This is a genomic window from Rhodococcus sp. PAE-6 (genome assembly GCF_025290685.1).
Classification (GTDB): Bacteria; Actinomycetota; Actinomycetes; order Mycobacteriales; family Mycobacteriaceae; genus Rhodococcus; species Rhodococcus pyridinivorans.
Genome location: NZ_JAOCLZ010000019.1, coordinates 1 through 47,409, shown reverse-complemented (window position 1 = coordinate 47,409; position 47,409 = coordinate 1). Strand labels below are relative to the sequence as shown.

The 47,409-nt window shown below is 64.8% G+C and carries 40 protein-coding genes and 2 pseudogenes; 23 read left to right on the top strand and 19 right to left on the bottom strand.

Annotated features, from left to right (window positions below; translation table 11 throughout):
• Positions 1–248: 248 nt before the first annotated feature.
• From NVV99_RS23630 to NVV99_RS23615, 6 genes and pseudogenes are all read left to right on the top strand, one after another.
• Positions 249–1,916: a hypothetical protein gene (locus NVV99_RS23630; protein WP_260783115.1), complete on the top strand. Its 1,668-nt coding sequence runs from the start codon at positions 249–251 to the stop codon at positions 1,914–1,916.
• Between the two features lie 144 nt (positions 1,917–2,060).
• A complete protein-coding gene (locus NVV99_RS23625; RefSeq protein ID WP_260783114.1) occupies positions 2,061–3,752 on the top strand; it encodes a pentapeptide repeat-containing protein in 1,692 nt (563 codons plus the stop codon).
• Positions 3,753–3,874: 122 nt separating this feature from the next.
• Positions 3,875–4,222 (top strand): annotated as a pseudogene (locus NVV99_RS27290) (IS5 family transposase); the annotation flags it as partial.
• Positions 4,188–4,562: a transposase gene (locus tag NVV99_RS27285; protein WP_369011266.1), complete on the top strand. Its 375-nt coding sequence runs from the start codon at positions 4,188–4,190 to the stop codon at positions 4,560–4,562. The pseudogene NVV99_RS27290 and the gene NVV99_RS27285, both read left to right, overlap by 35 nt.
• 249 nt (positions 4,563–4,811) lie before the next feature.
• Positions 4,812–6,944 carry a hypothetical protein gene (locus NVV99_RS23620; protein WP_260783113.1) on the top strand — a complete coding sequence of 711 codons (2,133 nt, stop codon included), beginning with the start codon at positions 4,812–4,814 and terminating at the stop codon, positions 6,942–6,944.
• Between the two features lie 202 nt (positions 6,945–7,146).
• Positions 7,147–7,329 carry a hypothetical protein gene (locus NVV99_RS23615; RefSeq protein WP_260783112.1) on the top strand — a complete coding sequence of 61 codons (183 nt, stop codon included), beginning with the start codon at positions 7,147–7,149 and terminating at the stop codon, positions 7,327–7,329.
• 106 nt (positions 7,330–7,435) lie between these two features.
• Here NVV99_RS23615 and NVV99_RS23610 read toward each other — a convergent pair.
• The 5 genes from NVV99_RS23610 to NVV99_RS23590 all read right to left on the bottom strand — a co-directional run bounded on the left by NVV99_RS23610 (position 7,436) and on the right by NVV99_RS23590 (position 12,322).
• Positions 7,436–8,583, bottom strand: a protein-coding gene (locus NVV99_RS23610) for an IS3 family transposase (RefSeq protein ID WP_156666315.1) whose coding sequence is annotated in 2 segments (ribosomal slippage) — positions 7,436–8,310 and positions 8,310–8,583 — 1,149 coding nt in all. Because the reading frame shifts where the segments join, the coding sequence is not laid out codon by codon here.
• A 335-nt stretch (positions 8,584–8,918) separates the two neighbouring features.
• The gene (locus NVV99_RS23605; RefSeq protein ID WP_260783111.1) at positions 8,919–9,857 is read right to left on the bottom strand and encodes a phosphotransferase family protein; all 939 of its coding nucleotides are present in this window, start codon (positions 9,855–9,857) and stop codon (positions 8,919–8,921) included.
• Positions 9,858–10,011: 154 nt separating this feature from the next.
• Entirely contained in the window at positions 10,012–10,875 is an 864-nt protein-coding gene (locus NVV99_RS23600; RefSeq protein ID WP_260783110.1) for an IS5 family transposase, read from the bottom strand.
• 278 nt (positions 10,876–11,153) lie between these two features.
• The gene (locus NVV99_RS23595; protein ID WP_260783109.1) at positions 11,154–11,648 is read right to left on the bottom strand and encodes a hypothetical protein; all 495 of its coding nucleotides are present in this window, start codon (positions 11,646–11,648) and stop codon (positions 11,154–11,156) included.
• Between the two features lie 284 nt (positions 11,649–11,932).
• Positions 11,933–12,322 (bottom strand): barstar family protein, encoded by a 390-nt coding sequence (locus NVV99_RS23590; RefSeq protein ID WP_260783108.1) that lies wholly within the window; start codon positions 12,320–12,322, stop codon positions 11,933–11,935.
• A 217-nt stretch (positions 12,323–12,539) separates the two neighbouring features.
• On the opposite strand from NVV99_RS23590, the gene NVV99_RS23585 reads away from it, so the two are divergent.
• The gene (locus tag NVV99_RS23585; protein WP_260783106.1) at positions 12,540–13,340 is read left to right on the top strand and encodes a hypothetical protein; all 801 of its coding nucleotides are present in this window, start codon (positions 12,540–12,542) and stop codon (positions 13,338–13,340) included.
• A gap of 219 nt (positions 13,341–13,559) precedes the next feature.
• Positions 13,560–14,069, top strand: a complete 510-nt coding sequence (locus NVV99_RS23580) for a hypothetical protein (RefSeq protein WP_260783105.1) — start codon at positions 13,560–13,562, stop codon at positions 14,067–14,069.
• Positions 14,070–14,290: 221 nt separating this feature from the next.
• Here the strand turns inward: NVV99_RS23580 and NVV99_RS23575 are convergent, their stop codons facing one another.
• The gene (locus tag NVV99_RS23575; protein WP_260783104.1) at positions 14,291–14,425 is read right to left on the bottom strand and encodes a hypothetical protein; all 135 of its coding nucleotides are present in this window, start codon (positions 14,423–14,425) and stop codon (positions 14,291–14,293) included.
• 654 nt (positions 14,426–15,079) lie between these two features.
• Here NVV99_RS23575 and NVV99_RS23570 point away from each other — a divergent pair.
• Positions 15,080–15,427, top strand: coding sequence for a hypothetical protein (locus NVV99_RS23570; RefSeq protein ID WP_260783103.1), 348 nt, complete (start codon positions 15,080–15,082; stop codon positions 15,425–15,427).
• A gap of 240 nt (positions 15,428–15,667) precedes the next feature.
• Complete coding sequence (locus NVV99_RS23565) at positions 15,668–16,081, top strand: hypothetical protein (protein ID WP_260783102.1); 414 nt, start codon at positions 15,668–15,670, stop codon at positions 16,079–16,081.
• 193 nt (positions 16,082–16,274) lie between these two features.
• Here the strand turns inward: NVV99_RS23565 and NVV99_RS23560 are convergent, their stop codons facing one another.
• The 6 genes and pseudogenes from NVV99_RS23560 to NVV99_RS23535 all read right to left on the bottom strand — a co-directional run bounded on the left by NVV99_RS23560 (position 16,275) and on the right by NVV99_RS23535 (position 21,512).
• Positions 16,275–16,925 (bottom strand): hypothetical protein, encoded by a 651-nt coding sequence (locus NVV99_RS23560; RefSeq protein ID WP_231912098.1) that lies wholly within the window; start codon positions 16,923–16,925, stop codon positions 16,275–16,277.
• 432 nt (positions 16,926–17,357) lie between these two features.
• Positions 17,358–19,133, bottom strand: coding sequence for an ABC transporter ATP-binding protein (locus NVV99_RS23555; RefSeq protein WP_260783101.1), 1,776 nt, complete (start codon positions 19,131–19,133; stop codon positions 17,358–17,360).
• 127 nt (positions 19,134–19,260) lie between these two features.
• A pseudogene (locus tag NVV99_RS23550) lies at positions 19,261–19,474 on the bottom strand (transposase); the annotation flags it as partial.
• Positions 19,420–19,902, bottom strand: a complete 483-nt coding sequence (locus NVV99_RS23545; protein ID WP_260783100.1) for a hypothetical protein — start codon at positions 19,900–19,902, stop codon at positions 19,420–19,422. The pseudogene NVV99_RS23550 and the gene NVV99_RS23545, both read right to left, overlap by 55 nt.
• Positions 19,903–20,187: 285 nt before the next feature.
• Positions 20,188–20,979, bottom strand: coding sequence for a zeta toxin family protein (locus NVV99_RS23540; protein ID WP_260783099.1), 792 nt, complete (start codon positions 20,977–20,979; stop codon positions 20,188–20,190).
• A gap of 77 nt (positions 20,980–21,056) precedes the next feature.
• The gene (locus tag NVV99_RS23535; protein ID WP_260783116.1) at positions 21,057–21,512 is read right to left on the bottom strand and encodes a hypothetical protein; all 456 of its coding nucleotides are present in this window, start codon (positions 21,510–21,512) and stop codon (positions 21,057–21,059) included.
• A gap of 460 nt (positions 21,513–21,972) precedes the next feature.
• On the opposite strand from NVV99_RS23535, the gene NVV99_RS23530 reads away from it, so the two are divergent.
• Genes NVV99_RS23530 through NVV99_RS23515 form a run of 4 tightly spaced genes read left to right on the top strand, consistent with a single transcriptional unit; the run spans position 21,973 to position 28,102 of the window.
• Positions 21,973–23,550, top strand: coding sequence for a type I restriction-modification system subunit M (locus NVV99_RS23530; protein WP_260783098.1), 1,578 nt, complete (start codon positions 21,973–21,975; stop codon positions 23,548–23,550).
• On the top strand, positions 23,543–24,757 hold the full coding sequence (locus NVV99_RS23525; protein ID WP_260783097.1) for a restriction endonuclease subunit S: 1,215 nt from the start codon (positions 23,543–23,545) through the stop codon (positions 24,755–24,757). Before NVV99_RS23530 ends, NVV99_RS23525 begins: the two co-directional genes overlap by 8 nt.
• A gap of 2 nt (positions 24,758–24,759) precedes the next feature.
• A complete protein-coding gene (locus tag NVV99_RS23520) occupies positions 24,760–27,837 on the top strand; it encodes a type I restriction endonuclease subunit R (protein WP_260783096.1) in 3,078 nt (1,025 codons plus the stop codon).
• A gap of 7 nt (positions 27,838–27,844) precedes the next feature.
• Positions 27,845–28,102 (top strand): hypothetical protein, encoded by a 258-nt coding sequence (locus NVV99_RS23515; protein WP_260783095.1) that lies wholly within the window; start codon positions 27,845–27,847, stop codon positions 28,100–28,102.
• Positions 28,103–28,468: 366 nt separating this feature from the next.
• On the opposite strand, the gene NVV99_RS23510 is transcribed toward NVV99_RS23515, so the two are convergent.
• Together NVV99_RS23510 and NVV99_RS23505 are read right to left on the bottom strand one after the other, a co-directional pair.
• Positions 28,469–28,639, bottom strand: coding sequence for a hypothetical protein (locus NVV99_RS23510; RefSeq protein ID WP_158455935.1), 171 nt, complete (start codon positions 28,637–28,639; stop codon positions 28,469–28,471).
• Between the two features lie 426 nt (positions 28,640–29,065).
• The gene (locus tag NVV99_RS23505) at positions 29,066–29,428 is read right to left on the bottom strand and encodes a hypothetical protein (RefSeq protein WP_144377012.1); all 363 of its coding nucleotides are present in this window, start codon (positions 29,426–29,428) and stop codon (positions 29,066–29,068) included.
• A gap of 239 nt (positions 29,429–29,667) precedes the next feature.
• On the opposite strand from NVV99_RS23505, the gene NVV99_RS23500 reads away from it, so the two are divergent.
• On the top strand, positions 29,668–30,717 hold the full coding sequence (locus NVV99_RS23500) for a hypothetical protein (protein ID WP_024100164.1): 1,050 nt from the start codon (positions 29,668–29,670) through the stop codon (positions 30,715–30,717).
• Positions 30,718–30,948: 231 nt separating this feature from the next.
• Here the strand turns inward: NVV99_RS23500 and NVV99_RS23495 are convergent, their stop codons facing one another.
• Positions 30,949–31,209: a hypothetical protein gene (locus NVV99_RS23495; protein WP_080678608.1), complete on the bottom strand. Its 261-nt coding sequence runs from the start codon at positions 31,207–31,209 to the stop codon at positions 30,949–30,951.
• A gap of 57 nt (positions 31,210–31,266) precedes the next feature.
• Between NVV99_RS23495 and NVV99_RS23490 the strand changes: the two genes are divergently transcribed.
• From NVV99_RS23490 to NVV99_RS23475, 4 genes are all read left to right on the top strand, one after another.
• The gene (locus NVV99_RS23490; protein WP_260783093.1) at positions 31,267–31,461 is read left to right on the top strand and encodes a hypothetical protein; all 195 of its coding nucleotides are present in this window, start codon (positions 31,267–31,269) and stop codon (positions 31,459–31,461) included.
• Positions 31,462–31,619: 158 nt separating this feature from the next.
• Positions 31,620–31,898, top strand: a complete 279-nt coding sequence (locus NVV99_RS23485; protein WP_260783092.1) for a hypothetical protein — start codon at positions 31,620–31,622, stop codon at positions 31,896–31,898.
• Positions 31,899–31,968: 70 nt separating this feature from the next.
• A complete protein-coding gene (locus tag NVV99_RS23480) occupies positions 31,969–32,109 on the top strand; it encodes a hypothetical protein (protein WP_173283636.1) in 141 nt (46 codons plus the stop codon).
• Positions 32,110–32,426: 317 nt separating this feature from the next.
• A complete protein-coding gene (locus tag NVV99_RS23475) occupies positions 32,427–32,933 on the top strand; it encodes a hypothetical protein (RefSeq protein WP_260783091.1) in 507 nt (168 codons plus the stop codon).
• Positions 32,934–33,124: 191 nt separating this feature from the next.
• Here NVV99_RS23475 and NVV99_RS23470 read toward each other — a convergent pair whose 3' ends face one another.
• Positions 33,125–34,213 (bottom strand): alpha/beta hydrolase family protein, encoded by a 1,089-nt coding sequence (locus tag NVV99_RS23470; RefSeq protein WP_260783090.1) that lies wholly within the window; start codon positions 34,211–34,213, stop codon positions 33,125–33,127.
• Positions 34,214–34,591: 378 nt separating this feature from the next.
• Here NVV99_RS23470 and NVV99_RS23465 point away from each other — a divergent pair, with 378 nt between their 5' ends.
• A complete protein-coding gene (locus NVV99_RS23465; RefSeq protein ID WP_260783089.1) occupies positions 34,592–35,539 on the top strand; it encodes a phosphatidylserine/phosphatidylglycerophosphate/cardiolipin synthase family protein in 948 nt (315 codons plus the stop codon).
• Positions 35,540–35,613: 74 nt separating this feature from the next.
• Here NVV99_RS23465 and NVV99_RS23460 read toward each other — a convergent pair whose 3' ends face one another.
• The gene (locus NVV99_RS23460; RefSeq protein ID WP_260783088.1) at positions 35,614–36,396 is read right to left on the bottom strand and encodes a hypothetical protein; all 783 of its coding nucleotides are present in this window, start codon (positions 36,394–36,396) and stop codon (positions 35,614–35,616) included.
• Positions 36,397–36,614: 218 nt separating this feature from the next.
• Between NVV99_RS23460 and NVV99_RS23455 the strand changes: the two genes are divergently transcribed.
• Positions 36,615–40,241: an NACHT domain-containing NTPase gene (locus tag NVV99_RS23455; RefSeq protein ID WP_260783087.1), complete on the top strand. Its 3,627-nt coding sequence runs from the start codon at positions 36,615–36,617 to the stop codon at positions 40,239–40,241.
• A 153-nt stretch (positions 40,242–40,394) separates the two neighbouring features.
• On the opposite strand, the gene dnaE is transcribed toward NVV99_RS23455, so the two are convergent.
• Positions 40,395–43,961: a DNA polymerase III subunit alpha gene (gene dnaE / locus NVV99_RS23450; protein WP_260783086.1), complete on the bottom strand. Its 3,567-nt coding sequence runs from the start codon at positions 43,959–43,961 to the stop codon at positions 40,395–40,397.
• A gap of 150 nt (positions 43,962–44,111) precedes the next feature.
• On the opposite strand from dnaE, the gene NVV99_RS23445 reads away from it, so the two are divergent.
• Entirely contained in the window at positions 44,112–45,068 is a 957-nt protein-coding gene (locus NVV99_RS23445; RefSeq protein ID WP_260783085.1) for a LysR family transcriptional regulator, read from the top strand.
• Positions 45,069–45,437: 369 nt separating this feature from the next.
• On the opposite strand, the gene NVV99_RS23440 is transcribed toward NVV99_RS23445, so the two are convergent.
• Positions 45,438–46,358 carry an NAD(P)/FAD-dependent oxidoreductase gene (locus NVV99_RS23440; protein WP_260783084.1) on the bottom strand — a complete coding sequence of 307 codons (921 nt, stop codon included), beginning with the start codon at positions 46,356–46,358 and terminating at the stop codon, positions 45,438–45,440.
• A 257-nt stretch (positions 46,359–46,615) separates the two neighbouring features.
• Between NVV99_RS23440 and NVV99_RS23435 the strand changes: the two genes are divergently transcribed.
• Positions 46,616–47,125 carry a MarR family winged helix-turn-helix transcriptional regulator gene (locus tag NVV99_RS23435; protein WP_260783083.1) on the top strand — a complete coding sequence of 170 codons (510 nt, stop codon included), beginning with the start codon at positions 46,616–46,618 and terminating at the stop codon, positions 47,123–47,125.
• Positions 47,126–47,409: the final 284 nt, after the last annotated feature.

Sequence of the window (47,409 nt, the reverse complement as noted above, 5' to 3'; positions counted from 1 at the left end):
CGACACCGACCCCACCCACACCCGCCGGCCCCACCGCCGGCCCCACACCGGGACATGCCATCACCCCAGCTCACAGCCCGATACAGTGAGCCGAACATCGAGCGGATCAATCGGAGGTTGAAGTGTCACGGATTCCTTGGGTTCGGCACGATGGAGGCGATGTCGAAGCGTTCGCAGCTATGTGCATCTGCCGCGAACGCCCGAACGCCCGTCGAATCCGGCCGTCTCGTGGAGATGGCGGAATCGACGTGTACGTGCCGCTCGGAGACAACCGCGTGGAGGTCTACCAGGTCAAGAAGTTCGCCGAGAACCTGACAACGGACCAGAAGGCACAGATCGTGAAGTCCCACGCCCGCATCAAGGCATACGCCGAGAAACGAGGGTGGTCGATCGAAACCTGGCATCTGACGCTTCCGCTCGACCCGACGCCAGAAAACGACCAGTGGTTCGAGACTCTGACCAGCGAGGACGGCTTCGAATCCACCTGGAAGGGCCTGTCCGTGTTCGACAACTGGGCGGCTGATTTTCCCCAGGTCCTCGACTACTACCTGGGCAACGGCAAGGAACAGATGCAGGCAGACATGAAGCGATTCGCTGCCACCACCATGATCATGCTGCCGGGTCTCGATGCCGACGCTGCCGAACACACATTCAGCACCCTCGAACCCGCCGACACCCTCGACCGCATCGCGCTTCTTCGCGCCACGCTCAACGGCAGAGACCCGCACTACATGTACGACATCACGGTGGGAAGCTCCCCAGCCCCTTCCCCCGTCCCGAGCGACCACTACCCCACGGTCGTCGCATCGGTGTCCAAACCGATCGACGATCAGGTCGTGACCGTCCATATTCTCGCCCGATGCGCAGAATCCCTGGTCGAGCGCCCCATCACGTACACGGGCACGATCGTCGTCGACCGAGACAGCGACGACGAACGGGAATGGAACAAATTCCTCGACTACGGACTCGTTCCCTCCCGCAAGCTCAAAATCCGCGACATGATCTCCGATCTACCCGGAGGACTCGGCGAAACAACCGTCGAAGGCTTGCTCCTCATACAGCAACCCGACAACCCCGCAGCAGAGTACGACCGCATTCTCGGCGTGATCGGGGCCGACGGAACCCCGCTTGCTGAAATTCCCGTCCACTTCGCGGCTCCAAGCAGCAACCACGACGGAACCGGCATGTCGTCGCGCGGAACCGACCCCTCCGGAATCCTCACAGTCGAGGTCCTGTCGAGGACACGCGAACACGGCACGGAGATCACGTTCAACTTCACTCTGTCCGACCCCCGCGGCCACTTCGTCGCGGACATCGCACCAGCGGTAGCTTTCGTTCATCACTTCTCCACGCCGAACACCCTGCGCATCGCCGATCCCCGAGTACCGCGTCTAACGCAGGATCGGCCTATCCCCACCGCCAAGCCCCGCAACGCCGAGACCCGCGCAGCCACGAGCCGGCATCACTACATCGAAGCCCTCGCAACGATCCAGCAGTACGCCGACTGTGCTCTTAAAGTTCCGGACTTCGACTCGGTCACCGCCGAAACCGCCGCTGACACCATCCGCACCGGCCGTCTCCTCAGAGAAGGAATCATCACCATCGACTGGAACACTCTGTCGGTCACCCTTCACAAGGGCGTCGAGGTACCCGACGGACTCAGCGCATTGGTCGCGGACCTACCCCTCCACATCACTGTCGGGGGGAACCACCATCCACCTCGGCAGGATGCGGGCCATCTTCGAGGCAGCTCAAGTCGGTGCTCGAACCACCGACGCCGATGGCACCACCACCGTGAAGTTCCACCCAGCACGGGGAAAGACCACAGCCCAGCTCATGTGGGCAGGACCCGACTCGATCACCACGTAGGACCGATACGCCTCTGGAACCACACCCTCTCCGATGAGGTCGAATGACACCGATCAAGGATGGCCCCGCGACCTCACCGGTCGGGGATCACCGATGATGAGCCCATGAGGAAAAGGTGCAGTCACGCCGCATGGGTCCGGCGGCTCGTCGATGCAGCCACGCGCGGAACGATCCTGGACCTGCTAGCCGGTGTGCCGGCGGAACTGCACGACCCCGCGAACGTCGATCAATGGCCGGCCGACCGGCACATCCCCGCGCGCGCGATCCGTGACGTCCTCACCGGTGACCACACAGGATTCGACCCCCAAGGGCTCCGGATCGCGGGGGCCCGGATCACCGGCGACATCGACTTCGCGCACCTCACCTTCGATTTCCCCCTAGAGCTGGTTCAGTGCCGGATCGACCGAAAGATGGATCTGAGCAACGCGAGCCTGCGACGGTTGAAGCTCTCGCGATCCCATCTCCAATCCGCGGACCTCGACGGGGCGAACATCACCGGCGACCTCACCGCCGCCTGGATTGTCACCAACGGTGAAATCAGCATGATCGGCGCCACCATCGGCGGCCAGCTCGACCTCGACGGTGCCCACCTACACCACCCCGGAGGCGACGCCCTCTCCCTCCACAACGCCACCATCACAGGCGCGCTCTTCGCTCACAGCATCACCACGACGGGCGCCATTCTCGCGCGCGACGCCACCCTCAGTCGACTTGAGTTCACCGGCGCTCACCTCCGTAACAGTGGAGGCGACGTGCTGGCCGTCGACCGCGCCACCATCACCGGTGGGCTGCTCGCCGAGCGCATCACGACGAAGGGTGAGATCCATGCGATCGATGCCACCGTCCACGGCAGATTCGACCTCACCGGAGCTCACCTCCACCACCCCGGCGACACCGTCCTTGCGCTCGACGGCGCTACCGTCACCGGCGAGTTCTTGGCAGTAGATGCTGCTGACCCCGTGAACGGGGCGATCCCGCAGTTTCGTGCCGACGGCCGGATCTCAGCGGCGAGGACGCGCTTCGAGAAGTGTCTCGACCTCCGTGGTGCGAAAACGTGGGTCACTGACGAGGCTCGTCTGGAAATCACCCTCGACGGTGCAGTCATACGCGACCTGATCCTGCCGGCTGACGGCCCCGCCAGCGTGGACCTGTCCCGCACGAAAATCACCCACCTGAACACTCCCGCGGATCGAGAGCCTGGTTTTCCGATGACCGCAACCGGCTGGGAAATCGGTGACCTGCATGGGTATATCCGAACCAACCGAGCCGCCGCCGCCCGCTGGCTCGAGCGCGCGCAGGGTACAGATGTCAGCCCTCAACCGTGGCATGCCCTCGCCACCGTGTACGAACGCAACGGACACCCCACCGAAGGCCGCTACCTCCGCTTCACTGCCGCGAACAAAGTCACCAAGGTCGCACCCTGGTACTCCAAAATCACACGCTGGTTGTATCTGATCTTCGCCGGACACGGCTACTACCCACTGGTGTCCGCCGTGTGGCTCCTCTTCGCGCTCGTGGCCGGGTTCTTCCTCGTCGATACGAACCGCGACCACTTCGTTCCCACCACTCTCAACGAAAAAACCACGATTCTCGTAGCCTCCGACACGACCGGAGGCGCGGGTACCAACGAAGTGGAGCAGTCGAGGACCATCACCGGCGCCGACTGCGCAGACCCCCCGACTTACCCGTGCCTGAATCCGTTCAACTACGCCCTCACCAGCGTCGTTCCCGCCGCAACCGGCACGACCCGACCCGACTGGACCATCAGCACCACCGCACCAATCCTGGTGAAATACGGTCTCCCAGCGCTACGCATCCTCGCTTGGATCTTCACAGCGATCCTTCTCGCCGGGGTGACCGGACTCCTCCGTAAGAGCGCGTAACCGCCCCACCGAGTGCCACCGCGCCTGATCCTCCATCGACGGGTGAACTGCGCAAACGGCACGTCCCGGCTAGGGCGTGTTGATTAAGAGCTCTGGGCCCATGGTCGGGGACTCTCGATGGCGTGACACGTCAAGAGATCTCGGATGAGGTGTGGGCTGTCCTGGAGCCGTTGATGCCGGTGCCGGCCGGGCGTTCCCGGCCGTGGACGGATCATCGTCTCGCGGTTGAGGGCATGGCGTGGAAGTACCGCACCGGCGCGACCTGGCGGGATGTGCCGGAGCGGTTCGGGAAGTGGAACTCGATCTACAAGCGGTTCGCTCGCTGGGCTGAGGACGGCACCTGGGACAAGCTGCTCGCGGAGGTTCAGAAGCAGTCGGACACGGCGGGCAAGCTCGACTGCGTGGTCTCGATCGACTCGACGATCGCGCGCGTGCATCAGCACGGCGCGACCCTCCACCGCGACACAGGGGGCTCTGTCGAATCACAAGAATCCGCGCGAAGAGCCGCCCGATCACGGAATCGGCCGGTCGCGAGATGGTTTGACGAGCAAGATCCATCTCGTCTGCGACGGCCGCGGACGCCCGCTGAGCTGGGTGATCAGCGGCGGGAACATCAACGACACCACAATGATGACCGCCACGCTCGAGCAAATCCGCGTCCCCCGCGCGACCGGCCGTCCGCGGCAGCGCCCGGAACCGGGTGCTCGCCGACAAGGGCTACCCGTCCAAGAAGACGCGGCCAGCATCGGTCGCTACCGACATCCGGCCCGGGTGCGCCCGTCGATCACCAGCCGCCATCTACGCTCTTGACCTGCATTGACGACATGTCCCTCCTCACCCGGGCACCGTCGCAGCGGGCCGGGATCACGGCATAGATCGCGCACCACCGCGTCTCGAGGAAGGCCGCGTGAAGCAACCGGGCGTGTTCTTCGCCTGGAGTAGCCGGCGTCAGCTCTCACCGAGGCGATCGTCGATGATGAGCCGATGAGCGGAGCACACGATCACGCAGCATGGGTCACACGGCTAGTCGAGGCAGCCAAGAACGGGACCGTTGTGGATGTGCGATCGGGAGTGCCGGCCCACCTGTACGACCCAGCGACCGCCGACCAGTGGCCCGCCGATCGATCCATTCCTGCACAGGCGATCCGGGAGGTCCTCACCGGTGACCACACCGAATTCGACCCCCGCGGCCTCCGGATCGTCGGCGCGCGGATCACCGGCGACGTCGACTTCGCGCACATCACTTTCGATCACCCATTGCACCTGCTCCGATGCCGGATCGACCGACCGATGAACCTGAGCAATGTGCGTCTGCGGGAGTTGAAACTCTCGGGTTCTCGTTTTCGGTCCCTGGACCTCGACGAAGCGAGCATCACGGGCTCGCTCGTGGCCGACCGCATCATCACCCACGGCGTCATCCGCGCGGTCGGCGCCACCATCAACGGCCAACTCGACCTCGACGATGCCCACCTACGCAACCCTGGAGACGAAGTCCTGTCCCTCCACAACGCCACCATCAGCGGTGGAGTCTTCGCCCGCCGCGTCACCACCGATGGTGGAATTGCTGCTCACGGTTCCACCATCGGTGGTGAACTCAATATGAACGGCGCGCAACTATGCAACCCTGGCCGCGACGTCCTCGTCCTCGACCGCGCTACGCTCAACCGCGCGTTTGTTGCTTACCAGATCGTCACCGAGGGTGAGATCCGCGCGCTGGGCGCCACCATCAACGGCGAACTCGACCTCGACGATGCCCTCCTACGCAACCCCGGACACGACGTCCTGTCCCTCCACAACGCCACCATCACGAGTGGATTCTTTGCTCGCCGCATCACCACCGACGGCGAAATCTCCACACTCGACGCCACCATCGACGGCCAACTCAATCTGACTGGCGCGCATCTGCACAACCCCGGTCGCGACGTCCTTGTCCTCAACCGCAGCACCGTCACTGGCGGATTCTTCGCCCGCCGCATGGCCACCGACGGCGAAATCTCCGCACTCGACGCCATCATCAACGGCCAACTCGCTCTACACGGATCATGTCTCCGCAACGCCGGGAACTTTGTCCTCGCACTCGACGGCGCCACGGTTACCGGTGACATCACCGCGACCTGCATCACCACAGACGGCGTCATCCGCGCAGTCGACGCCACCATCAACGGCCAACTCGATTTGAGGGGTTCAGATCTCCGCAATCCCAAAGCCCACGTACTCGCTCTTGACGGCGCCACCGTTACCGGCGCGCTGTTGGCCGGGAACGCCGACGCGGGCCCGGCAGCGATCTCGGAATTCCGAGCCACCGGCGTGCTCTCGGCGCGCAGAGCACGCTTCGAGAACCACCTAGACCTCCGTGGCGCGAAGCCACGGTCCATCAGTACCGATCATCTGAAGATCGATCTCGATAGCGTGACCGTACGCGAACTGTCCTTGCCCGCCCACGGGTGCATCGACCTCGATCTCTCCCGCGCAAAAATCACCAACCTGATTACCCCTGACGACCAGGAGCCTCAGTACCCGGTCCTTGCGACCGGCTGGGAGATCGGCGACCTCCGCGGACACATCCGCACCGACCCCGCTGCCGCCAATCGCTGGCTCACCCACGCACAAGCCCGAGACGTCAGTCCACAACCGTGGCATGCCCTCGCCACGGTGTACGAACGCAACGGACACCCCACCGAAGGCCGCCGCCTCCGCTACACCGCCGCGAACAAGGTGACCAAGGCCGCACCCTGGCGCTCCAAACTCCCGCGCTGGTTGTATCGGTACTCCGCCGGACACGGGTACCACCCACTGCGCGCCGCCTGGTTGCTCCTCGCCGCGCTCATGGCCGGGTTCCTGCTCGTCGAGATGAATCGTGAGCACTTCGTGCCCACCAGCCTCAGTGAAGCGACCACAGTCGCCGACACAGTCAGTGGCGAGGCGGCGCCCGCCGAAGTGGAGCAGTCGAGGACGATCACCGGTGCAGACGACTGCGCAATACATCCGCAGTACCCGTGCCTGGACGCGTTCAGCTACGCCCTCACCGGCGTCCTTCCCGCCGCGACCGGCATCACCCGCCCCGACTGGGCCATCAGCACCGACGCACCCTTGTGGTTGAAAGCCGGTATCCCGGCTCTGCGCATCCTCGCCTGGATCTTCGCGGCGATCCTGCTCGCCGGTGTGACCGGACTCCTGCGCAAGAGCGCGTGACCGCACCCAGCTGGACCCGACCGGCCGGCCACCTGAGAACAGGATCATCCATCGGATACGGCGGCATCGCGCCGCGCGCAGCATGCCTGTGGTGCAGTGGATCTACAGCGGCGACGACGCCGTGACGCTCGCCCTCGCCGAGCACCAGCAGCACCGGTACACCCGCCGTTGATCCCCAATCTGCCAGGAGACCCCTGTGATCATGACTGTCGTGCTGACGCTCGGAGCGCTGGTGCTGCTGGCCGAATTCGTGTGGACCCGCACCGCTACCGAACCCGCCCCGAAGATCGCCGCGCTCGCCGTCCAAGCCTGCGGCGCGTTGATGCTCGGGGCGGCCGCACTCGCTCCGCCTCGTCCTGGACCGCGAAGCTACCGATCCTGCTGACCGCCTGCACCTACGCCTACCGGCGTGCCCGCCAGCACAACCAGAACACCGACTGATCCACTGCGCGGCAGCGAACATGGTTGGGCCCCCGATAGCAGTCCAGCGTCTATGCGATAGCTAATTGGTTTTCTTGCGTCCAGGTTTCCCAGTAGCGCTGCGGCGTCATGCCGTCCAGGGATCCGTGGGGCCGTTCATGATTGTAGATAGCTTTCCATTCCTCGGCCAAATACTTCGCTTCGGCCATGCTGTCCATGATTTCTCCGGAGAGTTGTTCCCTTCTGAATTGGGCGTTGAAGGATTCGATGAAGCCGTTCTGCCAGGGTGATCCCGGGTCGATGAATGCGGTGTCGACCCCGGCGGTGTTGCACCAGGTGACCAGTGCCTCAGCGGTGAATTCGGGCCCGTTGTCGCACCGGACGTAGGTTGGGGCGGTGCCGGTTTCGGCGATGATGTTCTCCAGCACCGCGACCACGTCGGCGGCCTTGAACGACCGGCGCGGGATGATCGCCAGCGCGGTGCGGGTGTATTCGTCGATGACGTTGAAGAACCGGATGTGCCGGCCGCAGGAAGTCACGTCGGACTGGAAGTCGAAGCTGACCACGTGCATGGGGTATTCGGCTGTGAGGCGTTTCTGCTCCCCGGCTCCGGGCCCGGTGCGGCGTTTCTTCCGCGCCTTGGGTTTGCAGGTGAGCCCTTCGTCGCGCCAGAGCCGGCGTACCCGCTTCCTGTTCAGCGCCACGCCGTCCCACTCCGGCTGGGCGAGCAGGTGCCAGCGGGCCTTCCGCCAGCCCCACGCGGGGTGCTTGCCGGCGACGGCGCGCAAGGCTGCGCGGAGCTGCATTTCCTCGAAGCCCATGTCGGGCTTCTTCTTGCGGAACGCGGACCGGTTCTGGCCCAGAAGCGCGCACGCGAAGCGTTCGGAAGCCCCGAACTTCTCCACCGCCATGCGCACGGCACGGCGGCGGGGTTCGGGGCTTAGAATTTTCCCTTGGCCACCTCGTTGAGGATGTCGATGGCCAGTTCCTTCTCGGCCAGCAGGCGCTTGAGCCGGGCGTTCTCCTTCTCCAGCTCCTTGGTCCGTTTGGACGCCTCGGCGTTCTTCTCGGACCCGTACTGGTTCAGCCAGCGGTACCAAGTCGCCTCGGTGACCTGAAGCTCCTTGATGACCTCGACCATCGGGCGTCCGTCATTGAGCATTTTCTGGCCCTGCCGGACTTTGGCGATGACCTGCTCGGGGGTGTGTCTGCGTGCCATGATTCGTGAATTTCCTCCTGTGTCCATTCTCGGACACGAAACTCACACAGACACTGGACTTCTACCTGGGGACCCAACCAAACACAGGCCGCCAGCTGCGCACACGAAAAATGAGGGCCGCCGTCAGTCGCCGAACGAAAACCCGTCGGACTTGCTGCTCGAACGAGGAGGATTCTCCAATGCCGGGTAAGTCCCGTGGCCGATCGATCGCTTCGGCGAGCTCCCCTACGGTGAGCTCTGGACCGAATAAAATAGGAGCAGTCGCTCCCTCAGGTATCGAAACACAGTGCCGGGCAAGCAACCAGCGACAACCGGCCCCGACTGCCGACAAGAGCTCAAGCCAGGAGAGCGTCGACGACGTCCGGCCGGTTGAGAGCGTCGGCACACCAGGCGAAATGCCCGTCGTTGCCGTCGGCATCGTACGCGTTCGCGGTGATCAGAGAGTACGCCGCACGGTAGACCAACAGTGTCTCGCGTTTATACCCCAGGCGGTCTTCGAGTTGCGCATAGAGAGCGAGTTCGGTGTTCAGGGCGCCCTCGCCGTACATGTCGAAGATCGAAGCCGCTACGGCGCCGTCGAAGGCCGGATCTCCTTCCGTAGTGAAAAATCCCCAGTCGAGCACTGCGATAGGGGTGCGGGCTTCGCCGATCAGGATGTTGCCCAGGATCAGGTCACCGTGGATGACGGAACGACGGCGGCTGTCGACCTCGCGCAGACGAGCGCGCAACGCGACAACTTTCTTGTCGAGTTCGTCGACAGCAGCATCGAGCGTCCGCCGGAACCGGGCGAGGCGACGCTCGGCCAAGTCTGCAAGAGCATACGGGAAGTCCTCGGCCATGTCATAGAGGGGCACACTTTCGTCCATGACCGGTAGGGCTCGCGCTGCGGGCAACGCGCCGCTTCCCGCCAGCTCGGCGAGTACGTCGACAAGTGTGGACCGCGCTTCACCGAGGCCGGTGCGCCCGGTCTCGACAAGGTCAGCCAGGCTGGTGCCGGCCAGCCGCTGTTCGATTGTGACGCAGCGGCCTTCGACGCGATGGATCTCGTGGATTCGAGGGATCTCGAACCGGAAGGACGCGGCGGCCAGGGCGTTGTAGAAGCGCCGAAGCCGCTGCAGGGATACTTCCGATTCGTCGAACCAGATCTTCGCAATTCGATTCCGGTCGACCGCGTAGACGGCGCCTTCCATCCCTTGCCCCAACAGTCGAGGGCCCGCCCCGCCGGTCCAACGCTCCAGGATCCGACTCGCGTCGTCGTGGGGGAGGTAGCTCATCGACGAAGTCTCGCATCCCTGGCCTTCCGGCTCGCAACGTGCTGTTGACGATTCACAAGCAGGACGTCCTCAACGGGCCTGACGGTCCTCCGAAGCGGAGCGGGACTTCGACACCGCTCGGAACCGTTGGGTAAGACCGACCGGCAAATGATGATCACTTGAGTCGTCGGGTGGTGGGCCGGGTCGGCCATCGGTAGTACGTGCGTGCACGGTTGAGCAGGCGCCTGATCACGGTCAGCGCGGCGGCCAGGGCGAGATAGAAGTCGACGATCACGGCGCGTTTGTCGGTCCAGCGACGCAACTTGCCGAACCCGTTCATCCACGCGTGCGTACGCTCGACCACCCACCGTTTTCCGGCCTGAATCGGGGCGGGCACCCCCTTGCGAGCGATGTCGTAGTCGTACCCCAACTCCTCGAGCAGATCCCTGGTCGTGGCCGAGTCATAGCCGCGATCGAGGTGCACACACGAGTGCTGCGGCAGCGGCCCGATCATGTCGGGCACGGCCCGGATCGTGGGTTCGAGCAGTGGTGAGTCGTGCCGGTTCGCCCCGGCCGACACCAGCGCCAGCGGAATCCCTCCGCCGTCGCACACCACCGAGCGTTTCGTGCCCTGCTTCCCGCGATCGACCGGCGATCGACCCGAAACCTCGCCTTCGCACGGGGATTTGGTGATCGATCCGTCGACCGAGAGGTGATCGAGGTCGAGGCCGAGCATCCGGTCGTACGCGGTCAGGGCGGCGCGAAGCACCTCGATGCCGAGTCCGCGGTCGGCCCACTGGTCGAGCCGGCGGCGGATGGTGCGATCGGAGCAACCGGCGGTGGCGATGCGTTCGTAGCCACTGCCGTGCACCAGAGCAGCGAGAACATGCTCGAACACGATCCGGTCCGGTACCCGCCGGCGGTGACAGCCCCACGGGTGGTTCGGGGAGAACTCGGGTCGGTCGGCGACACTCAGGAGGGCGGAGAACTCGACCCAGAGGGGTTCGATGAGCGAGGCTGGCAGCAGAGGCACGGGCATTCCTGGTGATCGTGGGACTTCAGCAATCACATGATCAACTCGGGGCCCGTGCCTCTGCCTGCAACGACACGCCGAACACCGCGGCGGCCACACCCACCACGCCTCAATTGCCGGACGCTCTTAAGGGATGCGCAGGGTTATCGGAGTGTCCTCGACGAGGACTCCCGGTAACCGCCGCACGGCCCGTAGACCGATGAAAGGTAGCGCCGTCGCTACCGGTCCCGAAGAGGCAGCCCCTCCCGCTGCGCCGGGTGCTGCGGACCGGGGTTCCTACCAACTCATGGTGTCCCCCCGCGGTCGCCGTCACCGATGCCCGAGGGGTCGGTGCCGGGCGGGAACTCGTGCAGATAGAACGTCGCTCCGTCTTCGATCTCGCCCGCATGGAAAGCAGGCGACTCGAAGGTTCGGGCATAAGGCGCCGAGCTACTGACGGTGATTGTGTAGTGGCGTTGATTCGCGGGAACCGCGTCGAAGTGCGCTACATAGGTACACACGCCCGTACCGTCGGCGTTGCGGTCGACGGTGCCGACTTCCAGCACAGAACGCGCCGAGGCGGCCGCGCTCTCACCGTGTATCCACACCGTGTCGTTCGGTGCGACCGGGACGGCGGCGACGATGCACTGTCCGGTCTGTGGATCGGCTTGCTCCGCGTTCCCGACGACCGTGACCGTAGCGGGAAAGGTCTCCGGCTTCTCGGTGTTCGATACACAACCGGTCAGGACCACCGTCCCGATCGACAGTGACGCTGCAACCAGTCCACTCGTTCGCCCCATGAGGCCACCGTAGAGCGTCCCCGGCAGACCGGCCCGATCTTGGCCGATGGGGGTCGAGAAGGTCTGCCAGGGACAGCGGCGGCGGAAGGCTGCCGGTGCGGGTGTGTGCACGGCAAGGATGTGGTCGTGGTCGGTGGCCCAGACGGTGCCCTGACTGTCGATGGTGACATCCGGGTTGGGGGGTGTGGATTTCGGTGCGGGATGATGTGTCCGGTTGGGGTCGGTGAGGCTGAGCAGCCAGTATTCGCGGTCGTCAAAAGATTGCGGTGGGGATCGTTCTCCTACTAAAGTTCGAGTTCGACGTTGCGGAACTCGAAGATGTCCACGAGCCAGTCGAACACTGTCGGTCCCTCCGCGGCGATCGCGCGGTCCAGCTCTCGCCGCACCCTCGCCTTATTGTCGGGATGACATTGCTCGAACCGGATCTCGAGCTGGCGAACGGTCTCCGCGTACCCGAGAGCTGAGCGTGACTCGCTGCTGTACTGCCAGACGAAACAAAACTTCCCGTCGTCGGGTGTGCCATATCCACCGGTCAGACAGTCAGCGAAGGCATCCAAGTTGCGGCCGAAATACCCACCCGGCCCCGACACTGTTTCGCCCACCACGCAGAAAAAATCCTCGAGCGACCGAATTCGACGGCCGTCGATGACGTACACGGCATTGCTGTGCGACATTCCCACTCCATCCTTTCCCGATCCGGTCTCATCGAGCTCTTCCATACTCCGATCGGCGGTAGGTCGTCCACAGAGTCCATGTCGGGTCACATTCCCAAGATCCGAGCTACAAGCTGATAAAACCGGTAGGCGTCACCTCACAGCGACGGTCGGCGCCGCGGAGACAACCGTTCCACAACATGACCACGATTCGTCCGTCGCGATGGGAGAGACAGCGATGACCTTCCCCGACGTCGACATACCACTGCTGCGGCTCGACTACAGCAATGAGCAGGCATGGAACGACGTCCTGCACGCAGCTCTCGGCGAGGAATCCGAACGCACCGATCCACTGACCATCGTCGACGACCCCGCCTTCGACGGCATCGACATCGACGAACTCCTCGCCCGCCTCAACGAAAACGACCCGGGATATCGATTCCTCGTCATCGCCGATACGCGTACTCTCACCGAGACGGATCACCCGTTCACCCTCGTCACCGCCACCAGTCCTCCGCACAGACTGCCGATCGCAGCCCACACGGTCTCGGACGTGGTCGCCAACCTGTGGCTCAGCAACCTCGACATCGAGGACTATCTCACCGCGGCCGACCCGGACGGGGTCTACCGAGCCACCCCTCCGCAGCGCACCGAACCGCAGGAACGCACCATCGAGGTCGAGAAGATCGTCGACGCGATAGGCGACGGTCCGTGGCCGGGAACGCTCGAAGAATTCCGCGTGGGTCTGCTCGAGTACCGCGCCCGGTCGGGATTTCGCGTGGTCGCGACCCTCGTCGATACCCAACGCGTCCGCAAGAACAGGTCCCTGCGCCCCCTCTCGGGCTACCTGAAGTACTGGGACGTGTACGGGCACGAAAGCTACACCGAGTACCTCGCCTCGCTCAGCGAAGAACGGCAGGTTCTCTCCTTCGAGTTCTCTTTGATGAGCGGTGATCCGAACAATCATTGGCGGGCGATTCTCGATCCGTCCACCCTGCGGGTACTCGCAGCGGAGCGGTGGATCAAGCGCTCAACCTAGTCGCCTTTGAGGTCTCGGGTGCTGGTCGATTCATCGCGCCGCCGTCACCTCGTCACACCGTGTGATGCCCACTCAGCGAACATCTCTGCCGTAGTCCCCCAGCTGAACGAGCTGCTGCCGGGCGATATCGGCCGCCTCGACGCTGAGCCTGGCTCGATCGGCATCGATATCCTGACGTCTTGACCCTGTTCGACACCGCACACCCGGCGAGGACCTGCCATGACCGCACGCCTGCCGAGCAGCATCGCCGCCGCCATCGTCGCACTCGTGGCGATCTGCGGGTGCAGCACCGTCCCGGGCGCGCCGACCACCAGGCGTGCCCCCACTTCTGCGGACGCGTTCCCACCGGCGCACTCGTCCCTCGAGTTGCCCGCCTCCACGATTCCGTCCGCGGAGCAGGTCACCGCGATGCTCGCTGCCGCGTTCGACTACGACCTCGATCTGGAGACGCGAGTGCGCCTGTTCGAAGGCGCCAGCCTCGACACACCTGATCCCGTCCAGCAGGTCGCGCACACCGGCGCAGCGACATTGCGCGCCACCACTGTCGTACCGGATGGCGCCCAGGCTCTGGCGGTTTCGGTGGTGGGCACCGGCGCCCCCGGCGGCGTGGCGCAGGCCATCACCGTCGCGCCCGGAGACATCGCCGTCGTCCCGCTCGTGGCCGAGCACGGCATCTGGACGATCAGCAGAGCCTGGATATGCACCCTGGCCGGCCCGCACTGTCGGTAGCAGCCGCATCAGTGACCGCGTCGTCGGCCCTGCTGTTGTAGGCGATGCGTTCGGTCGATACCCCGGGAGTCGCGGCAGCCTTTGGGCACCGGTGACTCCGGCGATGCTCGACGTCGCTGGGAGTGGTGAACGTGAGCGTTCATCTGGCGCATTCGTGTTCGCGTACCAGGCCGGCGCGACGTCCCGTCCGTCCGGGGGATATCAGTGATGGTGAAGTGACGTCACCCGCGGTCGGTCCGCACACCATCCATGTGCTTGGTGCGTAACCACATCCAGCTCCACACGCCGGCCACCGCGACGACAAGACCGACGGTCGCCAATGTCGACGGCCCCCATTCCACGACATGCTCGGACACGGAAGCACCGGCGTGGGTCCGGTCGCGAACGTCCATTGGCAGCGGGATGCGACGATCCCCACCCACTGCTTGCCGGCACTCGCTGAGGTCGCGATCACCGCCTCGGAACCGGTCATGCTCGATGCCAGTCGAGTCATGCACACCTCGGTCGGTGCGGTGATGAAGAAGGCGGCGACATACAGGAGCAGGCCGACGGCGGCACCTGCTGGCGCGAACGCCCGGATGATCCCCGGCCGATATCGGTGTCGAGACGTGTCTGGGAAAATCACAGGGATCCCCTCGACGGCGACGTTGCGGGTAGGGGTCAACCTACCGCCCCCCACACGCGGAGCGACCGGCTCCCCGGAAGGGTACCTTCCCGAGACTAGGGTCAAGGTCATGCAGGCGTCCTTATGGTCCCGGCCCGGTGTGCTGATCACCCTCGGCGTGTGCGCAGTCCTCGCTGCGTGTGCCTCCCCGCCCGACCGGCCGGTGCCGACACCGGAGCCGAGTCCTTTTGTGGCTCTACCGGACCGAACCGGCGGCCAGCCTTCGCGGCCGGCGTTGCCGGAAGTCTCGGCTGCACCACCCCGGACGTGGCTCGAGGTCGACGGCAGCTGGCGTGGCCGGGTGATTCTGCCCCACACCGGCACCAGCGCGTGTTCCCATCAACAGGTGTCGGTGCAACGATGGTTCGAGGCAACGACGAGCAACTTCGCCGAGTTCGACGCCGGCGGCGGCGATCCGGGGCGAGAATTCACCCTCGCCGCCACTGTCGACCTCGAACCCCGACCCTCCCCTGGAACGGCCCCTCAGACCCGACACGCGGTGGTCGGCACCTTCGTCGATTCGTCGGGGGCGCACGTGCAGTTCCACAGCACCGACGACCTCGACCTCGAGGTGCGCGACGAGGGCCGTCAGGTGGTGTTCGCGTTGACCGCGACCGGGTCCGGAGTCGATATCGATCCGGCGCCGCTGACCGTGCGTGGGGTGATCACCTGCGCGGCGGTCACCGAGTCTTGAGCGGCACCGGACCGCGTGTGTGCTGGCGGTGTCGTAGCAGCAGCCCCACCCCGACCGCCGCAGCGAACTCGTCGGCCTGATCTGCGAGCATGCTGTCGACGACAGGATGAGCATGGGTCCGGCCCACGGTGTGCGTGGCGACCTCGCCGGCTCATCTCTTTCCTCACCTGTCGATCTCCCACTCCGGGTACCGTGCCGGCGGAAGAAAATCCGGGCGCCCGATCCGGATCGGGAGACGGGATGATCATCGCTGCGGTGAACCCGGATGACGGCGGGGTGCGCGATCCACTCACAGGCCCACAGCTCGGCCAGCCGGTGGATCGGCGGGTCCGGTACCTGTTCGTCGTCGACGGTGACATGGACGGTGGTGTCGGGTGCCGCAGTACCGACGACCGCCCACCAGGTCGGATGTGGGACGTCGCCGGGAAAGACTTCGCCGAAGGCGGTCACCGCGGTGTAGTCCGGTTCGCTCCAGATCGGCACGCCTTGCTGCTCGGCCTCGTACAGAATCTCCAGTGCGTCCTCGGCGGCGACGAGATTCCTGCCGTCCTCCCGGTGCTGGAGCACCATGCGGGAGACGGGAAGGACGAGACGGTCGATGCGCATCGGGTTCCTCTCGGGTCGGCGGACGTGTTCACTCGAGGACACCAGTGACCTGAACCCACCGCTCGATGGCCACAGGGCAGTGGAATATCTTTCCCGGGAACAGCGTGCCTGTGCAGTCCCTGACCTGATGTTCTGCGTCGTGAACGGTGTCTTCGACGGAACTGATTCGTGTCGCTGCGAGCTGTCCGTTGTCCGTGTGCGAGCCGTCGTTCCCGGGGCGTCGTCGACACCACCACCGGAATTACCGCAGTGCTGCGTCGACCGTGACGGTGAGCGTATCGGTGGGATCGGCAGCGTCGACGGTGATCACCGGTGTGCTCGTGCGGGTACCGATGAACGTCTGGGCCAGGTGGTTGTCACTGGGATAGCTGAACACTTCGACGATCGCCGAGGCACCGGAGGGGAACAGATGAACCGGCGACCCACCGGTCCAGATATCACCGGTGTCCACCCCACTGAGGTCTATCTGTAATAGGCACTTCCCGGAAACCGGGGCGGGGACATCGGTGCCGTCACGAAAAGCGATGTCGACGAAACGTGCGGACCAACCGATCGACCCGTCACCGCCGAAGGTCAAGGTGACCTTGTCCGCCTCCGAGTCAGTGCCTGGGCCGATGGTGACGGCGTCAAGCACGGGATAGACCATCCCCGCTGGAACCTCGCCGGGTGCCAGAGCTCGATCGGCGGAAGCATCGGTCGGCGGCATCGGCGTCGGATTTCCGACTCGAAGCGTCCCGGCGAACGATTCGACCCGCTGACAGGATGTTCCGGCTGCGTCAGCGGTTACTGCAGCGGGTTCATCGCCACTACCGTCTGCTGCGCACCCAGTCGCCAGAACGCCGAGTGACAGGATGACTGCCGCACCTCGCACAGCGGACAGCATGGGCGCCACGACCTTCCAACGCCTCGGTGGGTGGGCAAGTGGACTCTAACGTGAAGACCCTATGCCGTGAAGGCGCACGACGTTTCTCACAACGCCTGGTGCCACCGACATCCTACTCGGCAGCAGAGCTACCGGGGCCCCACCGTGAGCGCGAGAAGGAGTCGCGGTAGCCCTGCTCCTGCACGCGAAATGCGTGCTGGTTAGGGATCGTCCAACAGGGCGGGCGAGCGCGCTGAAGATGAAGAAGATCAGATTGCCCCGGTGGTGGTGTCGATCGATTCGGCACCGCGGGTTATAGGGACTTAGCGCCTACGGGACGCTCGCCTTCAAGGATAGGTGGAATGCCGAGGACTGAGAATCTTCTACGCTGACGATGCGCCCCCGGGGGGCGTGGCGAGTACCGCTTGATGATGCGGTGAGACTGCGCATCGAAGTGAACAACTACGGCGCGCCGATGAGTTGGCGCCGCGCCAGTTCCCGATACAGCTCGCTGTGCTCGAGCAGTTCGCTGTGCGTGCCGACGGCGTGGACGCGTCCGTCATCGAGGACGACGATCTGGTCGGCGTCGAGCACGGTGGCCAGCCGGTGCGCGACGATCACCACGGTGTGCCGGCCACCGACGGTCTCGAGGGCGCGTTGGAACAACTCCTCGTTGCGACTGTCCAGACTCGAGGTCGGCTCGTCGAGCAACAACAGCGGCGGTTCCGCCAGCAGCACCCGCGCGATGGCCAGGCGTTGCCGTTCCCCACCGGACAGGCGGATGCCGTTGTCGCCGATCGGGGTGTCGAGCCCGTCGGGTTCGCGGTCGATGCGGTCCCACAACCCGACCGCGTCGAGGGCCTCGCGGCACTGCCGGTCGGTCACCTCGGGGGCGGCCAGATGCAAATTATCGCGGATGCTGCCCGCCACCGCGTGCCCGTGCTGCTCGACATAGCCGATGCCGGCGCGCAGCACCCGCCGCGGCAGCGCGGCGATGTCGACGCCGCCGAATTCGATGCGCCCGTCGTCCGGATCGTAGAACCGCTCGATCAACGCCAGCAGGGTGGATTTGCCCGCGCCGGACGGGCCGACGATCGCGGTCCGCGAGCCGCGCGGCACCGTGAAGCTCACCTCCTCGAGCACCGGTCGTGCGCGAGGTCCGGGATAGGTGAAGCGCAGCCGGTGCACCCGCAGCATCGGCTGCGAGTCGGAAACCGCCGGCAGGTAGTCGCAGGTGGTGATGTCGTGGGCGTCCTCGGCGGGGATCCGGTCGATATCGGTGATGCGGGCGAGCGCCCCCCAGGCCGCGGCCAGCGAGCGGATGGCGCCGAAGACCACGTTGACAGGGGTCATAAGCAGCAGCAGGAACAGCACGAACGTGATCAGCTCGGCGATGCTCAACTGCCCGGCGGCCACCCGGTAACCACCGGCGCCGAGGATGAGCAACAGCACCGCGTGGGTGACGACCTGCCCGACCGGTTCGATCACCGCACCCACCTTGGCGGTGCCGAGGCCGACCTCGTACACCCCGCGGGCGCGGCGGTGCAGGTCGGTGCCGATGCGGTCGGTGGCGTTCGCGGCGCGCACCACCCCGATCCCGGTCAGGGCCTGTTCGAGAGCACCGGTGAGCGCACCGAGCTGCGTCTGGGCCGCGAACGTCAATTTCTCGAGTCGGCGTGCGAACTGCACCGTCATCACCACCACAGCCAGCACGACGAGGACGGTCCCGGCGGTCAACCACGAATCGAGCAGCAGCATCGCCGTCACCGCGCCGACGGCCAGGACGACGGCGCCGACGAGTTCGACGAGACCCCCGGTGAGCGCGGCCCGCAACGCGGTGGTGTCCGAGCCGACGCGCGAGACCAGATCACCGACGGAACGGGAGCGGTAGTCGAGCATCGGCAAGCGCAGCACCCGACCGATCAGCGCGGTGCGCGCCGAGTACACGACACCTTCGGCGGTGCGTTGGAGCAGGAAGTACTGCAGGCCACCGACGAGGGCGGAAGCGACCAGCAGCGCGAGCAGCAGCCACACCGACATCGCGACCGCACCGCCATCCCCGACCGCGGAAATCAGCCGGCCGACCACCACCGGTTGCGCCAGACTCAGCCCTGCCGACACCACCGACAGCAGCATCGCGGCCAGCAGCGGCCGACGGTGTCCTCGAGTCAGATTCCACAGCGCGCTCATCCGTGGCCGGGTGGTCACCCGAAGGTCGTCGATGTCCTTATCGCTCATGTCTTCGGCCTCACTTCCCGCAGTGCCCCGCCCCCGAATCCTAGATTTGCAACACCTCCGGCACAGCCCAGCGCAGGTCAATCCCCGTGAGGTGGTGTGAGAGGTTGTCGCGTGATTCCTCGTCGGGTTATGCGGTCAAGGTGGGCGTCACCTCCTCTGTCGGTTCGGTGACGGGCTGAGCGCGCGTGTTGCTGCGGGAACGGGCAAGGACGTCGAGTCCGAGATCGCGTCGCCCCTTCGATCCACTCGTCGTGCTGCTCGGCGAGTACGGACCCGACCAGCCGAATCAGCGCAGTCCGGTCGGGGAAGATACCGACGACGTCGGCTCTGCGACGAACCTGGCCGCCTTGCGCTTGTCACGGTCGTAGACCTTGTAGGTCAGCCACTTTCCCGGTGCTGCCGAGGCCAGGGCATGGATCTTCGCCGCAGTGAACTCCTGTGGCGATGGGGTGCGCTCAGGGACAGGCTGGGCACCGAACACCTCGGCCAGCGTCTTGTGGTCGGGTTCGGCGGTCAGCTCGTCGAGCAGGTAGCTGTGCCGACGGCCGTCAAGGTTGCCGAGCTGACCGACCTCGACAATGCCGTGGCCGGTCGCGGCGTCGATCGGAGTCCAGTCGAGTTCGTTGTCCCAGTAGAAGTCCCGGCCGAGCTGAGGGTGCGGCACGAACCGGCCCAGGTTCGGGACATAGGCGTAGATCCGGGCGGCCTGGGTGTCCTCGTAGGCGAGCCGCTGGTCCTGATCGAGGTAACTGACGGTGCAGAGGCTCATCACGTGTCCCTTCCGCGATTCCTCTTCCGTGGTGCGTAGTTCTTCGGGGTGACCGGGCAACCACCGAGCTCGGAGAGCTGCGTGGGTCCGGGTGGGGTGGGGACCTGCGCCCAACGGGCGATCATCTTCTCGATCAGCGCGGCCCACTCGGTGGCGGGAACGCCGGTGTCGCGGGCGCGCTCGTAGTCGACGTGGGTGTCGTCCTTGACCTGCTGCGAGGCGTCGGTGTGGAACTGGAACTCGGAGACCAGAGCATCTGGTGCAGCACTGCGCAGGCCAGGACGGCTACGGCGCGGTGTGCGAATCGTAGTTGACGACGCCGTTGTGTTTGGTCACCGTCGACTCCACATGCGTGCCGGTCGTGTAATCGTCGACGAACAACGTCATCGACTCGATCACCGTCGAGAGCGGATGCTCGAACGCCGCCCGCGCATTGCGCGCACAGATCGACCGCGTCGACCCGTCCGGATACAGATCGGTGATCGCCGAGGTCGGAGTGAAACGGCCACCGAGGTCGTTGTCCGGGTCGATGCGACCGGTCCACCATCTGTCCTGCGCACGATGAAGGGCAGTGTCGCAGGTGACCTCCACATCGACGATGGTCAGATCCGTATAGCCGGCACCGCCGAGTTCGGTGAGCAACTGCGCGCCGAGACCGTCCCAGCGGAAGGTGCCTTCGATGACGATGTTCTCCCCCGCCCTGATACAGCGTTCCCGTGCCATGTCGAGAATCTCGGTGGATTCGCGGTGCACGAGCGTGGCCAACTCCCGTGGACGCAACCGGCGCCCGTCCGGCAAGACCATCTCGAGCAGATCGTCGTAGACGCCGCGGCCGAGCCCGTCACCGATCAGATGATCTTTGATCCGATCCGCATCGAGGACACGCCAGCCGTGTCCCGCCAGACCGCGGGATTCGATCGCGGTGGACTTACCGGCGCCGGGAACACCAGCGGTGACGATCGCGCACCGGCCACCGTGCTCGATGCCGTCCTGCTCGGCCAGATACGCCTCGACGATCGCGTCCTTGGTGCGGCGGCGGCGCGGGTCGTCGGCGTACAGGCGAAACGACGCCCGCACGCCACCAGCGTCGAGTATCCCGCCCGGGGCGCACCACGAGTCGAGAACGGTATGGGTCTTGACGCACAACTGTTCCACTAGTGGCGGCTCGCCGCCCGCCGCGCCGCGGTGACCTCGAACAAGCGCTGATAATCGGTATCGGAGAGCAGATCCCCCGCGCGTTCGATCTGATCCCAGCTCCCCCGCACATAGACGTCGGCATTCGGGTCGCCCTCGGGCGGGCCACCGAAGGTGTAGTCCCAGTGCTCGAGCTCGTCCATCATCTGCTCGTGATCGAGCTCACCGACCGCGTACCGCAGCAGCACCTCACGAGGGGTGCGCTCGCGGACATCCGGCCGCAGACGAGCCTTCTTGAGTAGTCGGCTGATCTCGGGCTGCTCCACCCCGACACGACTGGCGATCTGACGCTGCGACCATCCGGCCTCGACCGCAGCGAGCACCGCGCGGATCTTCTCGAGCTGCGCAAGCTCGGCGCGCGGGGAGATCGCACGCAATTGCCGCTCGATATCGTTCTCGAACGCCACCGACACCATATTCACCACCTCAACTGGACATATACCAAATGGTATCACTAACGGTGACAGACAGCGTGGTCACGACGAACCCGTCCACACCAAGCATCCGCAAGGGGCCTTCGCCCGAGAACCTCAGCCACCTGCTCGATAGAGTGGGCGCAGCCGGAAGAGCCCCCTACCCCGCCCCGCCGACCTCCGGGTCAACAGTCGCCCACCCCGCACAAGCCGTACGGCCAGCTCATGGCCGTACGCAGGACCGGACCCATCTGCGACGCCGTGCTCGACGCAGCGGGATCAACGATCCTTCCCGATCAGTACGCCACCGAGCATGTTCCGTCGCCGGCAGCAGCGCTGATCGATCGCTGCCGTGGCGCAAATACGTCCCTGCCTGCCTCTACTCTGAGCACCCGAAATAGGGTGAGCACCGACCCACCCCGACCTTCGGGCCACCCCCTCACCAGCAAGGACACCTCGACAGATGACAGTGACCCAGCAGGAGATCGAGAACCGGCTCTGGGACGCCGCCGACGAGCTACGCGTGGCGATGCCCGAAGCGCAGTATTCCTCGGTCGTCTTCCCGCTGATGTTCTGGAAGTACCTGTCGGACACCTGGGAGCATCAGCACGAGGTGTTCCTGGCCGAGAACGACGGACTGCTTGAGGATCTGTCCGCCGAGGAAGCCCGCGAGATCGAATACCGCGACTACCAGTCGTTCGAGATCCCGCTGATCTACCCCGGCACCGTCCACGAGCGCCGCGCGTCCTGGGCCTCGATCCTGGCCACCATCACTCAGCCCGGCCTCGGCCAGCGGGTGCGGGCATCGCTTCAGGCCATCGAGACGGCGAATCCGGACAAGTTCTCCCGCCTGTTCGGGTCGATGACGTGGACGTCGGAGGAAGTGCTTTCGGGTGAGGTGTTGGCGGCGGTCATGCAGGCGATGGACCGCACCCCGAAGATGCACGAGGGCAACATGTCCCACGACGTGCTCGGCGGGGCGTACGAGTACCTGCTCAAACGCTTCTCCGACGGGTCCGGCACCCGCGCCGGCCAGTTCTTCACCCCACGCGAGGTCGTCGAGCTGATCGTCGAGATCCTCGACCCGCACGACTACGAGTCGGTGTACGACCCGACGTGCGGATCCGGTGGCATGCTCATCGCCTCTGCCGGGTTCCTCAAGGCCCGCGGTAAGAAGGGCTACTCGTTGCAGCTGTATGGGCAAGAAGCCGTCACGGACACCGCGGGTGTTGCCCGCATGAACCTGTTCATGCACAACCTCACCGAGTTCCAGGTCGAGGTCGGTGACACCTTGAAGGAACCGCGCTTCAAGAAGCCGGACGGGTCAGTCGCGCAGTTCGACGTGATCTTGGCCAATCCGCCCTACAGCCTGAAGTGGAAACCCTGGACCAACGACCCGCGCGCCCTCGGCGGAGTCGCCCCGCAATCCTCGGCGGACTGGGCGTTCGTGCAACACATGATCGCCTCGATGGCCCCGAAGAAGGGGCGCGCGGGCGTTGTCCTGCCGCACGGTGTTCTTTTTCGCGGCGGACAAGAAGCCGCCATTCGCCAACGTGTCCTCGATGAGGATCTTCTCGAGGCTGTCATCGGCCTCCCTGAAAACCTCTTCTACGGCACCGCCATCCCCACCGCGATCCTGGTGTTTCGTTCCGCATCCACCAAGGAACAGGAACGGCAGAAGGGCGTGCTGTTCATCGACGCATCCTCGCGGTTTGCCAAGATGAAGAACCGAAACGTTCTCAGCGAGAACGACATCGCCGATGTCGTCAAGACCTACCATTCGACCTTCGATACTGATGGCAACCCAGTTGACCCGGACGGGGAGGGTGGACTCTCGGCCCGGTTCGTCCCCCTCAGTGAGATCATTGCGAACGGGTACGACCTCAACATTGGCCGCTATATCAAGCAAACCGCGGCCGAGCAGGAAGACCTCGCTACCCAGATCAAGGCCTACAACCGCATACGTGCAGAGCGCCGGGACGCAGAGGAGCGCATGCTCCGCGTTCTTGGCGCCGCGGGGATCGAAGGTTTCGATGAGTGACTCGTGGGTCGAGGCGACGCTCGGAGACACCTGCCTCTCCATCAAGCGGGGAAAAGCTCCGAAGTACGTCGACGACGGCTACCTGGTGTTCAACCAAAAGTGTGTCCGTGATGAGAACAGAATCGATATCTCTCCAGCACGCCGCACAGACTCTTCGCGACCGATCCCCGAACATGCACAACTTCAGGTCGGCGACGTGCTCATCAACTCCACGGGCCGTGGCACACTCGGCCGAGCCGCGGAACTGCGCGAACTACCTGAGCCTGCAACTGCTGACTCTCACGTCACCATCGTCCGCCCGGACCCTCAGCACTTCTCATTAGGATTCGCGGGTCTGGTGCTTTCCGCACGCAAGGCAGATCTCGAGTCTCTCCAAACTGGAAGCACCAACCAAACCGAATTGTCCGCCAGCAGCATCGCAGCGGTTCCTATCGCCCTCCCACCTCTCCCAGTACAGGAGCGGATCGTCGAGGTGATCGGCGCGGTCGATGATCAGATCGCTGCCCTCGACACCTCGGTAAGTACCGTCAGGAAGATCCTCAACAAGGTGCTCGCGGAACACTTCACGACCGCTGAGGGAACCCGACACCGAGTCGTTGATCTGTGTTCCCACGTAGTCGGAGGAGTCTGGGGCAAACCCGCCGGAGAGAATGAGGTGGATCGGCTTGCGCTCGGGCCTCGAATTTACGCACCGGGCACCTCAGAGTTCGTTACCGACGGCTCACCGATCCGGTCGTTCACCACCAAGCAAGCAGATACTCGGACCGTGCGAGAACAGGACATCATCCTTGAGCGGTCCGGCGGTTCACCCGAGCAACCTGTCGGCCGAGTCGCGATAGCAGGGCCCAACCTGGAGCCCTGTGTCCCCACCGACTTCCAGCGGTTGATGAGAGTCGACCCGGAGAAGGCGCTCCCTCGATACGTGTTTTGGCGACTCCGCCACGACTGGGTCTCCGGATTGACTCGTGCCTACTCCCGCCGCACAACCGGGATCACGAACCTATCGGTCAAGGACTACATCGCTCGCGAGATTCCTGTGCCTTCGTTGCACGAGCAGACTGGAATCGTCGAGAGAGCTGAAGCAGTGGAAGCCCTGATCTCCGCGCTGAATGCGGAGGCCGTCGGTCTCCGCCAAATTCGCGCGAGTCTGCTGTCGGCTCTGCTGGATCGCACCATCGACATCGAATCTGCCGAGTTGGGAGTCTGAACGTGGCCAAGGGCGTCCGGGAGCGTGAGTTCCAGAACCTGATGATCCAGTGGTCCCTTCCCCTCGGGTGGGGCTACACCGCCGGCAGGCTATTACCGCGCGAAACGACGCAGACCGTGCTCGCCGGCCACCTGCGCGATGCGCTCGTGCGGCTCAACCCGGCAGTGATCGACGGATACGAGGTTGACGCCGTCGTCGACGAGATCGTCGCCACCGTCAACGCCGTCGAAGGCGGCCTGGTGCGCGCCAACGAGCAGGTCCTGCACCTGCTGCGTGGCCGCAAAGAGTTCCGGGACGCCGACGGCATCTGGCACGCACTGAAACTCGTCGACTTCGACAATCCGACCGCGAACACGCTGGTTGTGTCCGACGAGGTACCGATCACCGTGCCGGGCAAGACCTCACGCCGGTTCGATCTCGTGTACTGGGTCAACGGGTTGCCCGTGGTGGTGGTCGAGGTGAAGTCCCCGACCGCCAAGTCGGGGTGGGTCGATGCGGCGCGGGAGATCAACGATGTCTACGCCGCCGAGTACCCGTGGTTCTTCACCGCGAATGTCTTCTCGGTGGCCTCCGATGGGCTGAAGTTGCGGTTCGGCGCCGCAGGGGCGCCGACGAATCTGTGGCAGCCGTTCCGCTCCACCGCCGACGATGAGGACCTGGCCGGCCAAGCCGACGTGCAGCGTTCGGTCGAATTGCTGCTGAGTCCGGCCACGGTGCTGGGCATGCTCGCCGACTTCGTGCTGTTCGACACCTCCGGTGGCGGTGCGGACAAGAAGTATCTGCCCCGCTATCCGCAGATGGAGGCGGCGCGGCTGATTCACGAGCGGGTCGTCGAGGGTGGGACCCGGGGGTTGATCTGGCATCACCAGGGGTCGGGGAAGACGCTGCTGATGGTGTTCGCCGCCTCGTTGTTGCTGGCCGATACCCGCACCGAGTCGCCGACGATCATCTTGTTGTCGGACCGGACCCAGCTGGTGCGGCAGACCTCGGGGGTGTTCACCTCCGCGATGGGCGATGCCTACTTCCACCAGCCCGCCACCAGCGCCGAACTGCGCGCGCTGCTCGCCGAGGACGTGCGGGGGGTGATCTCGACGACCGTGCATAAGTTCGCCGACGCCGGCACGAACCTGTCCACCCGCGAGAACATCATCGTGCTCGTCGACGAGGCCCACCGCACCCAGTCGGCGCGCTCGGAGTCGCTGGCCGGGCAGATGCGCGCCGCGGTACCGAATGCGCGGTTCTTCGGCATGACCGGCACCCCGGTGCGCACCCTCGCCACCGACACCTTCGCGCTGTTCGGCGACGAACGCGACCCGGGGAAGGTGCTGCACCGGTATTCGGTGTCGCGGTCGTTGCGGGACGAGGCGACCGTGCCGGTGCTGCTCGATCCGCATCCAGTGGCGTTCGAGCTCGACGACGCCGCGTTGCAGGCGGAGTTCGATCAGTTCGCCGAGGACTTCGATCTCGACGACCCGGATCGGGAGATCCTCTCGCGCAAGTTCGGGCGGTTGACGTCGGTGTTCGCCAACCCCGAACGCATCGAGGCGGTGTGTCAGGACATCGTGGACCACTATCTGGCCGGTGCCTACCGCAACGGCCTCAAAGCCCAGGTCGTGGCCTACAACCGGGAACTCGCCGTCGCCTATACGGACAAGCTCAACGAGCTGTTGGCCGGATTCGAGGTCACGCAGGTACTCGCCGAGGTCGGCACCCATGATCGGATCTGCGCCGAGGTGAACATTTCCGTCTCGGATGCGAAGGACGAGGACCGGGCGCTGCGGGCCTATCAGCTGTCCGAGGCCGACGAAGAAGAGCAGAAGCGGCGGTTTCTGACCCCGGATGATCCGCTGTGTTTTCTGGTGGTGACCGCCAAGCTGCTGACCGGATTCGATGCCCCCAACGAAGGGGTGCTGTATCTGGACAAGCCGCTCAAGGCGCACAACCTGTTCCAGACCATCACCCGTCCGAACCGCACCTGGATCTCCCCCACCGGATTCGTGAAAACCTCCGGGGTGGTCGTGGACTACATCGGCCTGGCCGAGGAAGTCCAACGCGCGGTCCAAGACCCGACCGCCGACGACACGACAGGCCGTGGGGGTGGGTTCGTCACCGACCTGACCGAACTGGTCGCCGAGTTCCGCACTACCTTCGCCCGCATCGAAGATCTCCTCGCCGACATCGACGGCCTGGATCTGAGCGAGCACGGCTACGAGTCGGTGCGCGCGATCAACCATTTCCTCGACACCCACCCCGGCGCCACCGAAGTGTTCTCCAAGGACTATCGGTTGTTGGCCCGGTTGTATCCGCTGATCAACACCGACAAACGGATCAGCAAATATCGCAGCGGGTTCGCCTTGTTCGGGTCGGTGTACACGACGTTGTTCAAGAAGTCTTCCGACGAGGACCGCAAAGAACGCTTGTCCGAGCTCGGACCGATGGTCCTCGAGATCATCAACGCGCACGTGCATTCGTTCACCGTGGTCGCCGGCCAGGAAGAACCCCTCGTCCTCGACAGTCAGGGCATCGCGATCCTCAAGGAACTGCTCGCCTTGGTCCGGCCGAAGAGAACCGATGGTAACGAGGATCAGACGCCGCCGTCGGCTGCGGAGATCCTCGACCACATCAAAGCCGCCCTCGACAAGGGCGTGGAACCGGGCTCGGCGAAATACACCGCCCTGGCCGAACGCATCAAACAGTTGCGGGACCGCATCATCCAGAACTCCCACGACGCCCTCGAGTTCCTCGCCGAGGCGCTGCGGATCGCCCGCACCATCGTCCACGCCGAAAAACACCCCGACGACACCGTCGTGGTGGTCGACGATGACCACGTCGGGGTCCTGTCGCGGATCATCGAAGACCACGCACCGGACGGAATCACTGTCACCGAACGCAACCTCGCCGAGGAGATCGACAAGGTCGTCACCCACACCCTCAAACAATCCTGGGACAACGCCGATGCCCGTAACCGCGGCGCGCGCCGCGCCACCGCCTCGGTGTTCCGTAAGTACGGGCTCAAACCGGTTGGGGAGCCCTACGACTCCACCGTGGCCTACATCGAAGCCCACTACCTCGTCGACTGACCAGATCGTGACCGTCGTGCTGACGCTCGGAGCGCTGATGCTGCTGGCCGGCTTCGCCTGGACCCGCACCGCCACCGAACCCGCCCCGAAGATCGCCGCGCTCACCGTCCAAGCCTGCGGAGCATTGATGCTCGGGGCGGCCGCGCTCGCCTCCGCCTCGTCCTGGACCGCGAAACTACCGATCCTGCTCAGCTCGGCGATCCTGCCGGCCGCCTGCACCTACGCCTACCGGCGTGCCCGCCAGCACAGCCAGAGCACCGACTGACCCACTGCGCGACCCCGCCCAGATGCCGTGGCCTGCGCAGATGACACGTCCCCGTGCGCCGTGGGTGCGGGGACATCCCGCCGGGGCACCGGCGGGTCGGTCCTGCGGGGACCGGCCGCTGCCGATGCCTCCGCGATGGCGCGGGATCTGGATACGGGGTTACAGCCGTCCGGGGCCGTCCTCATCCCACGGGTTCGGGCTCTCCGGTCCCCCAGGCGAGGTCCATGGGCCGCCCTCGGCGTCATGTTCTGACCCGTGGACAGCGGAATGCCGGCCACCACGGCGTCGAGGGCGATGTCCGGCAGCGGCATCACCGTCAGCACGGCGATGCCGCTGCCGGTCTTCGATGACACTTCGCGGCATGGTTCAGGTCTTCTTCACAGGGCGGGGTTGCTCGGTCGCGGACGGCGACGGTGGTGCGGTAGTGCGGATTCGATCGGCTGCGGGGGGATGCCGCAGGGCGGTTCCGTCCGGATCGGACATGCCCTGCACCCAGCCTTCCTGCCAGAAGCGCAGGTAGACATGCGGATCGCTCACCCACCGCGGGATCGCCGGATCTTTCGGCTCGCGTGCCGGGTTGCGTGCGAACCGCGCCCCTGCGCGGCGGCCGTCCCGATAGCCGCGTCCTCGTCGTCGAGCATCGACCACTCCCCCTGTCGTGGTGCGACTGCTCCGTCCGTGGCCGCACGCGCGCTGTGCGCGCCTCGGGACCGTAGACAACAGCACCGACACAGAGGCGGGTGCGAGAGCAGTAGTGACAGTGGCTCAGTCGAGCTCGCAGCCCGCCTCGCGGACAAGGATGGCGGCGACTTCATCGACGGTGATCACCCTGCGGATCAGATCGACGGGGGTGACACCGCGTCCGAGGAGCTTCGACGGTTCCTCGGCGGACCTCCGCTACGGCTGGAACGGCAAGGGGAGACCCCGGGACGATCCCGGAGCCTCCCGATGCCGGTTGTCGCTCTACGAGCAACGGGGCACGATTTTCTGGTTGTAGACGTAGGAGGCGTGGACGAACCCCCAGTGAGCCCAGTCGCCGTGCCTGCTGTCGTTCACGAAGACCTTGAACCACCGGTTGGTGCGGTAGTTACCTGTCGCCCAGTCCCCGTCCTGCCAGCACTGCACCGATGATTTCTGGGTGTTCGCGAAGAAGTGACTGGTGTTCTGGACATAACCGTCCAAAGTGTCTTTGGAGACCTTCGGCGCGGTGCGCACAGCGGCGCCGACCTGAACGTCGACGGTGGGGTAGGTGGGCGGTCCCGCAGAGGCCGACCCGGCTCCCAGGAGGGACAGTCCCAGCACGGGAAGCGCTACTACTGCTGCCATTCGTCGTGACCATGTGGTTGATTTCTTATACATCTGCAACCTCCGTAGCTGGGTAGTTAGTGACGAAATAGATTGTGGCACGGCGTTTTACAGCCTGAAATAGCCTGACCCCACCTTCCTCCATGGTGGTTATATATGGTCATGTATGTTGCTCAGGTTCAATTGCGTGTCCATATACAGCCAGAGGGCGCTGCTGGGCTGGTTGGAGCTGTTACACGAGTGACTGAGGAGGCCTGACCATGCAGTGCATCTATTGCGGCGCGAAGTCGGCAGTGGAGAAGACCCGTCCCACGGCGGACGGCATTGAGGTCGTGCGCTACCGCAGATGCCAGGAGGAAAGGACGCACAGTTGGCAGACCACCGAGACCATCAACGGTCACCGGCTCGACGATCTGTATGTGCTGCGCACCGGAGATCAACGCCCCCTCCATCAGTGGTCGGAGGACAAGCTGCGAAGCGACCTGGTCGAGAGCGCTCTCGACCAGTTGACTCCGACGGAAGTCGAGGCGATTGTCGGCGAGGTCGTCGTAGGGCTGACCCGGAAGGTGCGCCAACCCGGTGACCAATCGATGGTCCTAAAAACCCAGCTCCGTCAGGTCCGCCACAGACCGAAGGACGTCTACGCAATCAAGGACACCGACATCCGTGACGAAGTCGAACAATGTCTCCGCAAACGAGAGCACGACATGATCCGAGTGCTCTACTCCCTCGCCGTGCGCGGGCGGGTACTGCGTTCACGCCAGAATGAAGTTCTCGACAACAGCGGATGGCACAGGGCCGAGGACGTGCTCGAGTGGCTCTATCTCGACGACAACTACCCACATCTGCAACCCGCCAGATTTCCTCGGCGAGAAGCGGTGTACGAGGAAATCTGGACTCCGGAAGCAAACGGGATGGATCCGGTCTTCGTCCGGAAGAAGCCACGAAGCGGACGCAGCACCCCCTTGGCATTCGTCAAGGACCAGTTCGTCGCCAGCATCGAGAAAGCCGTGCTGGGCCGACCCAACGCCGCCGCACTCGCCCAGTACGTCTCGTGGTTCGTCTTACGGCAGCTCACCGGCCAGAGAACCGTCAGCTCCAGTCAACTGGGTGTAGGGGTTCTCGATTGTCTACGCCGCGTCGACGACATCGCCTATCTCCGATGGGCGACCGTAATGAAAGAAATCGACTCCGTCGAGGAGTTCCATGATGAGGCCATCGCTCTCGTTCTTCATCCCTCCCCCAGGTTGGCCTTCGCCGACCGCATTGCTCGGCCCATCGAGACCACGCGAAGACCACCCGAACGATGACACACCCGCGCCCGCGTAGACGGAATGCTCAGGCTCGAACTCGTTCCCCGTCCTACGGCCAGAGACACCTCACCGCCCCAAGCGCTACTTCACGACAGCACCAGATAGGACCAATATGGTCATCACCATCAGGTCCCGCTCACCAAGCACAGGAGTAAGAGGCAGGTACGCACCCCTCGGGCACGGCACTTCGCCGCACGAAAGAGCCGGTCTACTTGCCGGTCTCGAGCATCAGAACCGGGCCTCGACGCCGAGATCGATGGTCGACTCGGTCCAGTCGCTGTCGACGTAGTCGCCTCCAGTGGTGGCCTGGGCCAGCCCGGCACCGGTCAGGCCGACGGCGCCCCCGCGGCCGCCGTGACCAGAGCCCGCGCGATGACCGCATGTCGCATGTGTTGGTTCCTCCTGTTGTCCACACGCACCGGCCGGAGCGTCCGACTGCGGCGGACCCGGTGTCCTTGCCGCACCGGTGTCACCCAGTGAGATGCGCACAGCAGCAGCACAGTTCCCGGCACCGGCGGATCGTCCGGCACCGGCTAGCGTGGCCGTGTGGACGCAGCGAAGCAGGCGATCGGGGATGCAGCCGATGCGATGACCGACGACGAACTCGAACAGGCCATCGCGGCGCTGCACGCCCGCGAACGCGAACTGCTCATCGCCGGGGACAGCGCCGCGGCGTTCGATCTGATGGGCACCACGTTCGTCCTGCTCTCGACACTGGACAACCGCCGCGCTGACCTTTAGAAGAACAGGACCCACCCGCCATGTCCCGGCCCCGGCCCCGGCCGGACAGTCCCGCACGAGGTGGACGTACACCGCCGCCGACGCCCACACCGGACGGATCTATCCGGCCCGCGCGGTCGACCACACAGCCTCGGAGCGAGAGCGGAAGGAGCGTGGAGATGGCCGTGGCGACCAGGACGATGGTCCGGCGCAAGCTCGTGCACACCGGGCTGCTGCTGAAGATCAAGGCACAGAACCTGCCGATCGACAGCCCCGCCATCCGGGCGCGGCTGGCCACCACCCGCGAGCAGTGGGCACATCCGATGTACGGCCGGTACATCGATCTGTGGGAACAACTCATCGACACCGGCGATCTCGACGAGATCACACGCATCGTCCTGGCCGACGACGAACGCGGCGAGGAATGCGCCGGCTCTCCCCGTTCACGGTCTATCTGACCGAGGAAGCACGGCTGCTGTCCATTCGGCTGACCTCCGCGCTGATGGACACCCCGGCAGACACTGCCAGATGACCGTCGAAGTCCCGGCGTTGTGTGGCCTCGCCTGGATCGTCACCACGATCCTGCTCGCCGACCTGGCCGCGCTGGCACACACGCGTACGCGACCGGCACCGACCCGTGACTGCACATCGACCGCTCTACCTGCATAAATGGCACGTCCCCACCGAGGTTGAGCTCAGCGGGTGAGCGAACCGACGCGCGAGCCACCCTGATACCCGGGCCCGAGACACCCTCGGACGCACAACCGAACCGGCCGGCTACCGGCCCCGACACCTACGCGGACAGAACGCCGACACCGCTGGAGAACACCCCCGGCTACCGTGAACGCGTGATCCACACGGCCGCACCACACCCACGCCTCGCACAGGGGCGCGAGCCGCCCCTCCCACGGGGCGCGGATGCAGCTGACGACGCCGGTCCACATCCCCGAACCAGACCTGCCCCTAGCACCACCGAAGGAGAATCCATGCTCGAGTTCTTCCGCCGAAAGCGCCGCCGTGCAACACCGTCGACCGAGTCGTGGATGGGTCGATGCATCGGCACCGCGACGCCGGACGAACTCGAGCATGCGCAACGGCTCCTGACCGACGCTCATGTCACCGCACCGTTCGCCGAGCCCGGCGATGACGAGTACGAACTGTGGAGGGCCGGCAAGCTCGTTCCCTTCTATCTCACCGAATTGCTCAACGCGGGAGGACACTTCGGCCCCGAGGTCGATACCGCATGTCTGGCCGAAGAGCCCGCGGTCGATCGCTGGGAAGTGGGCGTCGAATATCCGAGTTGGGAGCAGACCGTCGCGCTGGCCCGCTTCCTCGATGTGCGGGTGCGCGATCTGGCCCACCCCGATGCCGAGCCCCGGCACCACGAGGTCCGTCCGCGACTCAAGATGTCGGGTCTGGCGATCCTGTCCTTCGAGCCTGCGGCCGTCGCAGCCGCCACGTCCGCCGACCACGGCGATCACCCCGCCGTCTGACAAAACGGTGCGTCCGGCCCCGCCAGATAAACAGGCGCTGAACTGGCCGGACGGCATGTCCCCACTCCGCATGAAGGGAATCCGTTCCGGGCACTTCAGTACACGCGCGATCACGACACAGACGGGCGCATGCGGATGCAGTCGTGCCGGGTACCTGACGATCCCGGTGAGCGGTCACCGGCAAGGTTGGGTCATTGCGGCTGCGGCAACCCCAGTTCCTCGGCCAGCAGCGGCCAGGACCGGTGGAACGCGTCCTGCCAGTAACCCCACGAATGCGTCCCGGCCGGCTGCAAATCGAACGTCGCGGGAATGTCGAGCTCACGCAGACGGGTCTGCAAATTGGTGGTGCACCAGTGCACGGCCGCTTCGATCACCCCGCCGACGACGACCTGATTGGCCAACGCCAGCCCTTGCTGATCGAGGGGCGCGTCCTGCTCCCCGATGGTGAACTCGTTGCCCAGGGTGTCGTGCGGACCGGGCAACCCCGTCGCATCCGAGATGAACAGACGGGTGCCGCGCAGCCCTTCGGCGTTGACCACCGGATCGTTGGCCACCCACGCCGGATCATCGTCCTCGCCGTACATATTGCGCACATCGCCGCCGCCCCAGGTCTCGACGACCAACTTGACGAACTCGCGGCCGATCGGATCCGAGGTCTGGGCGCATCCGCTGTACCCGGCCACCGCCGAATAGAAGCCCGGCTTGGCGATCGCATACTGCAACACCGCCGTGGCGGTCATCGAGTTCGCCGCGATGGCCTGCACCCCGTTGGTACCCAATGCGGCGTCGATCAGTGGGGGGAGTTCGTCGAGGAAGAACGTCTGCCACTTGTTCATCCCGAGGTTCGGGTCTTCGCGTTTCCAGTCGGTGTAGTAGGAGAACGCCCCGCCGAGTGGCATGACCACGTTGACGTCCTGACCGGTCAGGAACTCCCCGACATCGGTGTTGGCCCACCACGTCGCCGAATCGGTGCCACCCCCGGCGCCGTTGACCAGATACAGCACCGGACGCGGCTCGGACGCATCATGGGGGCGTTGCACCCGCACCGCAATGGTCGCGTCCATCGCCGCCGAGTACACCTGCACCGTCAGATACTGTCCGTCGATCTCACTCGAGACGATGCGAGAGCCGTTCGGGGCGACCGGATCGGCGAGCAAAGCCTGCGAGGCCACGATCGGATCGACGTCGCGGTCCTGCGCCGACGCCACCCCACCGCCCAGAGACACGAGCATCATCGCCGCCACCGCCGCGGCGAGCATCCTCGCCCGTCTCGTCCCCATCGATGCTCGACTTCGCACGTCGACTCCCCTCACCCTCACCCCCGGCCCGAATGGCCAGATAGTCCCGACCCCTCATGTTCAGGACGCGTCGACGCTACCCAACACCGCAACGCAGAGCCGACACCGACACCGGCACAGGGCCATCGAACCCGCAGGAACCTGACCACCGGCCGCACTTCGGCGATATCCGAACAGCCTGCCTGTGTGTAGCACGGAGATCGGTCAGATCATGTGGGCCGCTGCGACACTGCGCTTTGAGCTGCACTGATGACACGTCCCCCGGCCTGGGCTGACACGCCGCCGGGCGCCGGAAACGCACACCTCGGCGCGGCTGTCCTCCGGCCATCCGGAGCGTGCCGGCGGATAGGGTGACCGGTTGTGGACACCGTCCTGCACGCACCGCACCCCTGGCCGGCCATCACCGCCGCCCTACGCCGCCGCGGGCCCCGCCGCGTCGCCATCGCCTACCTCGACCACACTGCCCCCGAACTGCTGCCGCTGCGCAGCGGGGACCAGCTGATCGTCAACGCCGCCCGCCCCGCGGTGCGCGCACACGCCACCTCCCCCACCGCCCTCGCCCACTTCCTCGACGCCGGGGTGCAGGTGCTGTCGACTGCGAACCTGCACACCGGTCTGATCGTCACCGCAGAGAAGGTGATCGTCGGCCCGGCCAGCGCCTCACACGCCTCCACCGTCGCCGACGAAACCGCGCTGATCGCCGACGATCCCGGCGCCATCGCAGCAGCACATGCCTTCCTCGACCGCCTCGAGGACACCGTCGTGGTCGACGAGGTGTTCCTCGACAGCGCCACCGCCATCTGGCAGATCGGCCGCGTCGTACCCCTGGCCGGGATCGGCAGCCGCGCGCGTCTCGAGCACGACTTCCTGCCCACACCCGTACGCCGGATGTTCCTGCGACACCTGGGCGACTACACACCCACCGAGGACGAGACCAGCTCGACGTCCCCTGCGCCCGGCAGGGGCGGACCGGACCCGCGCTACCGCACCCACTGGATCCGCGAGGACAACCCTGGTCCCGACCGCCGCACCCGCCTCCAGCCCGGCGACGTCGTGATCCGGATCAGCGCCGACGACACCCGGCTGGACCCGCCGGCCGTCGTCGACACCGGCCCACACCGCATCCCCCACACCCGCCACGCCCTCGCCTACCGGTTACGCGCCCGCGCCGACCTCGACCCCATCGCCATATCCGACGCCGCGCGCATCCTCACCGACCGCGGTCACTCGAACCCGCGCCTGCACCGCGACCACCGCATCATCTCCGCGAGCCTGCGCGCCGCGGTGCTGGCTCTGTGGAAACTGTGACCATCTCTGGACCGTTGACCGGCGGCCCACCCGGTACACCCACTGACGTGCGTAAATGGCACGTACCCTGCGCCTTACGCTGCCGGCTGCATCGCCTCGGCGGCGAGGGCTTGTGTCCACCACTGGTCGAAGTTGGCGTGCTCTTTCGGTAACGCCAGGGCCGGGGCGACGACGAAGTACCGCTCGACGGTCGGGAACACTGGGCCACGTTCGTGCTGGTAGACACGCAAGATTCCATCGTCCCCCAGGTCCGGACGAACCTTGTTCTGTGCGGCTCCGTCGGTCGCGAGGCGACCGAGGATGTTGTGCATGCTGGCCCGGGAGCCGCGGCCGCGGATGCGGACCGAGCGTGCGGCATTGCCGAGCTTGGTCGGGTCGGTCTTGCGGGGCCGCAGGATGCGGCGAATCTCGTAGATAGCGTGCTCGTGGCTCTCGAGGATTGCCTCGAAGGCATCCAGGACGTTGTCGAGCTGGTGCTCGCGGAGCATCTCGATCAGGCGGCGGCCGCCGACGAGGCCCTGCGCTGGATTGAGCGCGAGTGCGAGGTGTTCCATCAACAGGGTTCTCGCGCCGACTTCGGGTGCTTCGGCATAACGAGCGAAGTTCTCGGCGCGACTGCTCTTGTTGGCGAAGCTGAACGGACAGAATGTGCACGCGCTCTTGCCGACACTGGTGCCGAGGATCGAGCGGGTGTAGTCGATCGCGTCGGCGCGTGACCACCCCCAGTCGATCAACGGGTACTCGCCGGTGCGTCGGTCGGTGTTGAAGAGTGCGTCCTTGTCCGCGCGACGCTGCTCGCCTGCCTCGAATCCCATGACGTGCCGATAGGGGTGGCCGCGGGTGATCCGAGCGATCACCGGGTCGAGGACATCGCCTTTCGCGTGGACGGAACTTCTCTGCACTAGTCAACCGGGCTTCGAGAAGCGCGGGCTTGAGCTGCGATGGGGCAGCCCCGAATATTGAGCATTGACCAGAGGGCGACATCGTCAGATCCGTCAAGCAGGCCTAGAATCAGCGACTTGACGTCGTCGCCGGCTCGTATCATGGGCCGCCAGGGGAACGGAGCGACCGCCGAATGGCAGGTGATGCTGGGCAGTCAGGTCGATACCTGTACAACCGACTCAGCGAGAAGCAATTTCAGCAGCTGTGCAATTCCCTTCTTGCGCACAGCTTTCCAGAAACGACGTGTTACCCCGTAGGGCACAGCGACGGTGGGCGAGATGCCGTCCGCCGCACTGGTCGCCGATCCGTCGTCTACCAGGTCAAGTGGACCAGCAAACCGCTCCAGAGCCCGCTCTCGTGGCTAACTGAGGCCATCCGCGGCGAAGCGGATGACATCCGACGGCTCGTCGAGGAGGGCGCCGAGGAGTACTACCTCATGACCTCGGTGGCTGGGACCGCTGTGCCGCTACGGGGCACGATGGACAAACTCGACAAGCGCCTTGAGGAGTACTCCGCCGAATTCGGAATACCGATGCACTGCTGGTGGCAGGCAGACATCGATGCCAGAGTCGACGCGGCTCCCGCAGAGCTCAAATGGACCTACCAGGAGATGCTCGCCGGAGTTGATGCTGTCCGCTATCTCAGAGAGGCTGACAGCCTGGCGGCGAAAGACCAGGAACTACGAACTCTGCTGCTAGCGGTCCTCGCCACCCAGTGGCAAGAAGACGTGAAAGTGAAGTTCAAGCAGGCCGAACTTGAGGCGCACCGTCTCACAGACCTTTTCATTGACGTCGAAGCAGTGCAGGTGTCGCAACCTGGTCGAGCTGGCATGCTTTCGCACCTGAAGTCTTCCGAGGCCCTGGGCGGTGCTGCGGCGTACCTATTGGCGACGAAGAAGCCGCTCACGTTGGTACGGGGGGAGCCGGGTCAAGGTAAGTCGACGCTCGGTCAGTACCTCTGTCAGGTGCATCGTGCGGCGTTCCTCCCTGACGATGGCTACAGGCCAGGAGACACCCACCTGCCGACACCACAGCTTCCTCGGCTGCCACTGCGGCTGGATCTCCGCGATTACGCTGCGTGGCTTGGCGGCGAGGATCCGTTCAGCGACTTTGACGAGGATCCGCGGAAGAAGGCGCGTCGAGCTCGCAAGCAGGGCTCTCTTGAGGTCTACCTGGCTGAGTTTCTCTCGGCTCGAAGTGGCGGGTTGTCGGCCACGGTCGAGATGGTTCGGGATGTCCTTCTCCGATTCCCGATGCTGATTGTGCTCGACGGTCTCGACGAGATGGCACAGATCCAGACGCGCACGCGCGCGGTAAAGGAAATCGACCAGTTCGCTGCTCGACTCGGTGTGAACAGCTTGAACGTCCCACAGGTTGTGGTGACGACGAGACCGAATGCTTCTGGTATGGCCGAACCATCGATGGATACGTTCGAAGCGATCGCGCTCACGCGGCTGAGTCCGTCGCTTCGAACTGAGTACCTGCGCAAGTGGGCTGAAGCTCATTCCATTCGTGGTCGAGATCGCCGCGACCTCGAACGTACTTTCCGGCAAAGGTCGGCGGAGCCGCACATCGTCCAGCTCGCGGATAACCCCATGCAGCTGACGATCTTGCTGTACCTCATGCGCAAACGGGGCAACTCGGTTCCGGCCGCACGCACCGAGCTGTACACCTCCTACATGGAGACCTTCCTCGATCGGGAGGCCGCGAAGACGCCTGCAGTAGACGAGTATCGGGTCGATTTGGAAGAGGTGACGGCCTACCTGGGGTGGCACCTTCAGTCGCTCGCAGAATCGGCCGGTCGAAACGGTCAACTCGCAACGAAGGCACTGCGGAAGGCGATCCTCGACTACCTCTTCGGCGTGGAGAAGCAGGTCGACCTCGTCGACGCGCTGTTCACTGCCGTCACGGACCGGGTTTGGGCGCTTACTAGCAAAGTGCAGGGAACTTTCGAGTTCGACGTTCAACCGCTGCGAGAGTACTTCGCCGCTCGGTTCCTCAACGATTTCGCCGGTGCCGACGTCAGAGCCTTCGACAAGTCAACAGTTCTCCGAGCGCTGGTACGCCGACCGTACTGGCTGAACACCAGTAGGTTCTATGCGGGCTTCGCTAAACCCAACGAACTCGCAGGACTTGTGGAGGCACTGGAAGAGGAACTCGAAGAGGGCGTCAGACCTCTGCAGGTGAGACTAGCCGCCTGGATGTTGTTGGCAGACGGCGTGTTCAGTGCCCGTACACGTACTCAACGGAATGCAGTGGACCTCATCAGCGATGACCTGAGTGTCCGACTGCTGGCCCACACGCTCGTATCCGACTCTGAAACACCAGTTCTCGCACCTGACCGGGGAGGTGAGGAACTGGCTGAACGCTTGAAGGAGCAGTTAGCATCTGATCCCGACTCGGCGCTCACTTTTGAGCGTGTCGCGATCGTGAAGCAACTTCAGGACCGGGAAACCTTCAATTCCTGGTGGCAGGCACGATTGTTCGCCGACAGTGGGCGAAGGCAGGTTGCATGGCTTCAACTCGGAGCCTCCGTCCAGGCAGGGGTCAATGTGGCCCCCGACGGGGTTGCGAAACTTGAACTCTCGGAAAACAGCGCTGTCGTGGCAGCGGTTGGTGCGGGAATAATGCCTGATCATGGTTCCCCACTCGAGGATCGGATGATCCAGGCCGTTCTCGACGGCCAGTGTTCAGAGTCTGAGGGAGCAGGTTGGAGCATCGCGGCTGACCTCCTGAAGCTTTGTGCCCCACAGCACCACCTACGTCGGGCATTCGAGGACGAACAGGCCTACCAAGCAGACGTAGGACACCGAGATACCCCGGTTTCCGGCAGCACCCGACAGACAGCCATGAGACGGCTCAAGGAACGCGACTCAAGATTCGACCACTTGCAGCGAGCCCTCCGCTTCAACAAGGGGCAATCCGGAACAAGCTCACCGTGGGGCAACACTGCCCGCGCGTTAAGCGACATCTACGGGCCATGCTGGCTTGCCGCGGAGATCGCGATCATCGGCGCGTCCTTGCCAACCGACAGGTTCAGGACCGGGGTTGATATCACGCCGGGTTCCGAGCCATTTGGGGAGGCAGCCGACTACGGGCGGCTACTTCAAGATATTCGCTTCAACCGCTCGAAACCGGAGTGGTGGGCCGAGAAATTTGTAGCACATGATGATCCGCTCTCAAGAGCGACGTGGGCGTTGGCACTGCTGGCTGGAGCGACAGACAAAGTCGTGCTGTCCAATCTCTCCAACCTCGACACCGTCGCCGAGACCTTGTCGGACCGCTTGTTTCGCACCATGGTCGAGGCTTCCAGCCGATTGGGTGCCTCCGGGCTGACACGGAGACTTGCGGACGGAGTTTTGGCTGCGGGAGTGGACATCTCGCCGGTCATCGGCCTTCTGGTCGCACATCACGCCACTGCGGTTGAGCGCCCTGCCGATCTTCCCCAGTTCACGACCCAAGCACTCGGTGACGTGGGCAAGTACGGGACGAGTGGGTGGCCTGCGCTCCGTGCGCTGTCGATGAGAATGATTGCGAGCCCTTCAGAGGAAGTGTTGGAAGGCATTCGGGCACACGGCGCTGCCTCAGTCCTGCCATCCCTAGCGATCCCACGAGCCACGGTGTACGACAGCGGAATCCTCTGCAGCCCGGCGGACTTCCCATTGGAGTGGGTCCTCGCCGCTGAACGACGAGTATCTCAAGATGCCGGCAACGAGCCACTAGAGCAAGTAGCCGCAGATAATGAGTGGTTTACGTTGTAGTCTACTGCAGCAGGCGGGGCCGACCGGCGGTTTGTGCACAGTGCGGTCAGGATCCACTCAGTCCAGGCCAAAGCCATTGCCGGTACCAGCCCCGCTGTGCTGATCAGATTGGGATCGTCGAAGACGACTCGGCTGACAGCCCGCTGACCCGACCTACGCGTTCGTGGCAGCGGAAGCTGTTGTAAGGCAACTGGCCCCGAACAGTTCCTTGAGATCTCCCAGTAGGGCCGGCGTCTTGTGGATCCGGAATCTCGGGTCGGTTGCCCACCGTGTCGTCGTCGTGCCGGTCAGCACGATGTGCACGTCGGTGTCCCCGGGGTGACGCTGTAGGACGTCACGAAGGGCTTCGATGTTGGGTCGTGTGCACGCGTGCACCGCGATCGTGAGGGTCATCGGGGCTGAGGATGCTGCACCGTCTCCGAGGGCGGGCGTGGAGATGTCGACTGCGACGACTGACGTCCTGCCCTCGCGGATGTTGACGTTCGCGGTGACGAGCAATACGGAGTCCTCAGTGAGAGCGTGCTGGAAGCCGGTGTAGGTCGAAGAGAAGACGAGCACCTCGGTGGCAGCGTCGAGGTCGGCGATCTCCACGATCGCCCACGGCTCGCCCTTCTTGTTCACGCGGCGGTCGACAGCGGAGACGATGCCGCCGATCACAATCTTCTGGCCGTGACGGACCTTCCCGGCATGCACAGCGGCGATCGAGGTGTCCGTGAGTGCCGAGAGCGCGCCGGCAATACCGTCGAGGGGATGCCCCGACACGTACAGACCGAGCATCTCCCGTTCGAGGGCGAGCTTGTGCTTCTGCTCCCACTCCTCGTCGGGCACCCTGACGTTGAACACCGAGGTGATCGACTCGTCGGCGTCGTCGCCGCCGAACAGGTCGAACTGGCCCATCGCCTCGGCCTTCTTGGTGCCCATCACGGCGTCGATCGCGTCGGCGTGCACCAGCAGCAGACCCTTGCGGGGATGCTCGAGGGAGTCGAATCCGCCTGCCTTGATGAGGGATTCGGTGACCTTCTTCGAACACGCCAATGCATCGATCTTGTTGAGGTAGTCGGAGAAGTCGGTGAAGCTGCCCTTCTCCTCACGCGCGGCGATGATCGACGCCACGACGTTGGTGCCGACGTTGCGGACCGCGCCGAGGCCGAAGCGGATGTCCTCGCCGACCGAGGCGAAGTCGACGCGGGAGGCGTTGACGTCGGGGGGTAGGACGGTGATGCCCCTCTTTCTGCAGTCGGACAGGTAGATGGCGGTCTTGTCCTTGTCGTCGCCGACGGAGGTGAGCAGGCCCGCCATGTACTCGGCGGGGTAGTTGGCCTTGAGGTAGGCGGTCCAGTACATGACCAGGCTGTAGCCGGCGGCGTGTGATTTGTTGTAGGCGTAGCCGGCGAACGGCAGGACGGCCTCCCACAGGGCCGTGCCTGCTTCGTCGCTGTAGCCGTTGGCGCGCATACCGCTGTGGAAGTTCTCGAACTCGGCGGCGAGGACTTCTGGTTTCTTCTTGCCCATGGCGCGGCGGAGCAGGTCGGCCTGTCCGAGCGAATACCCGGCCACCTTCTGCGCGATCTGCATGATCTGCTCCTGGTAGACGATCAGCGCGTACGTCTCGCCCAGGATCTCGTGGAGCGGTTCGTCGAGTTCGGGATGGATCGGTGTCACGGCCTCACGGCCGTTCTTGCGGTCCGCGTATGCCCAATGGGCGCCGACGCCCATCGGCCCGGGCCGGTAGAGGGCGTTCGATGCGATGAGGTCGTTGAACTCGGTTGGCGCCATGCGGAGCAGAAGTTCGCGCATGCCCGCCGAATCGAGCTGGAAGACACCAAGATTGTCGCCGCGCGCGAGCATCGCATAAGTCGCTTCGTCGTCCAGCGCGAGGGTGTCGAGGTCGATGTCGATGCCGCGGTTGTTCTTGAGGTTCTCGATCGCGTCACCGAGCACGGTGAGGTTGCGCAGACCGAGGAAGTCCATCTTCAGCAGGCCGATGGCCTCACACGACGGATAGTCCCAGCCGGTGATGATCGCGCCGTCCTGCGCGCGCTTCCACACCGGGATCGCGTCGGTGAGCGGCTCGGACGACATGATCACCGCGCACGCGTGGACACCCGCGTTGCGGATCAGACCCTCGAGACCCTTCGCGGTCTGGTAGATCTTCGCGACGTCCGGATTCGACTCGATCAGCGACCGGACCTCGGCGGCCTCCTTGTACCGCTCGTGGTTCGGGTCGGTGATACCGGACACCGAGATGTCCTTCGCCATGATCGGCGGCGGCAACGCCTTGGTGATCTGGTCGGCGATCGCGAAACCGGGCTGGCCGAACTGCACTCGCGCGGAGTCCTTGATGGCGGCCTTGGTCTTGATGGTGCCGAAGGTGATGACCTGGGCGACCTTGTCGTTGCCCCACTTCTCCGTCGCGTAACGCACCATCTCACCGCGGCGACGATCATCGAAGTCGATATCGATATCGGGCATCGACACGCGCTCGGGGTTGAGAAACCGCTCGAACAGCAGACCGTGCGGAATCGGGTCGATGTTCGTGATGCCCATCGCGTACGCCACGAGCGAACCGGCCGCCGAACCACGACCCGGGCCGACGCGGATACCGACCTCCTTGGCGTGGTTGATGAGGTCACCGACCACCAGGAAGTAGGCCGGGAACCCCATCTCGTTGATGACACTGATTTCGTACTCCGCACGAGTGATGTACTCGTCCGGCACCGGACCGTGCGGGAACCGGGTCTCCCGCAGACCCCGCATCACCTCGTGATGCAGGAACGACTGCTGCGTGTGTCCCTCGGGGACCGGGAAGATCGGCATCCGGTCCCGGTGCTCCCACACGTCCTCGTACAGCTGTACCCGCTCCCCGATGAGCACCGTGTTGTCACACGCATCGGGAACCTCCGCATCCCAGATCGCCCGCATCTCCGCGGCCGACTTCAGGTAGTAGCCGTCGCCGTCGAACTTGAACCGCGTCGGATCCGACAACGTCTTACCGGTCTGGATACACAGCAACGCCTCGTGGTTCTCCGCGGCGTCCTTCGTCACGTAGTGACAGTCGTTCGTGGCCAGCGGCGGGATACCGAGCTTGTTGCCGATCTCGAGCAGACCCTCACGGACCCGACGTTCGATCGAGAGCCCGTGATCCATCAACTCGAGGAAGAAATTGTCCTTGCCCCAGATCTCCTGCCACTTCGCGGCCGCCTCGAGGGCCTCCCGATCGTGACCCAGCCGCAACCGCGTCTGAATCTCCCCCGACGGGCACCCGGTCGTGGCGATGATCCCCTCCGCATGCGCGGCGATGAGCTCCGCGTCCATCCGCGGCCACTTACCCAACTGGCCCTCGATCGACGCCAGCGACGACAACTTGAACAGATTCCGCAGACCCGTCGAGTTCTCCGCGACCATCGTCATGTGCGTGTACGCACCGGAACCCGACACGTCGTCCGACTTCTGACTCGGATCACCCCACAACACACGCTTGGTGTTGAACCGCGACTCCGGCGCGACATACGCCTCGATCCCGATGATCGGCTTGATCCCGTGCTTCTTCGCCGAGTTGTAGAACTCGCTCGCCCCGTACATGTTGCCGTGGTCGGTCATCCCGACCGCCGTCATCCCCAACCGCTCCGCCTCGTCGAACAACGGCCCGACCTTCGCCGCCCCGTCGAGCATCGAGTACTCGGTGTGATTGTGAAGATGCACAAACGACGATCGACTCATCACCAACCACCCATCACTGCCGCAACGTCAATCGGTTGTCGGGGTGATGCCAGTCCCCGCCATCCCGGGAGGTATACGACCAGCTAAAGTGCCTGCTCGTCGAACAAGCGACACGCTCTCGCGAACAACCAATGGATGTGGAGGCAGGTGGTGGGCTTGGATCTCGATCTGTCCGCGGTACGCGCAATGGTCGCTGTCAGTGACGAGGGCCAGTTCGGCCTGGCCGCGTCGGTACTGGGCATCAGCCAGCAGGCGGTGTCCAAGCGAATCGCCAAGCTCGAGGGCCAACTCGGCACCCGACTGTTCGAGCGACGTGCCGGCAGCATCGCATTGACCGTCCACGGCGCCCGGTTCTTTCCGCACGCGCGCTTGGTCCTCGCCACGGCCGATGCTGCAGTGGCTGCGGTGCTCGATTCGCAGGTACTTCGCGTCGCGGTGCACGGCGCCGATATCGCCGATGCGAATCTGATGCGGTTCTACCTCGAGAAGCACCCGAACGCGGAGGTCGAACTCATCATGATGGGCCCATCGACGACATCACGGGACGCCGTGATCGACGGTCGGGTAGACGTTGCCTTCGCCCGCGAACATTGGGGCACCCGCCCATTGCCGGCTCATGTCACCGCGGTGCCCGCCTACCTCGACGCTCTGCATTTACTCGTCGGCACAGGCCATTCACTCGCGAGCCGCGACCATGTCGAATTCGACGATCTCGACGGCATCACTGCGTGGGTGCCCGGTGCCGGATTCGACTCCGAAGTCGGCGACTTCTACCGTCGGCTCAGCGACAGTTGCGGCATCACCATCACTACCGAGCGGCACCCCGGCGGCATCGGGTTCACGAACATTCTCGACCGCATCGCTGACTCGACGACGCTGGTCACCTTCGGCGGTGAGGGAACCACGACACCGTGGCATCCGAACATTCGCCGCATCCCCATCGTCGACCCCACACCCGCCTACCCCATGGCACTGCTGTGGCGAAACACCGCCGCCAACCATCCGCAGCTCGCCGCACTGCTCGACTTCATCGCCACCAGCTGCGACGCCAGCGCAGCCACCACCCTGTGGATGCCAGAACCAGATCGTGCATTGTTCACGCGTTGATCGCCGCGCACCTCAGAGGTGCGTCCGCCGGTCAACGTCTACCGAAGAGAGCCGTTGTACTGCATGACATCTCTAGCAGGCGAAGATGCAGATAGGACCGCGATCGGTCGATCCAGGTTAAACGGCGGCAAGTAGTGCGAGTTCCTCTGCCGGCGTGAGGCCCGAGGTGCGTGGACGGTTGATGCCGCGATCGTGTTCGTCGGCGAGCGCAGTCCAGACTGTGTCGGACATGGAGCCCCGGCTACCCACCGGTCGGCCCCTCCACTCCTCGTCGGTCGCTGGCTCGAGCCCCCGAGCCCCGTCCGCCTCGTGATTGACGCCGACGACCCCGGACGCCGGGCAGCCCGAGAAGCAGGGTTGCCTGCTCGGTCACCTGTGATCGCTGGGAATCGCTGTGACGGCTTGCTGCACGTCCTGCTCGAGGAGGAAGTGGTTGAGCGCAATCGCAGCTTTCGTGCCTGCACCTGCGGCATTGATCAACTGAGCAGGCGAATCAACGACGTTGCCCACTGCCCACACCCCGGGCACGCTCGTGTGACCAGTGGGATCGGTGCGCATCCACCCGTCCTCGCCCGCTTCACAACCCAGGCCGGTCAGCAGCTCGTCGCGGGGCACGAACCGCGGACCGACGAACACAACCGACCTCGGCACGATCTGGCCGTCGGCAAGCTCGACACCGCTCAACCGGTTGTCCTTCACCACCAGGCCGGCAACCGCGCCTTCGACGATACGTATCCCTCGGGAGGTCAGCCGAGTACGTTCCTCGGAGGTCAGGACGATCCGATTCGGGAAGAAGACCACGTCCGAGGACCACTGCCGCACCAGCGACGCCTGGTGCAGCGTGAACGGCCGGTTGTCGCCACCGAGCACCGCGAGCGGCATGTCCCGCACCTCATATCCGTGACAGTACGGGCAGTGCAAAACGTCGACGCCCCACTGCTGACGCAGGCCAGGGATCGCGGGCAACTCGTCACGCAAGCCCGTCGCCACGACAACGCCACGCGCTGTGAGATCGGGGCTCCCGTCACACCGCACGACGAACCCTCGGCCTTCGAGTTGCTCGATCGCCGCCGCCCGAGCCTGCACCACCTGCCCGCCGTACCCGACTAGCTCGCCCCTACCGATTGCGAGCATCTGCGCCGGCGCCATCCCGTCCCTGGACAAGAAGCCGTGAACATGCTGGGCAGGGGCGTTCCGAGGCTCGCCGACATCGAGCACGGTCACCTTGCGGCGGGCACGCGCCAACACCGACGCGGCACTGAGCCCCGCCGCTCCCCCGCCGATCACCACGACATCGTCTTCCACTGCAACTCCCCTCGAGAATTCCCAGGACCCCGTAGCCGCGCTTCGACCAGAGCAGCTAGGCCGATAAACGTTGACGCCCAATGCTTTCCGGACAGCGTTCACGGCAGCGCACCCACCAGGGCTCAGCACATCCCACCCGGCACGTGTCGGAGAACTACACGAGGCCGACGCGGTCACGGTCCGGAACCGTGGGTAGGCTCGCAACGTAACAGATTTGTTCACTGGTTAACAAAGGGGGCGGGATGTTCGATCCTTCGCTTCGAGCACAGACGATCGCGCTATGGCGTGAGCACAACCCCGCGCTGAACACCTCCCCGATGGAGATCGTGGCCCAGATCAAACACATCTCCTCACTGCTCGAGGTCGCCGTCGAACCGGTCTACGCCGAAGCCGTGCTTACCGCCGCGGAGGTGGAACTCCTTGTTCCGCTGCGCTACGCAGACGAAGCGGTCACGGCCATCCGTCTCGCCGAACTCCTCGGCATGTCGCGGGCAGGAGTGAGCAAGACCCTCGCCAACCTCGAGCGCAGGGGAATGATCAGTCGCACAACCAACCCTGCCGACCGACGGTCAGCACTGATCGCACTGTCGGATGCAGGAATGAGCGCCGTCGACGACGTGTTCCCCCGTGAGCTCGAGGCACACGCACGACTGCTGGCGGGGCTGGGGCAGGACCGGAACAAGGTCCTCGCTGCGTTGGCTCATCTCGCGGCGACTCTGGAATCTCAACTCAACCTGTCCGAGGGTAGGTGACTCCTCGCGTGCCCGGTCAAGCTCGACGAGCCGGCAAACCCGGCAAGGGAGGCGGCGCGACCTTCCATCACCACAGCCTCGCCATCTATCCGTGAAGATCGCTATCCAGCTTGACGATCCAACAGGCGGAGACCTTCAGGCTGAAGAGAATTCACCAGTGGTCAGCTCGGCCCAACATCACGATCCAGAAAGGCGTGTAGGGATCCCCTGATCCCTCCCGGGATTTCCGGAGGGCTCCTCTCAAGGGAGGATGAAACCTATGGCAGCAGGATCGAAGCGGTACT

Bases quoted from the DNA above. Each gene is read 5' to 3' on its own strand.
- NVV99_RS23615 (WP_260783112.1), top strand. From the start codon at position 7,147: ATGACTGTCGTGCTGACGCTCGGAGCGCTGGTGCTGCTGGCCGAATTC.
- NVV99_RS23605 (WP_260783111.1), bottom strand. From the start codon at position 9,857: ATGAGCTACCTCCCCCACGACGACGCGAGTCGGATCCTGGAGCGTTGG.
- NVV99_RS23600 (WP_260783110.1), bottom strand. From the start codon at position 10,875: ATGCCCGTGCCTCTGCTGCCAGCCTCGCTCATCGAACCCCTCTGGGTC.
- NVV99_RS23595 (WP_260783109.1), bottom strand. From the start codon at position 11,648: ATGGGGCGAACGAGTGGACTGGTTGCAGCGTCACTGTCGATCGGGACG.
- NVV99_RS23590 (WP_260783108.1), bottom strand. From the start codon at position 12,322: ATGTCGCACAGCAATGCCGTGTACGTCATCGACGGCCGTCGAATTCGG.
- NVV99_RS23585 (WP_260783106.1), top strand. From the start codon at position 12,540: ATGACCTTCCCCGACGTCGACATACCACTGCTGCGGCTCGACTACAGC.
- NVV99_RS23580 (WP_260783105.1), top strand. From the start codon at position 13,560: ATGACCGCACGCCTGCCGAGCAGCATCGCCGCCGCCATCGTCGCACTC.
- NVV99_RS23565 (WP_260783102.1), top strand. From the start codon at position 15,668: ATGATCATCGCTGCGGTGAACCCGGATGACGGCGGGGTGCGCGATCCA.
- NVV99_RS23555 (WP_260783101.1), bottom strand. From the start codon at position 19,133: ATGAGCGATAAGGACATCGACGACCTTCGGGTGACCACCCGGCCACGG.
- NVV99_RS23545 (WP_260783100.1), bottom strand. From the start codon at position 19,902: ATGAGCCTCTGCACCGTCAGTTACCTCGATCAGGACCAGCGGCTCGCC.
- NVV99_RS23535 (WP_260783116.1), bottom strand. From the start codon at position 21,512: ATGGTGTCGGTGGCGTTCGAGAACGATATCGAGCGGCAATTGCGTGCG.
- NVV99_RS23530 (WP_260783098.1), top strand. From the start codon at position 21,973: ATGACAGTGACCCAGCAGGAGATCGAGAACCGGCTCTGGGACGCCGCC.
- NVV99_RS23525 (WP_260783097.1), top strand. From the start codon at position 23,543: ATGAGTGACTCGTGGGTCGAGGCGACGCTCGGAGACACCTGCCTCTCC.
- NVV99_RS23505 (WP_144377012.1), bottom strand. From the start codon at position 29,428: ATGGCAGCAGTAGTAGCGCTTCCCGTGCTGGGACTGTCCCTCCTGGGA.
- NVV99_RS23500 (WP_024100164.1), top strand. From the start codon at position 29,668: ATGCAGTGCATCTATTGCGGCGCGAAGTCGGCAGTGGAGAAGACCCGT.
- NVV99_RS23485 (WP_260783092.1), top strand. From the start codon at position 31,620: ATGGCCGTGGCGACCAGGACGATGGTCCGGCGCAAGCTCGTGCACACC.
- NVV99_RS23480 (WP_173283636.1), top strand. From the start codon at position 31,969: ATGACCGTCGAAGTCCCGGCGTTGTGTGGCCTCGCCTGGATCGTCACC.
- NVV99_RS23475 (WP_260783091.1), top strand. From the start codon at position 32,427: ATGCTCGAGTTCTTCCGCCGAAAGCGCCGCCGTGCAACACCGTCGACC.
- NVV99_RS23470 (WP_260783090.1), bottom strand. From the start codon at position 34,213: ATGGGGACGAGACGGGCGAGGATGCTCGCCGCGGCGGTGGCGGCGATG.
- NVV99_RS23455 (WP_260783087.1), top strand. From the start codon at position 36,615: ATGGCAGGTGATGCTGGGCAGTCAGGTCGATACCTGTACAACCGACTC.
- dnaE (WP_260783086.1), bottom strand. From the start codon at position 43,961: ATGAGTCGATCGTCGTTTGTGCATCTTCACAATCACACCGAGTACTCG.
- NVV99_RS23435 (WP_260783083.1), top strand. From the start codon at position 46,616: ATGTTCGATCCTTCGCTTCGAGCACAGACGATCGCGCTATGGCGTGAG.